The organism is Geothrix limicola, assembly GCF_030268085.1.
Taxonomy (GTDB): Bacteria; Acidobacteriota; Holophagae; order Holophagales; family Holophagaceae; genus Geothrix; species Geothrix limicola.
In genome coordinates this window covers 1,251,258-1,305,100 of record NZ_BSDE01000001.1, presented here as the reverse complement: position 1 = coordinate 1,305,100, position 53,843 = coordinate 1,251,258, and the positions used below count along the sequence as shown (strand labels likewise).

General features: G+C 65.7%; 60 protein-coding genes (2 of these 60 cut by a window edge). 36 read left to right on the top strand and 24 right to left on the bottom strand.

Annotated features, from left to right (window positions below; genetic code table 11):
* Positions 1–45, top strand: partial view of an MFS transporter gene (locus QSJ34_RS05705; protein WP_285571513.1) — the final stretch only. 1,215 nt of this gene lie to the left of the window's left edge; 45 of the gene's 1,260 nt are visible here — the last part of the coding sequence; the start codon falls outside the window, past its left edge; the stop codon is at positions 43–45.
* Positions 46–75: 30 nt separating this feature from the next.
* Here QSJ34_RS05705 and QSJ34_RS05700 read toward each other — a convergent pair whose 3' ends face one another.
* Positions 76–2,250 carry a S9 family peptidase gene (locus QSJ34_RS05700; protein WP_285571510.1) on the bottom strand — a complete coding sequence of 725 codons (2,175 nt, stop codon included), beginning with the start codon at positions 2,248–2,250 and terminating at the stop codon, positions 76–78.
* A 125-nt stretch (positions 2,251–2,375) separates the two neighbouring features.
* Here QSJ34_RS05700 and QSJ34_RS05695 point away from each other — a divergent pair, with 125 nt between their 5' ends.
* Positions 2,376–3,968, top strand: coding sequence for a methyl-accepting chemotaxis protein (locus tag QSJ34_RS05695; protein ID WP_285571507.1), 1,593 nt, complete (start codon positions 2,376–2,378; stop codon positions 3,966–3,968).
* Here QSJ34_RS05695 and QSJ34_RS05690 read toward each other — a convergent pair.
* The 6 genes from QSJ34_RS05690 to QSJ34_RS05665 all read right to left on the bottom strand — a co-directional run bounded on the left by QSJ34_RS05690 (position 3,965) and on the right by QSJ34_RS05665 (position 9,164).
* Complete coding sequence (locus QSJ34_RS05690; RefSeq protein WP_285571504.1) at positions 3,965–4,804, bottom strand: sensor histidine kinase; 840 nt, start codon at positions 4,802–4,804, stop codon at positions 3,965–3,967. The genes QSJ34_RS05695 and QSJ34_RS05690 overlap by 4 nt on opposite strands.
* A complete protein-coding gene (locus QSJ34_RS05685) occupies positions 4,786–5,316 on the bottom strand; it encodes a hypothetical protein (RefSeq protein WP_285571501.1) in 531 nt (176 codons plus the stop codon). Before QSJ34_RS05685 ends, QSJ34_RS05690 begins: the two co-directional genes overlap by 19 nt.
* Positions 5,317–5,458: 142 nt before the next feature.
* The gene (locus QSJ34_RS05680; protein WP_285571499.1) at positions 5,459–5,779 is read right to left on the bottom strand and encodes a hypothetical protein; all 321 of its coding nucleotides are present in this window, start codon (positions 5,777–5,779) and stop codon (positions 5,459–5,461) included.
* Positions 5,780–5,854: 75 nt separating this feature from the next.
* On the bottom strand, positions 5,855–6,613 hold the full coding sequence (locus QSJ34_RS05675; protein WP_285571496.1) for a hypothetical protein: 759 nt from the start codon (positions 6,611–6,613) through the stop codon (positions 5,855–5,857).
* Between the two features lie 378 nt (positions 6,614–6,991).
* Positions 6,992–8,302 (bottom strand): Xaa-Pro dipeptidase, encoded by a 1,311-nt coding sequence (pepQ, locus tag QSJ34_RS05670; RefSeq protein WP_285571493.1) that lies wholly within the window; start codon positions 8,300–8,302, stop codon positions 6,992–6,994.
* Positions 8,303–8,354: 52 nt separating this feature from the next.
* Entirely contained in the window at positions 8,355–9,164 is an 810-nt protein-coding gene (locus QSJ34_RS05665) for a menaquinone biosynthetic enzyme MqnA/MqnD family protein (protein ID WP_285571490.1), read from the bottom strand.
* A gap of 27 nt (positions 9,165–9,191) precedes the next feature.
* On the opposite strand from QSJ34_RS05665, the gene QSJ34_RS05660 reads away from it, so the two are divergent.
* Genes QSJ34_RS05660 through QSJ34_RS05650 form a run of 3 tightly spaced genes read left to right on the top strand, consistent with a single transcriptional unit; the run spans position 9,192 to position 10,738 of the window.
* Positions 9,192–9,656, top strand: coding sequence for a methylated-DNA--[protein]-cysteine S-methyltransferase (locus QSJ34_RS05660; protein WP_285571487.1), 465 nt, complete (start codon positions 9,192–9,194; stop codon positions 9,654–9,656).
* Positions 9,657–9,702: 46 nt separating this feature from the next.
* Positions 9,703–10,227, top strand: coding sequence for a methylated-DNA--[protein]-cysteine S-methyltransferase (locus QSJ34_RS05655; RefSeq protein ID WP_285571485.1), 525 nt, complete (start codon positions 9,703–9,705; stop codon positions 10,225–10,227).
* A 7-nt stretch (positions 10,228–10,234) separates the two neighbouring features.
* On the top strand, positions 10,235–10,738 hold the full coding sequence (locus QSJ34_RS05650; protein WP_285571483.1) for a methylated-DNA--[protein]-cysteine S-methyltransferase: 504 nt from the start codon (positions 10,235–10,237) through the stop codon (positions 10,736–10,738).
* Here the strand turns inward: QSJ34_RS05650 and speD are convergent.
* Together speD and QSJ34_RS05640 are read right to left on the bottom strand one after the other, a co-directional pair.
* Positions 10,728–11,114, bottom strand: a complete 387-nt coding sequence (gene speD, locus QSJ34_RS05645) for an adenosylmethionine decarboxylase (RefSeq protein WP_285571480.1) — start codon at positions 11,112–11,114, stop codon at positions 10,728–10,730. The two genes, QSJ34_RS05650 and speD, sit on opposite strands and share 11 nt — an antisense overlap.
* Entirely contained in the window at positions 11,084–12,310 is a 1,227-nt protein-coding gene (locus QSJ34_RS05640; protein WP_285571478.1) for a class I SAM-dependent RNA methyltransferase, read from the bottom strand. The genes speD and QSJ34_RS05640 overlap by 31 nt, the downstream gene beginning before the upstream one ends.
* 94 nt (positions 12,311–12,404) lie before the next feature.
* On the opposite strand from QSJ34_RS05640, the gene QSJ34_RS05635 reads away from it, so the two are divergent.
* From QSJ34_RS05635 to era, 4 genes are read left to right on the top strand one after another with little or no spacing between them, the layout of a single operon-like run.
* Positions 12,405–14,051, top strand: a complete 1,647-nt coding sequence (locus QSJ34_RS05635) for an HD family phosphohydrolase (RefSeq protein WP_285571476.1) — start codon at positions 12,405–12,407, stop codon at positions 14,049–14,051.
* A 49-nt stretch (positions 14,052–14,100) separates the two neighbouring features.
* Complete coding sequence (gene fabZ, locus QSJ34_RS05630; protein ID WP_285571474.1) at positions 14,101–14,571, top strand: 3-hydroxyacyl-ACP dehydratase FabZ; 471 nt, start codon at positions 14,101–14,103, stop codon at positions 14,569–14,571.
* Positions 14,568–15,353 carry an acyl-ACP--UDP-N-acetylglucosamine O-acyltransferase gene (lpxA, locus tag QSJ34_RS05625; protein ID WP_285571471.1) on the top strand — a complete coding sequence of 262 codons (786 nt, stop codon included), beginning with the start codon at positions 14,568–14,570 and terminating at the stop codon, positions 15,351–15,353. The genes fabZ and lpxA overlap by 4 nt, the downstream gene beginning before the upstream one ends.
* A gap of 27 nt (positions 15,354–15,380) precedes the next feature.
* A complete protein-coding gene (gene era, locus QSJ34_RS05620; RefSeq protein ID WP_285571469.1) occupies positions 15,381–16,295 on the top strand; it encodes a GTPase Era in 915 nt (304 codons plus the stop codon).
* Here the strand turns inward: era and QSJ34_RS05615 are convergent.
* Complete coding sequence (locus QSJ34_RS05615) at positions 16,292–16,960, bottom strand: carbonic anhydrase (RefSeq protein ID WP_285571467.1); 669 nt, start codon at positions 16,958–16,960, stop codon at positions 16,292–16,294. The two genes, era and QSJ34_RS05615, sit on opposite strands and share 4 nt — an antisense overlap.
* A gap of 55 nt (positions 16,961–17,015) precedes the next feature.
* Entirely contained in the window at positions 17,016–17,747 is a 732-nt protein-coding gene (locus QSJ34_RS05610) for an ABC transporter ATP-binding protein (protein WP_285571465.1), read from the bottom strand.
* 135 nt (positions 17,748–17,882) lie between these two features.
* On the opposite strand from QSJ34_RS05610, the gene QSJ34_RS05605 reads away from it, so the two are divergent.
* A complete protein-coding gene (locus QSJ34_RS05605; protein ID WP_285571463.1) occupies positions 17,883–20,525 on the top strand; it encodes an AMP-binding protein in 2,643 nt (880 codons plus the stop codon).
* Here QSJ34_RS05605 and QSJ34_RS05600 read toward each other — a convergent pair.
* Positions 20,522–21,661: a thiolase family protein gene (locus tag QSJ34_RS05600; RefSeq protein ID WP_285571460.1), complete on the bottom strand. Its 1,140-nt coding sequence runs from the start codon at positions 21,659–21,661 to the stop codon at positions 20,522–20,524. The two genes, QSJ34_RS05605 and QSJ34_RS05600, sit on opposite strands and share 4 nt — an antisense overlap.
* Positions 21,658–22,227, bottom strand: coding sequence for a SanA/YdcF family protein (locus QSJ34_RS05595; RefSeq protein ID WP_285571457.1), 570 nt, complete (start codon positions 22,225–22,227; stop codon positions 21,658–21,660). Before QSJ34_RS05595 ends, QSJ34_RS05600 begins: the two co-directional genes overlap by 4 nt.
* A gap of 186 nt (positions 22,228–22,413) precedes the next feature.
* Here QSJ34_RS05595 and QSJ34_RS05590 point away from each other — a divergent pair, with 186 nt between their 5' ends.
* Together QSJ34_RS05590 and QSJ34_RS05585 are read left to right on the top strand one after the other, a co-directional pair.
* Positions 22,414–25,602, top strand: a complete 3,189-nt coding sequence (locus QSJ34_RS05590) for a CehA/McbA family metallohydrolase domain-containing protein (RefSeq protein ID WP_285571454.1) — start codon at positions 22,414–22,416, stop codon at positions 25,600–25,602.
* Positions 25,603–25,619: 17 nt separating this feature from the next.
* Positions 25,620–26,993 carry a replicative DNA helicase gene (locus QSJ34_RS05585; protein ID WP_285571451.1) on the top strand — a complete coding sequence of 458 codons (1,374 nt, stop codon included), beginning with the start codon at positions 25,620–25,622 and terminating at the stop codon, positions 26,991–26,993.
* A 60-nt stretch (positions 26,994–27,053) separates the two neighbouring features.
* Here the strand turns inward: QSJ34_RS05585 and QSJ34_RS05580 are convergent, their stop codons facing one another.
* Both QSJ34_RS05580 and gatA read right to left on the bottom strand, forming a co-directional pair.
* Positions 27,054–28,394 carry a dihydrolipoamide acetyltransferase family protein gene (locus tag QSJ34_RS05580; RefSeq protein WP_285571448.1) on the bottom strand — a complete coding sequence of 447 codons (1,341 nt, stop codon included), beginning with the start codon at positions 28,392–28,394 and terminating at the stop codon, positions 27,054–27,056.
* 10 nt (positions 28,395–28,404) lie between these two features.
* Entirely contained in the window at positions 28,405–29,859 is a 1,455-nt protein-coding gene (gene gatA / locus QSJ34_RS05575; RefSeq protein WP_285571446.1) for an Asp-tRNA(Asn)/Glu-tRNA(Gln) amidotransferase subunit GatA, read from the bottom strand.
* Between the two features lie 210 nt (positions 29,860–30,069).
* On the opposite strand from gatA, the gene QSJ34_RS05570 reads away from it, so the two are divergent.
* The 7 genes from QSJ34_RS05570 to QSJ34_RS05540 all read left to right on the top strand — a co-directional run bounded on the left by QSJ34_RS05570 (position 30,070) and on the right by QSJ34_RS05540 (position 36,419).
* Positions 30,070–30,789: a J domain-containing protein gene (locus QSJ34_RS05570; RefSeq protein WP_285571439.1), complete on the top strand. Its 720-nt coding sequence runs from the start codon at positions 30,070–30,072 to the stop codon at positions 30,787–30,789.
* 23 nt (positions 30,790–30,812) lie between these two features.
* A complete protein-coding gene (locus tag QSJ34_RS05565; RefSeq protein ID WP_285571432.1) occupies positions 30,813–31,553 on the top strand; it encodes a Stp1/IreP family PP2C-type Ser/Thr phosphatase in 741 nt (246 codons plus the stop codon).
* Positions 31,554–31,638: 85 nt separating this feature from the next.
* On the top strand, positions 31,639–32,721 hold the full coding sequence (gene pilM / locus QSJ34_RS05560; protein ID WP_285571430.1) for a type IV pilus assembly protein PilM: 1,083 nt from the start codon (positions 31,639–31,641) through the stop codon (positions 32,719–32,721).
* Complete coding sequence (locus QSJ34_RS05555; RefSeq protein ID WP_285571428.1) at positions 32,718–33,317, top strand: PilN domain-containing protein; 600 nt, start codon at positions 32,718–32,720, stop codon at positions 33,315–33,317. Before pilM ends, QSJ34_RS05555 begins: the two co-directional genes overlap by 4 nt.
* A gap of 8 nt (positions 33,318–33,325) precedes the next feature.
* Positions 33,326–33,934: a type IV pilus inner membrane component PilO gene (locus tag QSJ34_RS05550; protein ID WP_285571425.1), complete on the top strand. Its 609-nt coding sequence runs from the start codon at positions 33,326–33,328 to the stop codon at positions 33,932–33,934.
* Positions 33,935–33,942: 8 nt separating this feature from the next.
* The gene (locus tag QSJ34_RS05545; protein ID WP_285571422.1) at positions 33,943–34,383 is read left to right on the top strand and encodes a hypothetical protein; all 441 of its coding nucleotides are present in this window, start codon (positions 33,943–33,945) and stop codon (positions 34,381–34,383) included.
* Positions 34,380–36,419: a type IV pilus secretin PilQ gene (locus QSJ34_RS05540; protein WP_285571420.1), complete on the top strand. Its 2,040-nt coding sequence runs from the start codon at positions 34,380–34,382 to the stop codon at positions 36,417–36,419. The genes QSJ34_RS05545 and QSJ34_RS05540 overlap by 4 nt, the downstream gene beginning before the upstream one ends.
* A gap of 71 nt (positions 36,420–36,490) precedes the next feature.
* On the opposite strand, the gene QSJ34_RS05535 is transcribed toward QSJ34_RS05540, so the two are convergent.
* Genes QSJ34_RS05535 through QSJ34_RS05525 form a run of 3 tightly spaced genes read right to left on the bottom strand, consistent with a single transcriptional unit; the run spans position 36,491 to position 37,732 of the window.
* Positions 36,491–36,691, bottom strand: a complete 201-nt coding sequence (locus QSJ34_RS05535; RefSeq protein WP_285571417.1) for a hypothetical protein — start codon at positions 36,689–36,691, stop codon at positions 36,491–36,493.
* 25 nt (positions 36,692–36,716) lie between these two features.
* Positions 36,717–36,869: a hypothetical protein gene (locus tag QSJ34_RS05530; protein ID WP_285571414.1), complete on the bottom strand. Its 153-nt coding sequence runs from the start codon at positions 36,867–36,869 to the stop codon at positions 36,717–36,719.
* Entirely contained in the window at positions 36,866–37,732 is an 867-nt protein-coding gene (locus tag QSJ34_RS05525) for a 3-hydroxyacyl-CoA dehydrogenase family protein (RefSeq protein ID WP_285571412.1), read from the bottom strand. The genes QSJ34_RS05530 and QSJ34_RS05525 overlap by 4 nt, the downstream gene beginning before the upstream one ends.
* 155 nt (positions 37,733–37,887) lie before the next feature.
* Here QSJ34_RS05525 and QSJ34_RS05520 point away from each other — a divergent pair, with 155 nt between their 5' ends.
* From QSJ34_RS05520 to QSJ34_RS05475, 10 genes are all read left to right on the top strand, one after another.
* The gene (locus QSJ34_RS05520; RefSeq protein ID WP_285571409.1) at positions 37,888–38,808 is read left to right on the top strand and encodes a PP2C family protein-serine/threonine phosphatase; all 921 of its coding nucleotides are present in this window, start codon (positions 37,888–37,890) and stop codon (positions 38,806–38,808) included.
* A complete protein-coding gene (rdgC, locus tag QSJ34_RS05515) occupies positions 38,805–39,416 on the top strand; it encodes a recombination-associated protein RdgC (protein WP_285571407.1) in 612 nt (203 codons plus the stop codon). The genes QSJ34_RS05520 and rdgC overlap by 4 nt, the downstream gene beginning before the upstream one ends.
* A 1-nt stretch (position 39,417) precedes the next feature.
* Complete coding sequence (locus QSJ34_RS05510; RefSeq protein WP_285571405.1) at positions 39,418–39,966, top strand: hypothetical protein; 549 nt, start codon at positions 39,418–39,420, stop codon at positions 39,964–39,966.
* A gap of 8 nt (positions 39,967–39,974) precedes the next feature.
* Positions 39,975–41,642 (top strand): N-acetylmuramoyl-L-alanine amidase family protein, encoded by a 1,668-nt coding sequence (locus tag QSJ34_RS05505; protein WP_285571403.1) that lies wholly within the window; start codon positions 39,975–39,977, stop codon positions 41,640–41,642.
* 18 nt (positions 41,643–41,660) lie between these two features.
* Positions 41,661–41,921 carry a hypothetical protein gene (locus QSJ34_RS05500; RefSeq protein WP_285571401.1) on the top strand — a complete coding sequence of 87 codons (261 nt, stop codon included), beginning with the start codon at positions 41,661–41,663 and terminating at the stop codon, positions 41,919–41,921.
* Complete coding sequence (locus QSJ34_RS05495) at positions 41,922–42,080, top strand: hypothetical protein (protein WP_285571399.1); 159 nt, start codon at positions 41,922–41,924, stop codon at positions 42,078–42,080.
* A gap of 86 nt (positions 42,081–42,166) precedes the next feature.
* A complete protein-coding gene (gene purE / locus QSJ34_RS05490) occupies positions 42,167–42,664 on the top strand; it encodes a 5-(carboxyamino)imidazole ribonucleotide mutase (protein WP_285571398.1) in 498 nt (165 codons plus the stop codon).
* A 41-nt stretch (positions 42,665–42,705) separates the two neighbouring features.
* The gene (locus tag QSJ34_RS05485) at positions 42,706–43,191 is read left to right on the top strand and encodes a MogA/MoaB family molybdenum cofactor biosynthesis protein (protein ID WP_285571396.1); all 486 of its coding nucleotides are present in this window, start codon (positions 42,706–42,708) and stop codon (positions 43,189–43,191) included.
* Complete coding sequence (locus tag QSJ34_RS05480; RefSeq protein ID WP_285571395.1) at positions 43,188–43,403, top strand: hypothetical protein; 216 nt, start codon at positions 43,188–43,190, stop codon at positions 43,401–43,403. Before QSJ34_RS05485 ends, QSJ34_RS05480 begins: the two co-directional genes overlap by 4 nt.
* An 84-nt stretch (positions 43,404–43,487) precedes the next feature.
* Positions 43,488–44,549, top strand: a complete 1,062-nt coding sequence (locus QSJ34_RS05475; protein ID WP_285571393.1) for a PLP-dependent cysteine synthase family protein — start codon at positions 43,488–43,490, stop codon at positions 44,547–44,549.
* A gap of 1 nt (position 44,550) precedes the next feature.
* On the opposite strand, the gene QSJ34_RS05470 is transcribed toward QSJ34_RS05475, so the two are convergent.
* Complete coding sequence (locus QSJ34_RS05470) at positions 44,551–45,306, bottom strand: hypothetical protein (RefSeq protein ID WP_285571392.1); 756 nt, start codon at positions 45,304–45,306, stop codon at positions 44,551–44,553.
* Between the two features lie 16 nt (positions 45,307–45,322).
* Between QSJ34_RS05470 and QSJ34_RS05465 the strand changes: the two genes are divergently transcribed.
* The 3 genes from QSJ34_RS05465 to QSJ34_RS05455 are packed head-to-tail and all read left to right on the top strand — an operon-like array spanning position 45,323 to position 47,627.
* Entirely contained in the window at positions 45,323–45,862 is a 540-nt protein-coding gene (locus QSJ34_RS05465; protein ID WP_285571390.1) for a YqgE/AlgH family protein, read from the top strand.
* Positions 45,863–45,882: 20 nt separating this feature from the next.
* Positions 45,883–47,286 (top strand): cryptochrome/photolyase family protein, encoded by a 1,404-nt coding sequence (locus QSJ34_RS05460; protein ID WP_285571389.1) that lies wholly within the window; start codon positions 45,883–45,885, stop codon positions 47,284–47,286.
* Positions 47,287–47,345: 59 nt separating this feature from the next.
* The gene (locus QSJ34_RS05455) at positions 47,346–47,627 is read left to right on the top strand and encodes a 2Fe-2S iron-sulfur cluster-binding protein (RefSeq protein ID WP_285571387.1); all 282 of its coding nucleotides are present in this window, start codon (positions 47,346–47,348) and stop codon (positions 47,625–47,627) included.
* Positions 47,628–47,640: 13 nt separating this feature from the next.
* Here QSJ34_RS05455 and recR read toward each other — a convergent pair whose 3' ends face one another.
* From recR to QSJ34_RS05435, 4 genes are all read right to left on the bottom strand, one after another.
* The gene (gene recR / locus QSJ34_RS05450) at positions 47,641–48,240 is read right to left on the bottom strand and encodes a recombination mediator RecR (RefSeq protein WP_285571385.1); all 600 of its coding nucleotides are present in this window, start codon (positions 48,238–48,240) and stop codon (positions 47,641–47,643) included.
* A gap of 145 nt (positions 48,241–48,385) precedes the next feature.
* A complete protein-coding gene (locus QSJ34_RS05445) occupies positions 48,386–48,688 on the bottom strand; it encodes a YbaB/EbfC family nucleoid-associated protein (protein ID WP_285571384.1) in 303 nt (100 codons plus the stop codon).
* Between the two features lie 4 nt (positions 48,689–48,692).
* Complete coding sequence (locus QSJ34_RS05440; RefSeq protein WP_285571383.1) at positions 48,693–49,268, bottom strand: DUF2062 domain-containing protein; 576 nt, start codon at positions 49,266–49,268, stop codon at positions 48,693–48,695.
* Entirely contained in the window at positions 49,265–50,179 is a 915-nt protein-coding gene (locus QSJ34_RS05435; protein ID WP_285571381.1) for a thiamine-phosphate kinase, read from the bottom strand. The genes QSJ34_RS05440 and QSJ34_RS05435 overlap by 4 nt, the downstream gene beginning before the upstream one ends.
* A gap of 131 nt (positions 50,180–50,310) precedes the next feature.
* Between QSJ34_RS05435 and QSJ34_RS05430 the strand changes: the two genes are divergently transcribed.
* Entirely contained in the window at positions 50,311–50,565 is a 255-nt protein-coding gene (locus QSJ34_RS05430) for a ferredoxin (RefSeq protein WP_285571379.1), read from the top strand.
* 94 nt (positions 50,566–50,659) lie between these two features.
* Here the strand turns inward: QSJ34_RS05430 and QSJ34_RS05425 are convergent, their stop codons facing one another.
* Complete coding sequence (locus QSJ34_RS05425) at positions 50,660–51,121, bottom strand: chemotaxis protein CheX (protein ID WP_285571378.1); 462 nt, start codon at positions 51,119–51,121, stop codon at positions 50,660–50,662.
* Positions 51,122–51,236: 115 nt separating this feature from the next.
* Between QSJ34_RS05425 and QSJ34_RS05420 the strand changes: the two genes are divergently transcribed.
* The 3 genes from QSJ34_RS05420 to QSJ34_RS05410 form a co-directional block, all read left to right on the top strand.
* Positions 51,237–51,686, top strand: a complete 450-nt coding sequence (locus QSJ34_RS05420) for a GatB/YqeY domain-containing protein (RefSeq protein WP_285571377.1) — start codon at positions 51,237–51,239, stop codon at positions 51,684–51,686.
* Positions 51,687–51,833: 147 nt separating this feature from the next.
* On the top strand, positions 51,834–53,672 hold the full coding sequence (gene proS, locus QSJ34_RS05415; protein WP_285571374.1) for a proline--tRNA ligase: 1,839 nt from the start codon (positions 51,834–51,836) through the stop codon (positions 53,670–53,672).
* Positions 53,672–53,843 carry the start of a hypothetical protein gene (locus tag QSJ34_RS05410; protein WP_285571371.1) on the top strand. It continues 302 nt past the right edge of the window, so only the first 172 of its 474 coding nucleotides appear in the window; its start codon is at positions 53,672–53,674; the stop codon falls past the right edge of the window. The genes proS and QSJ34_RS05410 overlap by 1 nt, the downstream gene beginning before the upstream one ends.

The following is a 53,843-nucleotide window of genomic DNA, read 5'->3' as shown; positions in this document are numbered from 1 at the left end:
GCCCTGTTGTGGGTTTACGACCGGCTGCTTCCCGCCAAGCCTTGAGGAGCCTCTGCACCTGCGGGGTGCTGAGCCTCACAGGTTCTTGGAAACGAACTCCCAGCGGGCCCTCATGATGTCCCAGTACTGCCAGGGCTTGCCGAAGGCGCTGACGTGGTCGGAGCCCGGGTAGAGGCGCAGGTCGAAATCCTTGCCTTCCTTCATCAGCGCTTCGATGAACTGGACGGTGTTCTGGGGGTGCACGTTGTCATCGGTGAGGCCGTGCATGATGAGGCCCTTGCCTGAGAAATCCTTGGCGGCGGCGGCCAGGTTGGTGCCGTCGTAGCCCGCCGCGTTGTCGGCGAGCAGGCCCATGTAGCGCTCGGTGTAGATGCTGTCGTACAGCCGGTAGTTGGTCACCGGCGCACCGATGATGCCCAGCTTGTAGGCCCTGCTGTGGGTCATGGCGTAGGCGCTCATGTAGCCGCCGTAGCTCCAGCCTTCGATGCAGACGCGGTTGAGGTCGGCGAAGCCCTGCTCGCCGAGCCACTTCAGGCCGTCCAGCTGGTCTTCCAGTTCCTGGGCGCCCAGGTGCTTGTAGATGCCCTCGGCGCTGATCTGGCCCTTGTGCGAGGCGCTGCGGTTGTCGCAGATCCAGACCACATAGCCGTTCTGCGCCAGGAAGTGCCACCAGAGCAGCTCGCGGCCCCAGGCATCGTTCACCTGGGGAGCCTGGGGGCCGCCGTAGATGTGCTGGTAGACAGGGTATTTCTTCGTCGCGTCGAAATCCGGCGGCAGGATGAGCAGGGTTTCCATGGGGAAGCCGTCGCGCGTCTTCACCTGCTGCTGTCTCACGGCCCCGAGCTTCAGGTTCTTGAGCATGGGGCTGGGATTCTCGTCGATCATGCGGGTCTGCTTGCCGGTGGCGTCGAAGAGGGCCTGCTTGGCGGGCTGCTCCAGGCTGCTCCAGGTGTCGAGGTAGGCGCTGAAGGCGGCGTTCCAGCGCACACGGTGGCTGCCGCGGGCGCTCGTGATGCGCGTGAGTCCCTTGCCATCCAGGCCGATGCGGTAGGTGTGGGGGGCGATGGGGCTGTGCTCGGTGGCGTCGAAGTAGACGAGGCCCTTCGCCGCATCCAGGCCGTGCACGTGGCGCACGTCCCAGGTCCCGCTGGTGACGGCCTGCTTCAGATGACCCTCGGCATCGTAGCGGTAGATGTGCTGGTAGCCCGTGCGGCTGGACTGCCAGAGGAAGCTGCCGTCCTTCAGGAAGATGGGAAGCTCCTGCCTTTCGGCGTCCACCCAGGCGCGGCCCTGCTCCTTGAGCAGAACCGTGGATCCGGCACCCTCGAAGCGGCGCAGTTCCAGCCAGGTCTGGGCCCGGTCCGTCAGGTTGGCGATGAGGCGGCCCTTGGGATCCCACATCACGCGGGTGATGAGGGTCTCCTGGCCGGGATGGGCCTCGGGGGTCCAGATGGTGTGGCCCTCAAGGTCGACGACACCCAGGCGGGCGATGGGGTTGGGATCGCCGACCTTGGGATAACGGGCCTGCAGCAGTTTCTGGGGCTGGCTGCGGTCGTCGGCCAGGGTGAACACGGGCACCTTGGTTTCATCGAAGGAGAGATAGGCGAGCCGCTTGGAATCGGGACTCCACCAGAAAGCGCCGAAGCGGCCCCGGCCGTAGACCTCTTCCTGGTAGACCCAATCCAGCCGCCCGTTGAACACCGTCTCGCTGCCGCCCGTGGTCAGTCGCGTCTCCTTCGCCGTGGCCACGTTCACGCAGTAGAGGTCGTTGCCGCGGAGGTAGGCCACCTGGGTGCCATCGGGGCTGAAGGAAGGTTCGTCGGGATGGCCCTCGGCCAGGCGCTTGGCTGTGGCGGCCTTCACATCCACGAGGAAGAGTTGATCCTTCACATCCACGAGGAACGCGCCGCGCCCCTCGTTCCAGGTGAAGGCACCGCGACCGAGCGCGGCCTTGGCGTCGGCTTCCGCCGCACCCGCGGCCACCAGGGCGGCCTGCAGGCGGGCGGCCTCCAGCAGCGGTTTGGCCTCCCAGGTGGCGGGATCCACGCGCAGCAGGGTGACCTGGTCCTTCTCGCGCTTGACCTGCAGCAGGGCCCCGTCCGGCAGCCATTCGAGCCGCGTGGTGGGCATGCCGACGAAGGCCTTCTTGAGTGTCGGATGAGCGAGGGCTTCGAGGCTGAGGCGCTCCTGCCCCTGGCCCCAGAGGCCGGAAGCGAGGACGAGGCAAGCCAGGCTGGTGCGAAGGAACATGCGGGCTCCGAAAGACGACCTTATGTATATCGCAAGACGAGGTTCTTGAGGATGCGGTCCAAAAATCGAGGTGCGGATCGCTTATCCCGAAGAGAAGTCACCGATTGCTATTCAGAAGAGGTCCCATGTCCACATGGCTGGAACGACTCACGCCCCGGTTTCTCGCGGGGAAAATTCTCATGGTGGCCCTGGGCCCGCTGGCCATCGTGTTCCTGGTGTCCTGGCTGGTGCTCGTGCCGGCGGTGGAGAACGGCTTCCTGAAGGCCCGCAAGGATGCCATCCGGAACCTGACGGAAACGGCCCTGGGCATGCTCGCGGCCCAGGAGGCCCAGGCCGCCTCGGGCGCCATCACACGCGAAGAGGCCCAGCAGAGGGCCCTGGCGCAGATCAAGGCGATCCGCTATGAGGGTGGCAACTACTTCTACGTGTTCACGCCCGAACCCAGGATCGTCACCGTGCCCATCCGCCCGGAGATGGAAGGCAAGAAGGTCGACGACTACACGGACAAGCAGGGCACCCACATCTACCTCGAACTGGCCCGCCTGGGCCGGCAGCCGGAGGGCGGCTACCTTCGCCTCTGGTTCGGCAAGCCCGGTGTGGAGGGCGTGTTCCCCAAGCTGAACTACGTGAAGCTGTACGAACCCTGGGGCTGGAACATCGGCACCGGCGTCTACATCGATGATCTCCAGGCCCAGGTGCGGCTCTACACCTGGTCCATTCTCGGCGGCTTGCTGGCCTTGTCGGCGCTGCTCTTCTTCGTGGTGCGGGGCGTGGCGCGGCGGATGACCCGGCCGCTGGCGGACCTGGTGGACGGTCTCCGCCGCAGCGACCTCACCCGCGAGATTCGCATCGACAGCCAGGATGAGATCGGCGAGGCGGCGCGGGCCTTCAATGTCTACAACGCCGGCCTGCGGGGACGGATCGTCGATGTCTCTGGGTACGCGGATCGCGTGGCCTCGGGCAGCACGGAACTGGCCGCCAGTTCGGAGGAGATGGCCCGCGCCGTGGACGATATCGCCAAGGTCAGCGAGGAGCTGAAACAGGCCGGAGAACGTGTGGCCCAGGCCATGGCGGGACTCTCCCGGGAATCGGGCCTGGTGGTCCAGCACAGCCAGGAGGGCGGTCGCGAAGGCGCCGCCGCCGTGGAAGAAACCGTGCGCAGCGCCGAGGCCGGCGAGGCCGCCGTGGCAGGCATGGGGGAAATCCAGGGAGCGACGGCCCAGATTGTCCAGGCGGTGCGCGTGATCCAGGAGATCGCGCGGCAGACCAACCTGCTCAGCCTGAATGCGGCCATCGAGGCGGCCAAGGCCGGCTCCATGGGCAAGGGCTTCGCCGTGGTGGCCGAGGAGGTGCGCAAGCTCGCCGAGCGCAGCCGCACGTCGGCCAAGGAGATCGAAGCGTTCATCGAGCGCGCCCAGGAAGCGGTGGCGGGCGGCGTCACCAGCGTGCAGGACACCATGCAGAGCCTGGGGGCCATCCGCGAACGCATCCAGCAGGTGGCCAGCCGGGTCTCCCAGATCGGCACCTTCGCCCAGGGGCAGGCGGGTACCAGCGGCGAAGTGACGCGCATGATGGAACAGACCAGCCAGGGCCTCGCGCAGAACGCCACGGCCACGCACGAACTGGCGGCCACGGTGAAGGAGATTGCCAAGACCTCCGAGGATCTCGCCCAGGTGGCGGAAGGCCTGCGCGCCCTCGCGGGAACCTTCAAGCTTTAGCGCCCGCCTTCTTCAAGCGCGAGTTCCACCCAGGCCAAGGTGCCGGTGGCGAGCGGGGTCAGGCCCAGGCGCCCGCCCATCAGATCGGTGAGGCCTGCGGCCACCGGCAGCCCGATGCCCAGACCGCCGCGCTGCCGGCGGAAGCCTTGCTCTTCCTGCTCGAAGGGGCGCAGGAGGCGCTCCCAGTCCGGCGGCAGGCCCGGGCCCTGGTCCTCGACCTCGAAACGCAGGTGCCAGTGGCGGCCCTCCGGCCGGGCCGACATCCGGAAATCGATGGTGCCGTGTCCGCTGAAGCCGATGGCGTTGTCCAGCAGCACCGTCAGGATCTGGCAGATGCGCGTCGCGTCGCACATGAGGGGCTGGGGCAGGGGGTCCAGGCTGGGGCGGAAGGTCAGGCCCTTGTCCGTGGCCGGGGGCTCGAAGGTTCGAGCCAGGCGGGCGAGGTGCGGGCCCAGGTCCGTCAGCGCCAGGTTGAGGGCGAGGGTGCGGTGGGTGAGGCTGGAGAGGTCGAGGAGGCCCTGCACGAGCTGGCTCAAGTGCAGCGCCGTGCACTGCGCGCGGTTGAGGATCTCGACCTGGTCCTCCCGGGGATCGAAATCCTGCAGCATCTGCAGGTGGCCCGTGAGGATCTGCAAGGGCGTGCGCAGTTCATGGTGCGCGTTGTCCGTGAAGGATTCCTCCGCCCGGCGCAGCCGCTGCTCGGCTTCCAGGGAGCGGCGCTGTTCTCGGATGATGCGGTTCTTGGCGTGGGCGAGGGCGTAGAGAGCCAGGCCGCCGAAGGCAAGCAGGGCGACAACGCCGAGGAGGTAGCTCAGGACTAGCTGGGATTCGGACATAGGTAGGTCCGGGCTAAGCCCGCGTTCAGCACAAGGAAGGCCAGCGATTTTGCAGTCCAGGGCACGAGGATCCAGTCTCGCGATAGGGTTCGCAGGAACAAGTTGAATAGGGGATAGAAGGTCAGTTCGATGGCCAGGGATAACGAGGCGCTGGCCAGAAACCAATAGAGGGGTTCGTGCCAAGCCTTGCGGGTCACTGGCTGAGTGAAAAGCACGAACAGCTGGCGCACGCAGATGCCAAGAAGCACGAGACTGGCGAAGGTGCCTGAGAGGAGCCAGCGGGCTCCAAGGCCCAGGGAGACGGCATCCCAGCACATGGGCAGCAGGAGGAGGGCCCCTAGAAAGCTGGAGACGGCAGGCGGAATTGGCCGGTCTCCGGCTCCTGCCAGGGCCCAAAGCAACGCGAGAGACTCTGGAATGGTCCAGAGATTCGCGAGCCATGTGTTGTGGATACCACCCATGGCCGTGGCGAGCATGGACCAGCTCTCTACGAGGGTGACGATCAGGAACACTGTGAGCCGCGACATCCAAAGGCGTGACGCGAATCGGCCAGAGCGCCAGTGGATGATGAGAGCCGTTACAGGTACCAGCGGAGCGATGAAATTCGTGCTCAGGCTGAACCAGTAGAGACCTCGGTACGGGTGCAAGGGTTCCTCAAGCCCAAGGCTGGGGGCAGTAGGGAGGGCAGTTTGAGCTGTTCTGCATGCAGAGGTTGGTGGGGGCGTTCATATCTGCACCTTTGCTGTCTACAGCGACCATCACCATCGTGGGTGACCCATCCGACTCCTGCGCCTGGTGAATGCGGATGCCCGCGGCGCCCGGTTGAGCCAGCAGTTTTTCGAAGGCACTGCGGTTGAAGGCAGAGGACAGGTGGGTTCCTGGCGCGGCTGTGGAGCGGAACGCCTGGATGAGCCCAGTAGCCTCGTCACGCGAGATGGTGTGATCAAAGGTCGGGTCGAAGGGAAGTGAAGACATGTAGGCTCCAGAGAAAAACCGGGCCGCGTGGTACGCTGGATATGGCGTGGCCCAGAAGGTGAAAGTGGGCGCGAGCTAGTGCTGGACGGGGATGACTTCGACCTGTGGTGACTGGATATGCCCTACGGCTTGGCATACCACGGCCTGGGAGAATCCGAGGGAGGCATCGAAGCAGAACGGGGGGCAGTTCTGGCCCGCCTGTGCGAACTTGGCGTGCTCGGCCGTCAGATCATCACCCACGGCAGTCACGCCCACAAACACCATGCAATCCTGCCCGTCGTTGTGCCGGGCGAGGTAGATGCGAATGCCGGCACAGTCGGGTTGATCCAGGACATGCTCGAAGGCCGAGCGATGGTACATGGAGGAATGAAGCTCATCGGGCGCGGCCTGGACTTGGAAGGCCCGCACGAGCTGAGTGATCTCCGATTTGGAGATGGAATGAACGCGGTTGGGATCAAATGCAACGGTATGGCTAACCAGGCCCGGCACCACGCAGGTGGCGGAGGGGTGATGGAAAATGGAATCCCAGAAACAAACGGGAGGACAGTTCTGGCCGCCCTGCATGAAGGCGCTTTCCTCGTGCTTGATATCCAGTCCCTGCACGTCCACCCCTACCATGGCGAGCGTCGGAGAGCCGTCTTCGTGAAGGGCACGATAGATGCGAATGCCCTCGCAACCCGGCTGGCTCAGCAACGTTCGGAAGGCTGAGGCGTTGAACGCCGTTGCGAGATGGGAACCTGCGGGCATGGCGGCCTGGTATCGGTGGACGAGATCCACGGCCTCGTTCCGATCGATGCGGTGATCCCGCCGGATGTCGAAGGTCGGTTCAGACATGCAGTGCTCCTGAGGAACAAGCCGCGAGAGCGGCGGGTGGATGCGGGATTCCCCAATCACACCCGAAGCCATTCCAAATCACAAGATGGAACAGGGCGTGGATTGAGGAAACGCAAAAGAAGTGGCCCCAATCCCACGTTGGTTCCCTGTCTCAATCGGGCTTGGGCGCGCCCAGGTTCACTCAGAACATGATTTCGGCAAGAGAAAAGCTGGATTCAGGGACTTCACCCAAATGAATAACCTAGTCCCCCGATGTTGTCGGGGCCGATCAACCCTTGCCACTCAAGTCCACGGCCCGATAGATAGTCACACTCCCACCTCGCGGTGGAGGGCCCTTTGCAGTGTCCCAACGGCTGGCAGGCGCTCGAGGATCCCTGTCTACTGCGGCAGATGCGGCCGCGTGAGGTTGCGGTGGCCGGTCTCGGTCACGAGCAGGTTGTCCTCGATGCGGATGCCGCCGCAGGGGGTCAGTTCGTCAATGAGTGTCCAATTGAAGAAGGACTTGTGCTCGTTGTCGCGGAAGGGGCGGAGCAGCATGGGGATGAAGTAGAGGCCGGGCTCCACCGTGAACACCTGGCCGGTGTCGATCTCGCGGGTGGTGCGCAGGGCGGGGTGTTCCGGGGGCGGGGGCGCGGGCGTGCCCTCGGGCGTGCCCTGGCGGCCCGCCACGTCATGCACCTGGATGCCCAGGTGATGGCCGAGTCCGTGGGGGAAGAATGGGCGCGTCAGCCCCTTCTCGACGGCTTCCTGCGGCGCGGCCTTGAGGATGCCGCTCTCCTTCAGCAGATCGGCGATGAGCAGGTGGCCCTGGTTGTGGAGATCCCCGTAGGGCATCTTGGGTTTCACGGTCTCGCAGAGCTTCAGCTCGATGGTCTCCATGCCCTTGATGAGGGCCGCGAAGCGGCTGTCGCACTGGGGAGCGGCCATGGTGCGGGTGATGTCCGAGGCGTAGCCGTGAACCTGGGCGCCCGCGTCGATGAGCAGCACGGCCCCGTTCCGGAGGGTGCGCTTGCCCTCGTAGTGGAGGATGGCGCCCTTCTCGTTGAGGGCGACGATGCTGCCGTAGGGCAGTTCATGGTCCACGACGCCGGCGGCCTGGATGTAGGCGTGGTGGATTTCCAGCTCGCTGGCCCCGGCCATGAAGGCCGCCCGGGCGGCGACATGGCCCCGCGCGGCGATGACGGTGGCGGCTTCGATGCATTCGACCTCGTAGGCGGATTTGGTGGTGCGGTTCCAATCCAGGTAGGCGGTGAGCAGGGCGGGGTTCGCCTCCAGTCCGGCTGCTTCGGCGCGATCGGTTTCGTTGCCGATGTAGGCGGCCTTCTTGACGGCGCCGAGGCGCTTCCAGACCTCCTCCACGTTGCCCACTTCCTCGATCTCGAATTCCGAAGCCCAGAAGGGGTTTCCGAGGGGGGACTGCTCGTACCAGAAATCCTCGGGAGCGTAGCGGATGAGGCGGGGGCGCTTCCCGGGGCGCACCACCAGGATGTGGTGGGGGCCCGCCATGGGGCACCAGTGGGCGAAGTGGGGCGTGGGGTGGAAGGGGGCGTCCTGGTCGTCGGCGAAGTGGGTGTAGACCTTGCCGCTGGAGATCACCAAGGCCTCGAAGCCGGTGCGGACCAATGCGTCGGCCGTGGTGCGCTGGCGTTCGGCGATGTGGGCGTGGAAGAGGGCGGAAAGATCGGTCATGGCAGCGTCCTGGTGAAGGATCAGGGTGTCAGAGGTTGATCCTCTATGAAAGTCATAGAAAACGCAGCGGTTTTTCCTGGGGTGCGAAGCCGTGCCGCACGGCCTTTTCGAAGAAGAGCGCCAGGCTTTCCCGCTCGGCCTCGCCCAGGGTGTAGCTGATGTTTTCGGTCAGGTACTCCTGCAGTTCGATCTTGGTCCAGCCAATGGTGCGCCGGGCTTCTTCCACGATGGCGGGAAGCTGGTCCATGCCAATGGCCAGGCTCTTGTGGAAGAAGGGGGCGACGCCGCCGGGCACGGGCAGGTCGGGCGCGTCCTGGCGCACGAGCCATAGGGCGAAGACGAAGGGCAGGCCGGTCCAGCTGTGCCACTCCTCAGCCAGGTCCATGACGAAGAGGCCCTGCTTGGGCGCGCGCATGGCGGCGTCTCCGATCATCAGGGCCGCGTCATGGGCCTCCAGCATGGCGGGCAGGTCCGGGCCCATGTCCGTGACCGCGGGGGTCACACCGTAGCGTTCGCGCAGCAGCAGCTGGGCCAGCACCACGCTGGTGCGGCTGGAGGTGTCCAGCGCCAGGCTGCGGATCTGCTCGGGCGGCACCTTGGACAGGATGACGACGCTGCGCACCCGCTTGGGGGAGGCGATGCAGAGCCCCGGCACGATGCGGAGGTCGGGGATCCGCAGGTATTCGATGGAACTGACGATGCCCGCGTCCACCTCGCCGTCCCGCAGGCGGTCCGCGCAGGCCGAAGGGTAGTGGAACTTCAGGTGGAAGTGCTCCCAGCCCAGGCCGTGCTTAAAGCCGTGATTCAACGGCGCGGCATTCAGGTAGTCGATGATGGATAGGCGGAACGGGACAGAATCCATGCCCCCAGTCTATGCGATGATTCCCCCATGCTCCTCTGGCACTACGAGTTGAACACCCCGATGGGTCTCATGCGCGCCGCCTTCGACGGCCGGGGGAGGCTGCTGGAACTCGTCCTGGAGGGTTTCGATCCCCGCCAGACCAGCCCCCTGCCGCCGCGGGAGCAGCGGGAGGCCAAGCGCTTCCTGGACCGCCAGGTGGAGGCCTACCTGGCCGGCACCCTGCGCACCTTCACCGTGCCGCTGGATCCCCAGGGCAAGCCCACAGAGCTGCGGATCTGGGACACGGTGCGCACCATCCCCTATGGCCAGACCCGCCGCCCCGCCGATCTGGCCGCCTGGCTGGGGCTGGATGAGGACGTGATCGTCATGGCCTGCGTGGCGAATCCCATCGTGCTGCTGATTCCCGCGCACCGGGTGATCCTGCCCGGGGAGGGGCCTCTGCCGAAGGCCCTTCGGGACCTGGAGTCGGGTTTGGGGTGGCGGAAGCCTTAAAGGGTTTTGATGTCAGTCCTTGGTCCAAAAAAACCACGGATCTGACATGCTGGGTGGCATGCCTGGTGCCTTCCATCTGATCGTCACGCCCCCGGGGGACCTGGGCGCGGCCTTCAATGACGAAGGAAAGCTGGTCCAGCTCGTGCGCTTCCACGGCGCCCCAGGACCGCTGGCCAGCGGCCCCGAGCCCAAGAGCCTGCCCTACCTGAAGCGCCAGCTGGAGGCCTACTTCTCGGGCAACCTCCGGGACTTCAACATCCCCATGCAGGCCGATGGCACGGATTTCCAGAAGCGCGTCTGGAAGGAACTGCTGAAGATCCCCTACGGTCAGGCCATCTCGTACCTGGAGCTGGCGCGGCGCCTGGGCGACGAGAAGTGCATCCGCGCCGCGGCCCGGGCCAGCGGCGCCAATCCCATCGGCATCCTCATCCCCTGCCACCGCGTGATCGGATCGGACGGCTCCCTCGTGGGCTATGCGGGTGGGCTGGACATGAAGGAATACCTGCTCCGCCTCGAAGGGGTGCTGCCCAAGGCCCCGCCCCAGCCCCGGTTGCCCCTGGTTTGGGAATGATCTGGGAATGAGCGGCTTCCACGAGATCAGCACGTCGCTCGGTCGCTTCCAGGTGGCCTTCGATGCCGAGGGTGCCCTCATCTACCTGGGTTTCGCGGGCCGGGAGTACCGGGAATCGCTGCGGGTGAAGGTGGCCCGGCAGGCCACGGCACTGGATCCGGATGCGGGTGTCCTGGCGCGCCTGAAGGAACAGCTGGAGGCATACGCCGCCGGGACGCGCAGGACCTTCGACATCCCCCTCCGCCTCCACGGCACCCCCTTCGAACAGCGGGTGTGGGCGGCCCTTCAGCGGATCCCCTTCGGTGAAACCCGCAGCTACGGGCAGCTCGCGGCGGAGCTGGGCGGTTCCGCCCTGAGCCGGGCCGTGGGCCGAGCCAACGGCGCCAATCCCATTTCGATCCTGGTGCCCTGCCACCGCCTCGTCGGCGCCAATGGTTCGCTTACGGGCTATGCGGGCGGGCTCGCGCTGAAGGAGCGTTTGTTGCGACTGGAAGGGGCGATCAAGGACTGACGGTCCGCAGGGGCCCGCGGTCCAGCTCCAGCCGGATCTCATCCTTCGCGCCGAGGGCCGTCCTCAGCACGGCCAGGCCGCGATCCATGTCCACCTTGCCGCAGGAGAAGAAATCCACGGCGGCGAAGCCGTGCTCGGGCCAGGTGTGGATGGCCAGGTGGCTTTCCGCGATGATCACGGCTCCGCTGACGCCGTGGGGGCTGAAGTGGTGGAAGGTGTGGGTGACGATGGTGGCGCCCGATGCTTCGGCGGCCCGGAGCATGGCGGAGGTGACCAGGTCCAGATCCGCCAGGGCCGCGGCGTCGCAGCCGGTGAACTCCGCCAGCAGATGACGCCCCAGGGCCGTCATGCGCGCCTCGTCATCAGGGCCACGCATTCCACATGGCTCGTGAGGGGGAAGAGGTCGAGCACCGCCAGCTGGTCGAGTTGCCATGCGGCGCCCAGGCGCTTCACGTCGCGGCAGAAGGCGGCGCCGTCGCAGCCCACGAGCACGAGGGTATTGGCCTTGGCGGTCGCGAGGCGGTCGCAGAGAGTGGCTTCCAGGCCCGCGCGGGGCGGGTCCAGCAGGATGACGTCGGCGGGCTCGCCCAGGCCTTCGGGCACCCAGGCCGCCACATCGGCCACTACGCATTCCGCAGGAAGCCCCGCGGCCTCGAGGTTGCGCCGGGCCCAGGCCACGGCCGTTTCGCCGGATTCCACGAGGACGCGGTGCTGGAAGCGCCCGCCGAGCATGGCGGAGAACAGGCCCACGCCGCCGTAGAGGTCGTAGAGCGTGTGCCCCTTCACATCCCATGTGGCTAGGAGTCCGCCGAAGGCCTCGGCGGCCCAGGCGGGGCTCACCTGGAAGAAGGCGCCGGGCTCGTGGCGAAGGGTGGCTTCGCCGAGGCGGTGCCGGATGGGTTCTTCATTGCGGTGCCAGCCGTCGGGCTCGAGGATCCATGTGCGTCCCCGCTCATCCGTGGCCCAGACCGTGTCGGCGGGCGTGCTGGTGCAGAGTTCCCAGCGGCCCGGGCGCGCCGGCACCGCGCGGCCTTCCAGCGCCGCCTGCAGGCGCGGGATGGCGGCAGAGAGGGGATCGGCGGCGGCGGGACAGGCCGTGACGGGCACGAGGGCGTGGCTGTGGCGGCGGAAGTAGCCCAGGGCCGCGCCGTCCCAATGCAGTTGGATGCGGTGGCGGCGGGCCGAGTCGGGAGCCGGATGCCAGGTCCAGGGCTGGTCTTCACCGAGCTGGCGGCGCAGCAGGTCCGTGACCATATGGTGCTTGAGCTCGGCCGCATGGCGGCCCGCCTCCCAGAGTTCGCAGCCGCCGCAGACTTCGGCGACGGGGCAGGCGGCCTGCGTCCGGCGCGGATCGCGCGTGACCCAGCGGGTGACGCGGCCTTCGCCATGGCGGGGCTTCCAGATCACCTGGGCCTCGACGACTTCGCCGGGGAACAGGGCGAGGGGCGCTTCCAGCAGCAGCAGGCGGCCGTCCTCGGAGCGGCCCACGCCCTTGCCGCCCCAGGCGAGGCGCTCGATGGGGCCCTTCCAGCCTTCAGTCCGGTTCGGGGAATTCCGATAAGCTGGCTTCACCTTTGGATTCCTGGAGCTTGATTCTGTCTTGCGATTCACCGTCGCCATCCCCCCACAGCACCGTAGCACCCTCCAGGATCGCGTTGCCGGCGAGATGCGGCGAGCCCTGGATTTCGTCGACGAGGGCCCGGCGGACGTCGTGGTCGGGTCGCCCGGGGAGGGCTTGTTCGCCACCTGCGGCATCTGGCCCGGCGCGGACGCGGCCCTGGCCCTGATGAAGGCGGGATGGGAGCGTTCGAAGGACCGGCAGTCCATGGAGCGGCTTCACGAGGTGGGCCGGGCTCTGGCGTCGGAGCAGAACCTGGATCGCCTGCTGGACCTGATACTCACCAAGGCCCGGGAGCTGCTCAAGGCCGAGGCGGGCTCGATCTACCTGCTGAACGGCGAGGACGACCGCCGGGAGCTGCTCTTCGCCCACACGCAGAACGCCAAGGTGAAGCTGCCCTTCCACCGCATCGTCATGCCGGTCTCCCACCAGACCCTGGCGGGCTTCGTGGCGCTGACGGGCCAGAGCCTCAACATCCAGGACGTCTACCGGATCCCCGAGGAGGCGCCCTACCGCTTCAACGACAGCTACGATCGGCAGGCGGGCTACCGCACGGCCTCGGTGCTGGTGGTGCCCATGCAGGATACGGAGGGCCAGGTGCTGGGCATCCTGCAACTGCTCAACCGCCTGGATGGAGACACCGGCGGGGCCGGGGTCTTCTCGGCGGCGGACCAGGGCCTGGCTCAGAGCCTCGCGGGGCAGGCCGCGGTGGCCGTGAAGAACGCGCAGCTCCGCCTGGAAATCGAACAGCTCTTCGAGGGCTTCGTGGCGGCTTCTGTAACGGCCATTGAGGCCCGGGATCCCGTCACCAGTGGCCATTCGGGCCGGGTGGCCGATTTGACGGTGGGGCTGGCGGAGGCGGTGAACGCCACGCCCAACGGCACCTACGGCGACCTGCTCTTCACGGAGCGCCAGCTGCGTGAGATCCGCTACGCGAGCCTGCTGCACGATTTCGGCAAGGTGGGCGTGCGCGAACAGGTGCTGGTGAAGGCCAAGAAGCTGGATCCCAGCCAGCTGGAGATCATCTTGCAGCGGCTCCGCCAACGGGAGCTGGAGGAAGCCCTGGAATTGCTGTCCCGCGCCTGGCGGGGAGGCGAAGCCTTCGAAGGATCCCGCTGGGAGCAGGTGATCCGGGATCGCCAGCAGGAAACGGAACGGCTCATCCACCTGGTCCGCCAGAGCAACGAACCCACGGTACTGCCCCAGGCCGTGGCCGATGGGCTGGGCCTTCTGGAAAACCTCACCTTCTCGCACTGGAGCGGCGAGCGACGCGAGGTGGTGGAGCCCGACTCCCTGGCCTGTTTGAGGATCCGCAAGGGCAGCCTGTCGGAGGGCGAGCGCCTGGAGATCGAAAGTCACGTGACGCACACCTTCCGGTTCCTCGAGCGCATCCCCTGGACCCGGGACCTGGCGGGCATCCCCGACATCGCCTATGCCCACCACGAACGACTCAGCGGCCAGGGCTATCCGCGCCGCCTGGGGGCCCTCGAAATTCCCGTCCAGAGCAAGGCCATGGCCATCTCCGACGTGTTCGACGCCCTGACGGCCCGGGATCGGCCCTACAAGGGGGCCGTGCCCCTGGAGCGGAGCCTGGCCATCCTGGAGGAGGAGGCCCGGGACGGGGCCCTGGACCGGCCCCTGCTGGACCTCTTCATCGAAGCCAAGGTCTTCGAACGGACGGCGCTCCGCTCCTGAGACTGGAGGCCCGGACCTGAAGACGTTAGGCTAGAGGATTGGAGTGTCCATGTCTGAACGGGAACCACGCACGATCGATCTGCAGGGGATCATGGACCTGCTGCCCCACCGCTATCCCATTTTGCTGGTGGATCGGATCCTCGACTATGAGCCGAAGGAATGGGTGCGGGGGCTGAAGAACATCAGCTTCAACGAGGCGATCTTCCAGGGCCATTTCCCCAGCCGACCCGTGTTTCCGGGCGTCTACATCGTGGAGGCCATGGCCCAGACCGGCGGCTGCCTGCTCATGCAGGAGTATGAGGACCGCGCCCGCAAGGTGATCTATTTCATGGGCATCGATGCCGTGAAGTTCCGCAAGCCCGTGATGCCGGGCGATCAGCTGATCATGGAAGTGAAGGTCATCCAGTTCAAAGGCCGCATCTGCAAGATGCGGGGCGAGGCCTTCGTGGGCGGTCAGAAGGTCGCCGAGGCGGAATTCATGTCCATGCTGATGGACCTGGCGGAGGGAGAAGGAAAATGAGCGCGCAGATCCATCCGAGCAGCGTCATCAGTCCCGAAGCCCGCCTGGGCGAAGGCGTGGTGGTGGGCCCCTTCTGTGTCATCGAAGGCAATGCCGTCATCGGCGCTCGCACCCTGCTGCGGAGCCACGTGGTCATCGGCCCCCACACCGAGCTGGGCGAGGACAACGACATCTATCCCCACGCCACCCTGGGCATGGGCCCCCAGGACCTCAAGTTCAAGGGCGCGCCCACCCGCCTTCAGGTGGGGAACCGCAACGTGTTTCGCGAGGGCTGCACCCTCCATCGCGGCACCGAGGGCGGCGGTGGCCTGACGACCGTCGGCGACGACAACTTCCTCATGACCGGCTCGCACGTCGCCCACGACTGCCACGTGGGCAACAAGAACATCTTCGCCAATTCGGCGACCCTGGCGGGCCACGTCGAGGTGGGAAGCGGCTGCAACATCGGCGCCTTCTCGGCCGTCCACCAGTTCTGCCGCGTGGGCGATCACGCCTTCATGGGCGGCTTCACCGTGGCCACCCAGGACGTGCTGCCCTTCATGAAGACCGTGGGCGCCCGGGACACGAAGAGCTACGGCGTGAACAACATCGGGCTCCAGCGAAAGGGCTTCTCCGAGGAAGTGATCGAAGGGCTGAAGAAGGCCCATCGGCTGCTCTTCCACGCGGGCCTGCTGCGGGACGCGGCCATGACCCAGGTTGAGGCCGAACTGGGGCACATCGCCGAGGTGGCCTACCTCCTGAAGTTCATCCGCGAAGCGAAGCGGGGCGTGCACCGTGGTTAGGGCCTGGCCTGGAATGGGCGACCTCTCATGAGCGACACCCGCCGCCACGCCACCCTCGCCATCATCGGCCTTCCCAACGCCGGCAAGTCAACCCTGCTGAACGCCCTGCTGGGGCAGAAGCTCGCGGCCACCAGCCAGATCCCCCAGACCACGCGCACCCGCGTGCTGGGCGTGGTGGATCGCGGCGATGTGCAGCTGGCCTTCCTCGATACGCCGGGCATCCACCTGCCCAAGCACGCCCTCAACGAGCGCATGATGGCCCACGTGGAGCAGGCCCTCGAAGAGGCTGATCTGCTGCTGTGGGTGGTGGACGCCGACGACTACCTGGGCACCGGCGAACACGCCCTGGCCAAGCGCCTGCGCAAGCTGGGCCGGCCCACCTACCTGCTGCTGAACAAGATCGACCTGCTCTCGAAGGGCCGCCTGCTGGAAAAGATCGCCACCTACAAGGATCTGCTCCCCTTCAAGGAGATCGTCCCCATCGGCGCCAAGATGGGCCTGAACCTGGATCCGCTCTGGACGATTCTGGAGCGCGACGCCACCCAGCCCGGCTGGCTCCACGACGAGGAGGTCTTCACGGACCAGACCGAGCGGTCCCTCGCCTCGGAATTCATCCGCGAGAAGGTGCTCCGCAAGACGCGGGAGGAAGTGCCCCACGGCATCGCCGTGCTCATCGAGCAGTGGCTGGAGCCCGGTCACGCCGACTATCCCGAGGACCTGGGCCCCGAAGGCGTCTTCATCGCAGCGCAGATCCTGGTGGACCGTGATGGCCACCGCAAGATCCTGCTCGGCAGCGGCGGCGAGATGATCAAGGACATCCGCCAGAGCGCCCAGCGCGAACTGAAGAAGCTGCTCCAGCGTCCCGTGCGGCTCGAACTGTTCGTGAAGGTGGACGAAGGCTGGCGGGACCGGCCTGAGCGGCTGGACCGGTTGTCGATCTAGATGGAGAGGTCCGTGGCGCGGTGCTCCGCGTTCAGCGGGGCCAACCCGTCCTTGCCCGTGACGGAGGTGTACTGGCCTCGGCCCGGATCGAAGGCGAACACCTCACCGGTCTCGATCTTGTAGACCCAGGCGTGCAGGTGCAGCATGCCGTTCGACATGGCCTTGGCCACGGCCGGGTGGCTGCGCAGGTTTTCGAGCTGGACGAGGACGTTCTCTTCGACGGTGGCGTGCAGCAGCTCGTGATCCTTCAGGTGGCCGTAGCTTTCCCACATGATCCGTTCGGTCGTGCGGGCATGGGCCAGCCAGGCCTTGGTGGCAGGCAGTTCCCCGAGCTGCTCGGGTTCCAGCAGGGCCTTCATGGCGCCGCAGTTGGAATGGCCGCAGACGATGATGTCCTTCACCTGCAGGCTGGCCACGGCGAATTCGATGCCGGCGGCCATCCCGCCCATGCTTTCGTAGGGCGGCACCAGGTTGCCGACATTGCGCAGAATGAAGAGCTCGCCGGGCTGGGTCTGCGTGATCAGGTTCGGGCTGATGCGCGAATCCGAGCAGGTGATGAACAGGGTTTCGGGCGCCTGGTCCTTGCCGAGTCGCTCGAAGAGTCCCTGATGGGAGCTGAAGATCTGGGTCTGGAAGTGATGAATGCCTTGGACGAGCTTCTGCATGCTTCGAGTCTACCGGAGGTCAGGGCCAGATCCGAAATCTCGATCATCGACCCGATCAGAGACTCAAGTGGGCCATGTGCTCTTCGGAGGTGATGGGCGTGTTCGGCTCGTCATGGATGATCTTGCCGTCGCGCAGCTTCACGATGCGGTGGGCGTGGCGGGCGATGTCTTCTTCGTGGGTGACGAGGATGATGGTGTTGCCCTTCTGGTACAGCTCCTCGAAGAGGGCCATGATCTCGATGCTGGTCTTGGAATCCAGGGCGCCCGTGGGTTCGTCCGCGAGCAGGATGGAGGGCTCGTTCACCAGAGCACGGGCGATGGCGACGCGCTGCCGCTGGCCGCCGGAAAGCTGGTTGGGCATGTGGTCGCTGCGGGTGCCCAGGCCCACGTTCTCCAGGGCCTTCATGGCCATCTGATGGCGGTCGGCAGGGCTCTTCCCGGCATAGATCAGGGGCAGCTCCACGTTCTGCAGCGAGGTGGTGCGCGCCAGCAGGTTGAAGGTCTGAAAGACGAAGCCGATTTCCTCGTTGCGGATCTGGGCGAGGTTGTCATCGGTCATGGCCGAAGCCAGCTTGCCGTTCAGCTCGTAGGTGCCCGTGGTGGGGGTGTCCAGGCAGCCGATGACGTTCATCATCGTGGACTTGCCCGAACCCGAAGGGCCCATGATGGCCACGTATTCGCCGCGGGCGATCTCCATGGACACGCCGTCCAGGGCCCGCACTTCCATGTCGCCCATCTGGTAGATCTTGGTGATGTCGGTGAGCCGGATCAGCGGAGCGTCAGTCATGGAATCCTCTGAGGGAACCCGGCAGGGTCCCTAACCATCTTCGCAGATGTGACCGGGCCGGTTTAGGGCCGACCAAGGATTCCCGGTACAATCCAGGATTCTCCCGTCATCCCGATTGGCAGGTTCAGATATCCGATGATTGCACTCTTGATCCAAGCCCTGGGTCGGCCGCTGTTGCGGCTGCGGTACCGAATCCACCGGGAAGGGAAGGAGCCATCCCCCTCCAAGGGCGGGGGCGGCATCCTCTTTCTGGCCACCCATCCTTCGCTGGTCGATCCCTTCCTGTTGATGTCCGAACTGCGGCCCCGCTTCGCGCCGCTCCTCGTAGCGGGGCGGGATCATGCGGCCCCGGCCCCCCTCCGGTGGCTGGGGAGGTTGATGGGCGCAAGATCCCTCCCGGATCCGGCGGGTTATCCCCCGAATGGCGGCGATCGCTGCCGCGAGGCGCTGCACGCGGAATTGATGTCCCTTTCAAGATCCCTGGTCCTGGGGCGGAACCTGATCCTGTTCCCCGGCGGGCGCCTGGCGCGTCAGAAGACGGAAGACCTTTCCGACAACAGCGTGGTGGAGACCCTCCTCCGGCAGGCGCCGGGCACCCGGGTGGTGCTCGTGCGCTTGCACGGACTCTGGGGGAGCCGCTTCAGCGCGGCCTCAGGACGGCGTCCTGCCCTGGGTCTTGAGCTGCTCAAGAGTTTCGTCTACCTCGCCGCCAACCTGGGCTTCTTCATGCCCCGCCGGGAGGTTCGGCTCAGCCTGGAGGAAGTCCCTGATCTGCCTCTCGACGAGGGGCGTCAGGCCCTGAACCAAGCCCTGGAAACCCGGCTGAACGAGGGGGCCACCCCACGCACCTTCGTGCCCTACCTGGTATGGAAGGATCACGCGCCGCGCACGCTGCCTGAGCCCCCGCGGCCCCGGGTGGAGGGCAACCCGCGCACGGTGCCTCCCCAGGTGCGCGAGGCAGTGCGCCGCCACCTGCAGGCGGTGACGGGACGCACGGACATCCAGGAAACCCAGGCCCTCGTGAAGGATCTGAACCTGGATGCCATGGACCTGCGGGAGCTGGAACTCTGGATCCAGCGGGCCTACGGCTATTCCTGCAGCGATCCGGCGGCCCTGCAGACCGTAGCCGACCTGCAGTTGGCGGCCACCGGAGCCGCCGTGTCCCTGCGCCAGGGCGAACTGAAGGCCGTGCCCCACGCCTGGTTCCATTCCCGCACGGACCTGCCCATCCACATGCCCGAAGGCGACACGATCCTCGAGGTGTTCCTGAAGCAGGCCAAGCGCGATCCGAGGCGCGTGGCCTTGGCGGATCAAACTGGCGGCGTGAAGACCTACCGCGATGTCCTCACCGCCATCCTGGTGCTGAAGCCCCTCTTCGAGAACCTGGAGGGGACGCATGTGGGCTTGATGCTGCCTGCCTCAGGCGGCGCGAGCATCCTCTACCTGGCCCTGCTCTTCGCGGGCAAGACGCCGGTGCTGGTGAACTGGACGGCCGGATCCCGCAGCATGGGATATGGCCTGGATCTTCTCGACGTCAAGCACGTCATCACCGTCTCCACGCTGATCAATCGTCTCGATGCGCAGGGGGTGGACCTGTCGGCCGTGAAGCCGCGCCTGCTGCTGCTGGACGAGGTGGGCAAGACCATTGGCCTCGCCACGAAGCTGAAGGCCGCCTTCCGGGCCCGCTTCAACTGGACCACGCTGCTGGAGGCGAAGCCGCAGGAGACCGCCGCGGTGCTCTTCACCAGCGGCAGCGAAAGTCATCCCAAGGCCGTGCCCCTGACCCACGGGAACATCCTGGCGAACATCCGCGATGCCGCACAGGCCCTGCATTTCCGGGAGGATGAGCGGGTCATGGGCTGCCTGCCGCCCTTCCACGCCTTCGGCCTGACCACCACCACCATCCTGCCGCTGCTGCTGGGACTGCGCGTCGTCTACCATCCCAACCCCACCGAGGGCCGGATGCTGGCCCGCATCATCGAGGCGTACCACGCGACGCTGCTGGTGGGCACGCCCACATTCCTCGGCGGCATCCTCCGCCAGGCCGAGGATCGCCATCTGGAATCCCTGCGCATCGTTGTCTCCGGGGCGGAGAAGTGCCCCGAACCGATCTACGCCACGCTGGCCAAGCGCTGGCCGAAGACGACCGTGCTCGAGGGCTACGGCATCACCGAATGTTCGCCGGTGGTGTCAGTGAATCGGGAGGAGGACCCGCGCATGGGCAGCATCGGCAAGCCGCTGCTGTCGGTGGAGTGGGCCATCGTGGATATGGAGAAGGGACGCCGTGTCGAGCCCGGTCAGCCGGGCATGCTGCTCGTCCGCGGTCCCAGCGTGTTCTCCGGCTACCTGAACGCCGACGTGGATTCGCCCTTCGAGACCTTCGAAGGCCGCCAGTGGTACCGCACGGGTGACCTGGTCTATCAGGACCGCGGCGTGCTGGTGTTCTCGGGCCGCCTCAAACGCTTCGTGAAACTGGGAGGCGAAATGGTCTCGCTCCCGGCCATCGAGGAGGCGCTTTCGCGCCGCTTCCAGGCCGAGGATGAAACGGAACCCCTGCTGGCGGTCGAATCCTCGGTGGAGGAACTGAACCCTGATCTGATCCTGTTTTCGGTGGCAGGCATCGCGCGGGACGAGGCCAACGCGGTCATCCGGGCGGCGGGCCTGTCGTCCCTGCACAACATCCGGGTGGTGCGCAAAATCGATCAGATCCCGACCCTCGGGACCGGCAAGACCGACTACCGGGCCCTGAAGGCGCTGCTGGCCGAAGCCAACACCTAGACTTCCGTCTCGATCAGCAGCGCCAGGCCCAGGCCGCCTCCGATACCGATGGTGGCCACGCCGAGACCGCCGCCGCGCCGGCGCAGCTGGTGGACGAGGGTGCAGACGATGCGCGCGCCCGAGGCGCCGATGGGATGACCCAGGGCCACACCGCCGCCCGCCACGTTCAGTCGTTCGGGGGGGATCTCCAGGTGGCGCTGGCAGACCAGCAGCTGGGCCGAGAAGGCTTCGTTGAGTTCCCAGAGGTCGACGTCCGCCAAGCTCAGGCCCTGGGCGGCGAGCAGGCGCCGGACCGCGGCCACGGGAGCTTCGCCCATGTCCATGGGGTCCACGCCGGCCTCGCTCCAGCCGAGGATGCGGGCCAGGGGCTTTGCATCACCCGCCTGGTCGCGCCGCGCGACGAGAAGGCTGGCCGCCCCGTCGGACAGGGCGGAAGCGTTGCCCGCCGTGAGCTGGCCCTGGGGATCGAAGACCGGCGCGAGCCTGGCCAGGGATTCCTCCGTCAGGTCCGGACGGATGGACTCATCGTGGTCGAGCTTCGGATGAGGGACGAGTTCGGCGCGGAAGTCCGCCTGCGCCGCCCGCCGATGGCCTTCCGCCGCCCAGGCATCGGCTTCGAGCCGCGTGATGCCGCGCTTCGCCACCAGCCGCTCGATGGTCTCCCCCATCAGGAGGCCCGTGACGGGACAGCGCAGGCCATCCTGATGCATGACGTCGGGCACCTGGCGATGACCCATGCGGAAGCCCCAGCGCAGGCCCGGCACCAAATGGGGCGTATCGGACATGGCCTCGCTGCCCCCGATGAGGACGGGCGCCTCGGCCTCCCTTAGCCGCTGGGCTGCGAGGATGAGGGCCTGCAGGCTGGATCCGCAAGCCATGTTGACGGTGAAGGCGGGGGTGTCGTGCGGGAGGCCGGCCTTCAGGGCCAGGGTGCGGGCCGGGTTCATGCCCTGAGTGTGGCTGCGGGCCATGCCCCACAACAGGCTGCCGGGGCGGGGCAGGGCGGGGTCACCGAGCAGATCCTCCACCACGGAAAGGCCCAGGCCGACGGCGCCCTGGCCCGCCAGGCTGCCGCCATAGCGCCCCTGGGGCAGTCGCCGGGCTGCGAGGATCACCGGATCTTGAGCTTGCTTCATCGTGCGGGGTTCCAATCGTCCGGTGTGGGTTCACGGGGGCCGAGCCGGGCATCCGGCGGGAACCAGGCGTCCCAGAGGGCCAGGTGCCGCGCGACGTATTCGCGGGCCCAGAACCGCGCCTTCGAGGTCCAGGGCCGATCATCGGTCCGGGCGGGGACACCCCAGGCCATCAGGCCCATGCGATCCGCCAAGTACAGGGCCCTGGGCAGGTGAAAATCCGAGGTCACGATCACGATCTGGCGCTGGCCGAACACGGCCTGGGCGCGCCGGAGGCTGTCCCAGGTGCGGTTGCCGGCATAGTCGCTGACGATGTGGATAGGCGGCACGCCCTGCCGGATCAGCCAGCGGCGCATGGCCTGGGGTTCGTTGTACGTGGGATGCCGGTTGTCGCCGGAGACGAGGAACCACCGGACCTTGCCGCTTCGGTAGAGCTCCAGGGCCGTCCTCAGCCTTCCCCCGAGAATGGACGTGGGTTCTCCGTCGCTGTAGACACCTGCACCCAGCACCAGCACCGCCCCACCGACGGGAGGGAGGCGGTCGGCCTCGAAGATCTGGAGGTGATGCATGGCGGGGAACCTTCCCAGGGTCCAGAGCAAATCTCCCAGGAGGGCCAGCGTCGGGACCAGGATCAGGGGCCACCGGTGTTGCCAGCAGCGATGAAGGAAGGCGGAGATCGGCATCGTGAGTTAGCATAGACCTTTCGTCCGCCCAGACCCATGGACCTCCGCTTCCTGCGAGATCACTTGATGAACATGAGCCCTGATTCCATCGCCACCTTCCGGAGCACCCTCCCCGGCCATCTCCGGATGCTGGCCCCTCTCGCGCTGGCCCTGGCGGCCGGCGGCATGGGGTGCTTCCGGGCCACGGGCGTCTCCCGGCCTGCCGTGGCCGTGGAAGAGATTCCGGCGACCGGGGGTGACCGCATCCTCGGTTTGAAGGCGACGGCCGGTCCCGGCGATTACTTCCTGGGCAACGACTCCGTGCAGCTTGCGGTGGACGGCGCGGTGTTTGGCGATCGGGACGGCCAGTTCGGCGCGGCCTCGGGTGGTGCCATCCTCGACATCGGATCCATCGCCCTCGACCAGAGCTTCCACCGCGTCTCCATGCCCTCGGACATGCTGGAACGCCTGGGTCCTGTGGCCAATCAGGATCCGGATCTGCCCCTGGTGTTCGACCGCTTCACTCCTGGCACCCAGGTCAATGGGGTCTTCCTGGAGATGCAGGGATATCTCCTGGATCCCAAGGGCAAACTGGGCGTGGCCACCGACGCCCAGGGGCGCGTGACGGGCGTTTCGGTGGTCCACAAGATCACGCTCGGCAAGGGCGAATCCTTCTACACGCTGGAAACAACCCTCACCCCCGCGAGCGGATCCACCCTTCCCGTGACCAGCGTGGGCGACTACCTTTCCCAGCACGGGGGCGGCTTCCGTTTCGCGGTGCCCGCGGTCTCGGACCTCAACGGCTCGGCGCTTCCCGCCAATGCCTGGGGTGTCGAGATTCCAGGTACCGATTTCGCGCAGCCCCTGCTCAACAGCGTGCAGGCCCCCATGGTGGGGCTCATGGGCGCGGAATCCGCGGGCAGCACGCTGGATTCCCATACCTCCCTCGGCATCCTCCCCGTGGATGTGGATGCGGTGCTGGTGGCCTCGGATCCGCAGCACAGCCTGACGGAAAATCGCCCCGTTGTGCCTGGCCGCCTGGTGGTGGGAAGCCTTCCGCCGGCCAGCCTATCCAGCGGCCAATCCATCACCTATCGCCGCCGGTTGTACGTCACCGGCGGGCCGAGCTCTTCTGCGTCCCTTCCAGCCCAGGCTACGACCGCGTTCAACCAAATGAATCAAGCTCGGGCGCTCCTGCGTGGGCAGGATCTGGGGTACCTGTCCTTTGACTCATTTGGCACGGCGGCGCCCGGCGGCCCGCTTCAAACGGAATTCCGTTTCGAGCGGTACACCTATCAGGGGCCGATCAAGTGGGATCTTACGGATCCCGCCAATCCGGCCTACCAGCCTGAAAACTGGCAGCTGGAGCGGGTGGAGTGGCGGGAACCGGTTGCTTTGAGTTCAATCGGGGGGTCGGTCGGACTGCTTCTTCCTGCGATTCCGGACTCGTCTCATCCTGGATTTACCCTCCCCTACAGGATCAGTGTGCGAAATGCCCTCCAGCAGGGCGCGCCGCTCTACCAGGGGATGAACGCATTCGATACGACGCGTCCCTACCTGGTTACCCCCATCACGCTTTCCAAGACGCAGGCCTGGCACTTGACGGAATCGCTGGCTCCCGAGCGCGACGAAGTGATTGATACCGCGGGCAACGTCATTCATTGGAAGCAGCGCTCACAGTTCTTTACGACTCGTGAGGCCGGAACCATGGAATCCGGCGGCTTGAACCCTCTGCGCATGACCTTCCAGGGGATCAACGCCCCGGACCCGAACGTGCAGCGGGCGCGTCGGCTGTCCAGTCTCTTCAATGAAGTTGTCAAGGCGAAGCTGCCAGTAGGCCAAAACTACGGCGCCTACCACTACACAGCAGGCAATCAGATCTTCGGTACCGCTTTCGGGGCCGCTGCCTCAGCGACAATGTCCTTCCAGCCTGGCAACTACGTGGTCTATGGCACCCGTGGTCCTTTGTCGCACCTGGATACCCTGCCGGTGGCGGTGTTCGACGGGCAGACGGCGGTGAGTCATGAATTCGTGGTGACCAAGCCCGTGTTGCCCGCCGGTTGGACGAGCTTCGACCTTCCCTCTCCCACTCAGGCCACCACGGGCGGCTTGAATCCGGGCGAAATGCTCAGTTCCGCGACGGCCGAGGGCGTCCAGGTGGTGGCGCGCACGGAAGAAGATGTGCTGACGGATCCCACGGCCCTCCGCACGGAGTTCCGTGCCGAAATCGATATTCCGCAAGTGACGGATGCACAACGGGCCCCCCTGGGGAACGATCCCTTCGTGGTGGGCGCCCGCAGCGCCACCCTCAGCGATGGATTCGTGACCGCCTTGTTCACACCCGCTCCGACATCGGACCGCAACGGCGGCGCCCGGCCTTCCAAGGGCTGGAACCTGGCGGAGTTCATCACCCAGGCCGAGGGTGGCTACACGATCATCCATCAGCCCAGGAGCGCCAAGGGCCTGTTCACCGTGCGGGGATTTGACCGGACCGTGCCGCTGGGCACGGGGGTGAACAGCTGGTGGACCGCAACAGGTCCTGCCTCCCTCGGCAAGCATGTGGGCGATTTCGACGCCCTCGAATTGTTGCGAGCCGAAGGTTGCAATCCGGCCGATCCCACGGCCTGGTACGCGGAGTTTTCTACGGTCCGGGACGACTGGTTCGCCCTCCTGAACCAGCAGACTCCCACGGCCTTCACCAAGGGACTGGGGCTTTCCGCGGCGCGCTACAGCCTGGATACCCCCGTGGGTCTGGCCCGGACCTACCTGAAGGTGGGCACCACGCCTCTGACGCAGGACACCCTCACCCCCGTGCTGACGGCCCTCCGCAGCGGCGCCGCGGTGGCTTCGACGGGCCCCATGCTGGACGTTTCCGTGGGTGGTGTCGGCCCTGGCGGCCTGGTGGCCGGTCCGGTTTCCAGTGTGGATGTCAGCATCTCGCTGGTCGCGCCGGATTGGGTTCCCGTGGATGAAGTCAGGGTGGTCGTGAACGGCGCCGCCCCCATCCAGGTGCCGATGGCGAGCTTTGCGGCTTCGGCGAGCGATCCCCGTCTGCGGACGGCCACCGTGACGGTGCCCATGCCCGCAGGCAAGGACGCCTGGTTCGTGGTCGAAGCCGGCGTGTCCCGCACGCAGACGGGCCCGTACAAGGGCGAGTCGGCCCCCGGCAAGAATGATGGAAGTCCCTGGAACAAGATCATGAAGGGCATCTATCCCATCGCCATCACCAACCCGATCTTTGTGGATGTGAATGGCGGGGGCTACACTCCTCCTGGACTCTGATTTAGACGGGAGTGGTGATGGCTGACTGGCTTCCGGAGCGGCTTCCGGAGGATATCGATGCGGAGCGATCCTTCCTGGCGACCTGCTGTGCGCCGGGGGCAGGCTTCGTCGCCAGCGAAGCCGTGTTCATGCTGTCCGAGGACGATTTCGTGCACCCGGCCCACCGGGCCGTGTTCCGGGCTCTGAAGACCCTCATCGAAGCCCAGGTCGAGGTCAGTTCCTTGACCTTGAAGGACGCGCTGGATCAGGACGACAGCCTCAACAAGGTGGGCGGCTATCCGGGCCTCGTGGAGCTGCTGGCTGGCGAGGACGTAGAGCGTCCCCAGGTCCTGGCTGACGTGATCCGTCGCAAGGCCAAGCTGCGCCGCCTCGTGCACCTGGGCGCCCAGCTCGTGCGCCAGGCTGCCGAAGAGGAAGAGGCACCCGAGCTCCTGGTGGATCAGACCGCCCAGAGCCTCTTCCATCTGGCCCAGGGGGACGCCAAAGCCAAGGGGCTGCTGTCCATCGAGGCCGTCGCGGATGAGGCCATGGAGCGCCTCGCCGATCGAATGGAAGGCCGGCTTTCCCCGGGCATCCGCGTCGGGTTCAGTCGCTTCGACGAACTGACCCAGGGCTTCCAGCCCGGCAACCTCATCGTGCTTGCCGCCCGCCCCGGCATCGGTAAGACCGCGCTGGCCCTCAACTGGATCCTCCGCGCGGCTCAGGATCGCGACGGAAGGCCCGGTCACTGCGGTGCCTTCTTCAGCCTCGAAATGAGCCACGAGGAAGTCTTCATGCGCCTGCTCTCGGCGAAAAGCCAGACGAACATGAAGGACTTCCAATCGGGCAAAGCCAGCGGACGGATGGACCACGTGCTGAAGACCCGGGACGAGCTGGCCCAGATGCCGCTGTTCATCTCAGACCTGGCCTCGATCACCGTGCCTCAGATCCGCAACATGGTGGTGAAGCAGGGCAGCCAGAGCAACCGGAAGATCGAGTTCGTCATCATCGACTACCTGCAGCTCCTCAGCAGCCCGGAGGGAAGCCGCGGTGCCAAGCAGAACGAGGCGGTCCGCATCGGCGAAATCAGCCGTGGCCTCAAGATCATGGCCAAGGATTTCGGCATTCCCGTGGTGGTGCTCTCCCAGTTGAACCGTGAGGTGGAACACCGCACGGGTGGCCGCCCCCAGCTCAGTGACCTGCGCGATTCCGGTGCCATCGAGCAGGACGCGGACATGGTGGCCTTCATTCACCGCAAGATGGTGGCTACCACTGACGGCGATGCGGATCTCTCCTCGGCTGAACTGATCGTCGCCAAGCACCGCAACGGCCCCACGGCCATCATCCCGCTCCACTTCCAGGGCGAGTACGCGATGTACCGCGAACTGGTGCGGGAGACCAGCCCCTACTAGGAATGACTCAATGACAAAAAGGGGCTCCAATCGGAGCCCCTTTTCGATTCGAGATGGCGACTACTCCAGCCCGAAGGTCGACGTCTCCAGCTCCTTCTTGACGAAGGCCATGAAGAGATCGCCGGTGGCACCGTCGATGATGCGGTGATCGAAGCCGAGGCTGCTGAACATCATCTGGCGGATGGCGATGAAGTCGGTGCCGTCAGGGCCGGTGATGACGACGGGGCGCTTCACGATGGCGCCCACGCCCTGGATGGCCACCTGGGGCTGGTTGATGATGGGCAGGCCGAAGGTGTCGCCGTAGACACCGGGGTTGGTGATGGTGAAGGTGCCGCCGCTGATTTCGTCGGGCTTGAGCTGCTTGGAACGAGCGCGCTCGGCCAGGTCGTTCATGCTGCGGGCCAGGCCGCCGAGGTTCATCATGTCGGCGTTTTTCACGACGGGGACGATGAGGCCCCAGTCCAGACTCACGGCGATGCCGAGGTTGATGTCCTGCTTGTAGACGATGTTGTCGCCGTCCACCGAGGCGTTGGCCACGGGATAGGCGCGCAGGGCCTTGCAGGCCGCCATCATGATGAAGGGCATGAAGCTCAGCTTGGTGCCGAACTGGGCCTCGAAGGCCTTCTTGTGCTTGTTGCGCAGCTGGGCCACGTGGGTCATGTCGATCTCAAAGACCGTGTAGACGTGGGCCGAGGTGCGGCGGCTGGCCACCATGCCGTCCGCGATGATCTTGCGCATGCGGCTCATGGGTTCGACCTTCACCCGCTCGCCGGCCGCGAAGGCGGGCATGGCGGGGGCAGGCGCCACGGACAGGGCGGGCGTGAGGCCCATGGTGGGTGCAGAAGGATCGTGAACGGCGGGCAGGGCAGGGGCGATGCTCGCGGCCGCGGGGGCGCTGGGTGCCGGGCCCTTGGCGAGGTAGGCCTCCAGATCTTCCTTGGTCACGCGGCCGGCCTGGCCCGAACCTTGGACCTTGGCGAGGTCGATGCCGTGCTGCTTGGCCATTTCGCGCACCAGGGGGCTGCTCTTGGATTTCAGGCGGCCTTCCAGGCTGTTGTCATCCTCGAGGACGACGGGCACCACCGCCACGGGAGCGGTCGCAGCCGCAGCCGGGGCCGGGGTCGCGGCGGCCGCGGGAGCCGGGGCGCCCGCGGGCTTTTCCGATGCGCTGCCGATGCGAGCCACCACGGTGCCCACGGGAACCGTGACGTTCACGTCCACGAGAATTTCCAGCAGGGTTCCGGCGGCGGGCGCGGGGATCTCCGCGTCCACCTTGTCGGTGCTGATCTCGTAGAGGGTGTCGTCTTTGGCGATCACATCACCCACCTGCTTGTGCCACTTGAGCACGGTGGCTTCAGCGATGCTTTCGCCCATCTGGGGCATGACGACGTCAAAGGCCATGATTTCGCTCCTATGCGGAAAGAGGTGGAGTTTCGAGGTGGTGAGAGGTGAGCGACTGGAAGGCGTGGGCCGTCTCCAGCAGCATGACATCCGAAAAGGCCGGTCCGATGAGTTGGATGCCGACGGGAAGGCCTCCGCACAGACCGGCCGGCATGGAAAGGCAGGGCAGGCCCGCCAGAGGTGCCGTGACCGTGAAGACGTCCGCCAGGTACATGGCCAGCGGGTCGTTCGTCTTGGCGCCGAAGGGGAAGGCGGGGCCCGGACTCACGGGCGTGGCAAGGATGTCTACGGATTCGAAGGCCCGTTCAAAATCCCTGGCGATGAGGGTTCGCGCCTTCATGGCCTTCTGGTAGAAGGCGTCGTAGTAGCCCTTGGAGAGGCAGAAGGTCCCGAGCAGGATCCGGCGTTTGACCTCGGGCCCCAGTCCCTGGTCACGCGTCTCGGCGATCATGTCGGGCAGGCTGGGTGCCCCGGCGCGATGGCCGTAACGGACTCCGTCGAAACGGCTGAGGTTGCTGGAAACCTCGCTGGTGCAAAGCAGGTAGTAGGTATCGATGGCGTAGCGAGTATGGGGGAGACTGACATTCCGGATCTCGGCGCCCTGATCCGCAAAGACCTGAAGGGCCGCTTCGAGAAGGCTTCTTGAACCGGATTCAAGTCCATCTGCGAAGTACTCGGTGGGCAGGCCGATGCGCAACCCTTTGAGGTTCCGGGGGCGCAGGGGAACCAGACCATCCTGACGAGGCAGGTCGGTGGAGGTGCTATCCATGGGGTCCCGGCCGGCCATGACCTGCAAGGCCAGGGCGATGTCCGCCGCGGTGGTGGCGATGGGTCCCACCTGGTCGAGACTGGAGGCCATGGCGGTCAAGCCGTACCGGCTGAGAGCGCCATAGGTGGGGCGCAGGGCGGTCACGCCGCAGAAGCCCGCCGGAAGGCGGACCGACCCGCCCGTGTCGCTGCCAAGCGAGAACGGGGCGTAGCCCGCGGATACCGCGACCACGGAGCCGCTGCTGCTGCCGCCGGGCACGAGGGACGTGTCCCATGGGTTCCGCGTGGGCTTGAAGGCGCTGTATTCGCCGCTGGAGCCCATGGCGAACTCATCCATGTTGGCCTTGGCCAGGGGCACCGCCCCTGCTGCGATCAGGCGCTCCACCACGGTGGCGTTGTAGGGGGCGCGATAGCCCTCCTGGATCCTGGATCCGCAGGAGACCGGGAGACCGGTCCAGTTCAGGTTGTCCTTGATGACGATGGGCAGGCCGAGCACGGGGGAGCGTTCTCCGGCTCGCAGCCGCGCGTCGGCCTTCCTGGCGAGGCGAAGGCTCTGGTCCTCGTCGGTGGCCAGGATCGCGCAAAGCTGGCCATCCAGACGCTTGATGCGGTCGAAAGCACTTCGGACGAGGGCTTCGGAGGACAGGTCGCCTGCATCCAGGCCCTCCCGCCACCCCACCGCCGTGCCAACCGCCATGCCTGCGCCTCCAGAGCCCTCTACTGTGACATTCCGCCGCGATTTCTTCCAGTCTCGGTCTCGGTCTCCCGGAGTGCCTTCAGAACGGAATCAGCGTTGTTCGGAAGCACAGGGCCTGCACTCAGGATGGAAATAGGCTACCATCCTCTGCTCAAGCCCTGTCCTTCCATCCCGTTCGATGTGCCGGTCGAGGGCGCTTCCTGGAATGTCATGAACCCATTCAATGTGCTGGAAATTCCGCCGGATGCCTCGCCCGAGGACATCAAGGCCGCGTACCACCGGTTGGCCAAGCGCTGGCATCCGGACCGGTTCACGGGGGCGGAAAAGGTCGAGGCCGAATCCAAATTCCGTGAGCTGGCCGAGGCGTTCAGCGTGCTGAAGGATCCGGCCAAGCGGTTGTCCCTGCAGCAGCAGATGCCGAAGCCCCAACCCGGTATGGCCGACCGAGACATCGAATCCCCGCAGGAACGCACGCCAGAGGACTGGGCGGCGATGGCCAAGGCCGCCTTCGAGGAAGGCAACACCGACCAGGCCCGCGCGCTCATCCACTACGCGATCCGACTGGATGAAGAAAAGGCCTCCTACCACGCGCTGCTGGCCGCCATCCTGGAGAAGGAAGGCGGGGATCTCCGCGCAGTGGTGAAGGCGCTGGAGTCGGCCGTGCGGCTGGCTCCGCGCGACGTGGAAAGCCACATCAAGCTGGCGACGCATTTCACGACGCTCGGCATGGCGGCCCGGGCCCAGCGGCATCTTCAGACGGCCCGGGAGATCGCTCCCAACCATCCCAAGCTTCGCGTCAACTCACCCAAGCACGCCTCTGGACCGAAGAGCCGGGCAGCACTTGGACCGAAGGGAAAGCCTTCCGCTGCGCCGGCAGGGCTCCTGGATCAACTGAAGGACCTGTGGGGCCGATTGACGGGAAAGGGTTGATCATGGGGATCCGAGCCGCGGGCATGACCGATGTGGGTTGCGTCCGGAAACAAAATGAGGACAGCTACCTCGCGGATGCCGAGCTGGGCTTGTTCGTGGTCGCGGACGGCCTCGGTGGCCATGCGGCCGGCGAAGTGGCTAGCCAGATCGTGGTCGACACCATCGCCCGTTTCGTGGGCGAGACCCTGGAAAAGGATCGCACCTGGCCCGTGGAGTACGATCCTTCCATCTCCTATGACGGAAATCGGTTGAAGGTGGCGGTGCTGCTTTCGGATCAGGCCATCGCGGAAGATATCCGGCGTAATCCGGAACGCGAAACCATGGGCTCTACCGTCGTGGCCGGCCTCTTCCACGGTCGGAACCTCACGCTGGCGCATGTGGGCGACAGCCGGGCCTACATTCTCAGCCCCGATGGCATCCGCCAGGTGACCCGAGATCACAGCTGGGTGGCGGAGCAGGTGGCGAATGGGATTTTGACGCCTTCCGAGGCGCGGGTTCACCCCTTCCGGAATGTCATCACCCAGGCCCTTGGCAATGGCGGGGACCTGGATGTTGAGATTCAGGCGCTAGAACTTTCTAAATCGGAGCGACTCTTGCTTTGCTCCGATGGCCTGTCAGGAATGATCGGCGACAAACAGATCTGGGATATCGTTACGCAATCAGACGATATCCAACATGCAGTCGAATCATTGATTTCCAAAGCCAGAGAGCATGGTGGGGAGGATAATATCACCGCCGTTCTGGTTGATTGGGAATCGGAATAAATCTAACGCAAGCGCAGTTAACCTTGACCTAATCCATTCCGGCGGTAACCTTTCTCTTACCTAAATTCTCCAAGCGAGGCATCCGGTGGGTCTTTTCGGAAGCAAAACCAAAAGTCTTGTCGGCTTGGATATCGGCTCAAGCTCTGTAAAAGTCTGCGAACTTCAGCAGATGGGAAAAGGTAGCAACATCCGCTACCGCCTTCAGAAGTTGGGGCAGGTATCCCTCCCGGCCGACGCCATCGTCGACGGGGACATCATGGATAGCAACGCTGTGGCGTCGGCTATCCGCCAGGTCCTGGCAGAACAGAAAATCAAAGCCAAAGAAGTGGCCATCTCGTTGTCAGGTCAGCAGGTGATGGTCAAAAAAGTGACATTTCCCCTGATGAGCCAGGCCGAATTAGCGGAGTCGGTGCGCTGGGAGGCCGAAAGCTTCTTCCCGGCAGGACAGGGCTTGGACTCCTATGCGCTGGACTACTACCTCATTGAGGAGCGTGCTGGCGAAGGAAACATGGATGTGGTCCTCGTGGCCTGCCGCAAGGACAAGCTGGAGGCCTACGTCAGCTGCGTGGCCCAGGCCGGCTGCAGCCCCAAGATCGTGGATGTGGACGTGTTTGCAGTCCAGAACGCCTACGAGGTCAACACCATGGGTGGCGGGCGCGATGAGGTGGTCGCGCTGGTGAACATGGGCGCGACCTTCACGAACCTGACCATGATGGTGGGCGGCAAGTCCGTGTTCTGGCGCGACATGGCCTGGGGAAGCGGCCGATATTCTGAAAAGCTCATGGAAGATTGGGGTCTGAGCCGCGAATCGGCGGAAGCCTTGAAGCGCAATCAGGCCGCCGAAGGCCGTGAACCTGAAGAAATCCAGCCTTCCATCAACGCTGTTTCAGATGCCTTCGCCGATGAGTTGGCCAGGACTCTGGATTTCTTCAAGAGCAGCTTCAAGGTGGACCGCCTGGACCGGGTGCTGGTTTGCGGTGGGGGCTCGATGATCCATGGCCTGATGGATGTGCTGAGTGACCGCCTCCGTGTGTCCGTGGATCGTTTCAATCCCTTCCAGCTCATCGAAGTCGATGGCCGCACCGAAGATCCCGTGACGGTCCGCGAGATCGGCGGCGGCGCCGCCGTCGTCGTCGGGCTGGCCTTGCGCCAAGTGGGGGACCGATGATCAAGATCAACCTGCTCGGTGACGCACTTGCCCAGGCCGGTGCCAAGAAGGGCGGCGAGAAGGCTTCGGCCGAGCCGGTCCAGGTCTACACCGGAGAGGGCGGCAGCCGCTCCAGCCTTCCCATCGCCGGCGTCGTCGTGGGCCTCGTGTTCGCCGCGCTTGGAGGGGTCTACTACCTTTGGCTGAACAATGAATTCACCAAGGCTGAACATCGGAAGGCCGACCTGGAACGGGACAAGAAGCAGTACGAACCCTACATCGCCCTTGAGAAGAAATTCCGCGAAAAGAAGGATGCCCTCCAGAAGAAGGAAGAGGTCATGACGACCTTGAAGCGCCAGCAGTCCCTGCCGGTGCACTTCATGGAGGAACTGGCCAACAGCCTGCCAGACGACGTGTGGTTCAAGAAAGTCACCCAGAAAGGCATGACCATCACCATTGAGGGTGAAGGACGGAACTTCGAATCCATCAATGCTTTCTACGGGAACCTTCAGTCCCGCACCCGTTGGTTCAAGAAGATCAACTATCCGGGTGCCAAGCGAGGCACGTCCGGCGCTTTTGAATTCACCATCTCCTTCGAACTCCAGAACGCTGTCTGAGGCCGGCCATGAATCCCCAACTTCAGAAACAGATCGGTGTGGGCGCATTGGCCGGCATTATCCTCGCCGGGCTGGTTTACTTCCTTCTGGGAGGCAAGCGGGCCGACCTGGAATCCGTCAATGCTGAAGTGAAGACGCTTCAGGCGGACGTGGACAAGGGCAAGCTCCTGAAGGCGAGTTACGAAAAGCTCCGGGAAGAGGTGGCCAAGCAGGACAAGCGGATCGAAGAGCTGATCAAGATCATGCCTTCGGATACGGACTACGGCGAAATCCCCTACCGGATCAAGAAGATCGCCGACGATGCGGGCATCGACCAGGTTTCTTTCTCGCTCAAACCCGAACGGAAGGACACCTACTACACGGAAAAACCCGTGGAATTTGAATTCCGGGTGGGATTCCATTCCTTCGGCCAGTTCGCTTCGCTCATTTCCGGATATGACAAGATCATCAACATCTCGAACATCGAATTTACTCAAAAAATAGACCCCCGCAGCACCTATCCGGCCGCGGCCAAGTGCATCATCAGCGCTTTCGTCTACAATCCCGAGCCTCCTCCGGCTGAACCCGCGAAGAAGCCGGCCGCCGCCGCCCCCAAGGCGGGCGCCAAAGAGGATTGAGGTCCTTCATGATCCGACGAACCCTTCCATTCACTCTGCTTCTCGGGACGGCCCTGCTGGCACAGGCGCCGGAAAAACCGGCGCAGCCTGCACCAACGGCCGCACCGGCTGAAGATGTGGCCATCATCAAGGCCACGCCCTACAAACCCACCATCCAGCGGGACCCCTTCTCCGCTCCAAGGGACGAACGGGCTTCGGATGCCCTGGACCTGCTGGATGACATCGCCGTTAAGGGCATGATCCGAAAAGATGGCAAGAATTTCGCCATCGTCTCCGATAGCCGAGGAAATGTTCGCTGGCTGCCCGTTGGTCACCGGTTCAAGGATGGTGAAATCACCGCCATCACTGATAAGACCGTGGTTTTCCACCAGTGGGAGTTGAATACCACCAACCGTTCCACATTCCGAACCATCACGAAGACGTTTAAGCGTGAGGAGGGTAAACGATGAATGCTCGCCTGAGTTCCTTGCTGGTCGCAGGGGGCGTGGTCCTGGCGGGGATCCACACGGGATCCCTCCTGGCGTCGCCTGCCATTGAAGCGGCCTCGCACAAAGCCACCCTTCTATCGACCTCCCTTGAATCCAATGGAACCGGGGCCAAGGTGTTCCTCCGCGTTCCGGGGATGGAGGCCCAGCCTGGCGTACAGGTCCTCTCCAATCCCCATCGTGTGGTGTTGGACCTGCCCGGAGTGGACCGAGGTACAGCGGTTACGCGCAAGGATCTGGCGCAACTGGCTCACCCATTGATCCAGAAGGCCCGGCTGGCCCAGTTCGTGACGGGACCGAAGCCCGTGACGCGCCTGGTGCTGGAAGTCGTGCCTGGAACCCAGGTTCTGGTTGGATCCACGCTTGATGGTGTCCAGCTCCTGCTTTCTCCGGGAGAGGGCCGCGTCTCGGCTCGCATCGATGCGACCATGCGCCCCCAGGCCGTCCAACCCCTGGCGGTCGAAATGGCCTCCGCGGCGCCCGTTGTCGCTGTGTCTGTTCCGCCCCCAGCAGCCGCTCCCAAGACCATCGCCAACCTGAGCCCGCTTCCCGCCATGGGCGGGGCTTTCCAGTCCCTTCCCCAGATTGCCCTCCCCACAGCCCTGACGGCTGTCGCCCCTGAAGCGGCGCAGGCCCCCGAAGCCGAGAAGCCTCACGCGCAACCCGCGCCCTACGGGGCTACCCGCACCCTGGGTGAGGGGCGCACCAAGTACACGGGTTCCAAGATCACCATCGCCCTGTCGAATACGGATATCCGTGAGTTCCTGCAGATCCTCGCCGATACCGGCAAGTTGAATCTGGTCATGGATCCCGATGTCACAGGCACCTTCGGATTCCGGTTCACGGACACACCCTGGGACCAGGTCCTGGACGTGGTGCTGAAGAATGCCGGCCTGGGCAAGGAGATCCAAAACGGCGTACTGCGCGTTGCCAAGATCGACAAGCTGCAGAAGGAAGAAGAGGAGCGCAAGAAGCTCGACGAGATCAAAGCCCTCGCCGGTGAGCTTCAGACCATCACGAAGCCGCTCTCCTACGCGAAGGTCGCCGATGTCCAGAAGATCCTCAAGGACATGCTCACCAAGCGTGGCAGCGCCATCCTGGATGAGCGCACCAACACGTTGATCATCACCGATCTGCCCCGCAACATCTCCATCATCGACGACCTGATCCAGACCCTGGACGTCCAGATCCAGCAGGTGCAGATCGAGGCGCGCGTGGTCGAGGCCAACAAGAACTGGCAGCGCGAATTCGGTGTCAAGTGGCCCCAGTCCAACAAAGGGGATGTCGCGATCACCGGAGGCGGTGGTACGGGTTCGGGGTCCACACCCTGGGTCGGCAGCACCTCCCCCTTCTGGAACGGCACCACGGGCTTAGAGCGTCCCGTATCGGGCCAGCTTGGCGCGATCGCTTGGTCGCCCGGCAAGGATGGTTCCACCTCCATTGCGGCCCCCGCGGGCGAGTTGTGGCTGTCCTTCCTCAGCAACCGCTTCAGCATCAACGCCGTCCTTCAGGCCATGGAACAGAACGGCACCCTCAAGATCGTGTCGTCCCCCAAGGTGGTCACCCAGAACAACAAGAAGGCGACCATCCTGAGCGGCGAGAAGATCCCCTACCCGACTCAACAGGGCGGTGCCTCGGGAGGCGCCATCACGGTCGCCTTCATCGATGCGAACCTGCAGCTGGATGTCACGCCCCAGATCACGAGCGAAGGCACGATCATCATGGACCTGAAAGTGGAGAAGGCCGAGGCCGACTTCACCCGCCAGGTCAACGGAACACCGACCATCACCCGCAAGTCCATCGAGACCCAGGTACTGGTGCGGGACGGCGGCACGGCTGTGCTGGGTGGCGTCTATGTCACCAATTCCACCACGGGCAGCACCAGCGTTCCCTTCCTGTCGAAGATCCCGGTGATCGGGTTCCTCTTCCGCAATAACACGCGCGCCGAACAGAACAAGGAATTGCTGATCTTCATCACGCCGAGGGTGCTGCGCCAGTAGTCGGTGCCTCCCAACCATGAGAAACGGCCCCGAACGGGGCCGTTTCTCATTAGACCGATAAAAGAAGAAACCTATTTCGCGATGGGCAGCGTGCGGACGAGGCGCTTGCAGCTGTTGCAGAGGATGGTGAAGTTGTCCGGCTGTTCGAAGTGGTATTTGAACCCGGGATCTTCATCAATTTTTTCGAGACGACCGAACTGGTACTCGGCAATGCGCACGCTCTGGGGGGCGGTCAGATCGGCGCCGCAATGGGTGCAGGAAATGGCGGCCATGCTTGCTCCTCGGTAAGGCTTGGATTCAGGAATGAAAGAATTTCCAGAGCCCCCAGCTTAGCAGAGCCAGTGCGGCCAGACCGACGAAGACCCGCAATAACACCTTGCCGATCTGATATGCGACATAGATCACGAAGAGTGTTGCCAGGGCGCCGAGGATGAGGATCGTGGTGGTCATGCCCGGTTTCCTTCCGAATCCCAGTGGTAGAAACCCCGACGGGCCTTACGGCCTGAAGCGCCCTCGGCAACGAGGGTCTTCAAGTTCGAGGGGGGTGTGAACCGGGTTTCCCCAGAGGCAGCCAATCCTTCGGCGATCCGCAACCGGAGGTCCAATCCCACCCGGTCGGAGAGTTCCAGGGGGCCGATGGGGTGTCCGTATCCGAGGGTCATGAGCGCGTCCAGGTCCTCGGCTGAAGCCACGCCGGACTCCAAGAGGCGCATGGCCTCCAGGCCCTGGGCCAGGGCCATTCGGGCCGCCGCGAAGCCCGGCTGGTCCCGCACCTGCACGACCCGTTTGCGCAATGCCAAGCCGAGAGTTCTGGTGCGGTCGACCTGCGCTTGCGGCGTACCCGGCGCCACGGCCATTTCGACCACCGCCATTTTAGGAACGGGCACGAACAGATGGAATCCCACCAGGCGCCCTTCCAGGCCGGATCTGGCGGCGAGGTCGGAGATGGGGAGCGCGGAGGTTCCGGACAGCACCAGGAGGTCCGCGTGTTCAGGCAGGCTCAGCGGAGCCAGGGCGGAAGCCTTGAGGGCCATATCTTCCGGGAGAGCCTCCAGCAGGGACGAGATGCCTTCTAGAGCCATGGGACCGAAGGCGGCGGCGCTAAGGCTATGCATGGCTTGGTCTCGCGCCTCGGCACTGAGGCGCCCCTTGGCGCAGGCCCGGTCCCAACGACGGTGAATCTCCTGAAGGCCGGCCTCCGCGTGGTCCAGGTCCCGTCCCAGCAGCCGCGTTTCCAAGCCGCATTCCGCGGCCCACTGAGCCGCGGACAGGCCCAGGGTCCCCGGGCCGAGGATGGCCAGAGGTCCGCTCAAGACCGCGCCCCGGCTCCCAGACTGGGCCGATGGGAAAGTTCCGTTTTTAAGGGCTCTTCGATCATGGTTTCGAGCCTCCACCCGCTATGATGAACGGAAAGGGCCTCCCGTACGTCACCGCAACCCAGCCCAACCCCGCCGGGCCATCTGTCCTCATGCTTATCGATTACGCCGCCATCACGCATCCGGGCAAGGTCCGGAAGAACAATGAAGATGCCTACCTGCTGAGCGCGCTGGATGGCGAGGAGCCCATCATCAACGGCCCCGCTAGGTCCCTGAAGGTTGGAGACGCCGGGCTGCTGGTGGCGGTGGCCGATGGCATGGGCGGCGCCGCCGCAGGCGAGGTGGCCAGCCGGGAAGGGCTCGCGGCTTTGGCGCTATTTCTCTTCGGCCACTGGGGCCGCCTGACCGGCGCCAAGGCGTTGGAATCCGAGCTGCACAAGGCGCTGGAGATCGCCGTCGAGCAGGCCAGCGACGCGGTGCTGCGCTATTCCGACGACGACCGCACGGCCAGGGGCATGGGTTCCACCCTGACGTCGGCCATCATCTGGAAGGGCTGCGCGTACATCGCACAGATCGGGGATTCCAGGGCCTACCTGCTGAGGCAGGGCCTGCTGCACCAGATCACCGAAGATCAGACCCTCGTCAACGATCTCGTGGCTCAGGGCAGCCTCACGCGAGAGCAGGCCCGCACCCATCCCCAGCGCAACATGATCACCCAGGCCCTCGGATCGCCCCAGCCCCTGCGCGTGGTCCTGCTGCGCCTCTCCTTGCGACGGGGGGACCGCCTGCTCTGCTGTTCCGACGGCCTTCACGGCGAGGTGTCCGATGCGCGCATCCAAGAGGTGCTGAACCAGGGGCTGAGCCCCCGGCGCAGCCTCGAACTGCTGGTTGATGAAGCCCTGGCCCACGGGGGCCGCGACAACATCACCGGCGTGATCCTTTCCCTGAACGATCCTGGTCTGCCCCTGCCGACGCCTGGGGAGGCCCTCGACCTGATTCATCCCGATGCGCTCACCCGCCGCAGGGGAATCCGGGGATGGTTCCAAGGGCTTTTTGGAGGCAGTGCCTCATGAGCATGCTGCAAGGGACCGTGTCCCTCAAACGATTCCTGGTGCTGGGCCCCGTGCCCGATGAGAAGGACCTTCAAACCGGTCTGGAGCAGGATCAGTTCCGTCCCTTCCAGGATGGGCTGGAGGAGGAGCGCATGGGCTGGTGCGACTGGCGGAATCCGCTCATCACGCCGCCCGATGAGAACTGGGTCAGCCAGGAACGCTTCGCCGTCTTCGGCTTGCGCATCGATACGCGCCGCGTGCCGCCCTCGCTGCTGAAGGCCCACGTGGATCTGCGCCTGCAGACCCTCCAGAAGGAGAAGGATCTGGCCTTCATCGGCAAGGAGGCCCGCATCTCCCTTGCCGACGAAGTGAAGGTCGAACTGCTGCGCAAGGTGTTGCCCACGCCCAAGGTGGTGGAGGTGGCCTGGGATCTCAAGAACGGCATCCTCTGGACCACGGCCTCGTCGAGCAAGACACAGGGCGCCCTGACGACCCTTTTCATCAAATCCTTCGGTTGTGAGATCCACCCGCTGGCGCCCCTGGTGCTGTCGGGAAGACTCTGCCCCGACATGTCCGTGGAAGCGTTGATGGCATTGGATCCGCTGGATCTCGAACTAGAGGAGGCCTGAGGTGAAGCCTCTTGAACTCATGGAGCAGGGCCGATTCCTCGGTGAGGAATTTCTGTTGTGGCTCTGGATGCGCAGCATGACCGAAGGTGGTGCCAGCGGCGAAGACGGCGACGGCTCCGGCTGCTTCGTCGACGATGCCATCCAGTTGGCTTCCGAGCGCGGCGAAGTGAAGGAGATCTCGCTGCGCAAGGGCAACCCCTCGGAAAGCCGCGAGGCCTTCGAGGCCCTCAGCCGCGGCATGCGGCCCGCGAAGATGAAGCTGCGCATTCTTTCGGGCGATCTGGAATGGGTGTTCACGCTCAATGCCGCCACGCTGGACATGGGCACGCTCAAGCTGCCCCCCAGCACCGGCAAGGCACCCCATGAACGGCTCCACGACCGCATCTTCCTGCTGGAAGAAGGCGCCGGTCACCTGGAACGGCGCCTGAAGCTCTTCCTCCGCACCCGCGCCGAGGATCCCGAAGGCATGCAGGAAGCCATGCGCGCCTGGGTTCGCGCAGGACGCACCGGCGAGGTGCTCGCCACGGGCGAGGTGCCTTGGGAGGCCTGAGCCTTTCCATGAAGACGGGACTGGGCTTCCTGTTCGTCCCCGCGGCGTTCACCGTCGCGGCCGCGCAGGAGCCCGCGCCCGTGCTGGTGCATGCCCGCACGCCGGAGGGCCGGGCCCTCATCCTTCGGCTCCAGTTCAAGAAGGGCCTCAGCGTCGAAGGGAAGGCCCTTCCAAAGGCGTTCCTGCTCAAGGGCACCGATGCTAGCGGCTGGGTCGCCTTCGAAAACCTCAGCCCCGAAGGCAAGCGCTGGGCCCTGGCGGCGCTCTTCCCCGAGGATCAATGGCGGCAGGATGACGTGCGCCATACGGTGCGCCATCCCGAGGTGGAATCGGTCTGGACCCTCGCTTCGCTCTTCACGGGGCACGGGCAGAACTACGACCGGCTCATGGCGGAGAATCCCGACCTGCCTGAAAAGCTGAGAGAGGGTGATACCTGGCGCATCCCACGCGGCCTTCTGTCCGCCGATCTGGGCGGTTCGGGCCGCGGGCCGGACCGCTCCAAGCCTGAAGATGATCTGGATGACGAAGCGCGGGTGGCGGCCTATCGCAGCCTGCTGTCCTTCGACGAGGATGCCCAGGGCAAGTTCGCGGCCTACCGCATGCGCAAGGGCGAGGCCCTGTACTCCAGCGTCGTCATCCGCTACACAGACCGCGTCGATCCGAAGGGCGTGAACGAATTGGCCGACCGCATCGCGAAACGCAGCGGCATCACCGATGTGCGGGGCATCCAACCCGGCCAGCTCATCAAGATCCCCGTTGCGTTCCTGGCCGACCCCTTCCAATCCGAGGGCAGTTCGGCCCTGGCCGAGGAGCGCGAGATCCGCGCGGAAGTGCGCCGCACCGTGCGTGTGGAGGCGGGTCCAAAGCTCAAGGGCGTCCGCATCGTGCTCGACGCGGGCCATGGCGGCGTGGATCCCGGCGCCCGGGCCAATGGCCTCTGGGAATCGGATTTTGTCTACGACATCGCCATGCGCGTGCGGCGGCTCCTCGAGCAGGAGACCGAGGCGCAGGTGAGCAGCACCATCCGGTATCCCGGCCTCGGCTTCAAGAGCCGCGAGGCGATCCGCGTGCCCAACGGCATCGCCGAGATCCTCACCTCGCCGCCCTTCGCCGTGGATGGCGAAAGCCCCACGGCCGTCAGCGTCCACCTGCGCTGGGTGCTGGCCAACGATCTCTTCAGCGCCTTCCGCAAGACCAAGGGGGACGCGCAGAAGACCCTGTTCCTCAGCTTCCACGCCGACAGCCTGCATCCTTCGGCCCGGGGCTCGATGGTCTATGTTCCCGGCGCGGCCCTGGTGCCCAGCACCTTCGCGCTGGGAGCCGCCAAGACGGGCCACGTGGCCGAGGGCAGGCGGTCGGCCCGGGTAGCGTTCACGGGCCGGGAGAAGCTCCAGGGCGAAGCCCGCAGCCGCCAGTTCTCCGAAACCCTGCTGAAGGCGCTGCAGAAGGAACACATCCCCGTCCACGCCAACCGCCCCATCCGCAACGTGATCTACCGCGGCGGCGGCAAGTGGGTGCCGGCCGTGATCCGCTACAGCACGAGCGCCACCAAGGCCCTCATCGAGGTGGCCAACCTCACGAACGAGGAGGATGCCGCCAGCCTGCGCGACCCCGAGTTCCGTGAGCGCTACGCGGCGGCCGTGGTGAACGCCATCCGGGCGTATTATCGGAAGTAGAACTTCGCCGGAGGCCCGATGCGGTACCTGGTGGCCGTGCTGCTGCTGCTTTCGGGCTTCGCCTGCCGGAGGCCGACCACCCAGACGCCACCTCAGGCGCGGCTCATCGTGCGCTTCCTGGATCGCGATGCGGTCCTGGATCTGGCGGCTGCTCCCGCCGAAGGGAACTGGCACCTGATGAACGCGGGGCTCTGGGAGCCGCTGGACGTCCGCTGGAAACCAGGCGCGGGACCTCTGCGCATCGGGGCGGCGGTCGTCGGGCGCACGGCGCCGGACTGAGTGCTGCTGGAGGATCCCGCCCGGGAGGTCCACCGGATCGTCGTGCGGGGCCCGGGACCTGAGGCGCTCGCCCGCCGCAACGAGCGCATGGACCCAGAAGAACGCGATGCCCTGGCCGTCCTGGGGGTGCTGTGGGCCCTGAGTTGGGCCCGGCACTGATGCGTCGATCCAGTGCCGCAGGGGGCCCACTCGGCTAGAATGGCCCTTCCTTATCCGGCCCCACGGGCCCATTCGAAGAGGCATTCATGACGTCACATCCCCTGGTAGGCATCCTGATGGGTTCCAAGTCCGACTGGGAGACCATGCAACACACAGCCCTGACCCTGAAGAGCCTGGGCATTCCCTACGAGGCCCACGTCGCCAGCGCCCACCGCACACCTGAAAAGGTGGTGGAGTTCTGCAAGGGCGCCGAAGGGCGGGGCATGAAGGTGATCATCGCCGCTGCGGGCGGAGCGGCCCATCTGGCGGGCGTGTGCGCGAGCAAGACGCATCTTCCCGTGCTGGGCGTGCCGATGAAGGGCTGGGCCACCGAAGGCATGGATTCGCTGCTGTCGACCGTCCAGATGCCCTCGGGCATTCCCGTCGGCACCCTGGCCATCGGCAAGGCCGGCGCCATCAATGCCGCCCTGCTGGCCACGTCGATCCTGTCCCTGGGTGACACCGGCATCCGCGAGCGCTACCTGGCCTTCCGCGAGGCCCAGGTGGAAAAGGCCCTCAAGGACGACGATCTGGTCATGCCCTAAAGCGTCCCGCCCCGCGTTACCCTCCCCCGGGAGCCCTCCTGATGGAACGAGTACACCTCATCACCCTGTCGGATCGCGCCTCCCGCGGTGAGTACCAGGATCAGTCCACGCCGCTGCTCACCTCCTGGCTGAAGAGCCAGGGGGTGAAGACGGTGACCTCGGATCTGATGCCGGATGAACCCAGCCTGCTGGAGGCGGACCTCCGCAACGCGGTCGAAGCGGGCATGCCCCTCGTGCTCACCTGCGGGGGCACGGGGTTCGGAACCCGGGACACCACGCCCGAGGCCACACGGCGCGTCATCGAGCGGGAGGCTCCGGGCATCTGTGAGCTGATCCGCGCCAAGGGCGGACATCCTCTGGCCTTCGCCAGCCGGTCAGTCTGCGGGATCGCCGGCCACACGGTGATCCTCAACCTCTCCGGCCGTCCCGCCGCGGCCCTGGAGCAGATCCAGCTCGCATGGCCGCTGCTGGCGCATGCCGTCGCCGTCCTCCGCAAGGAAGGCGAGGCCGGAGGGCCCTGCACATGAAGGTCTGGGCCCGGATCAATCACGTGGGCTGGGTGCATCTCTGGCTCCGCCGCGAGGATTTCGAGGCGGCAGAGCCTTCGGCCCATTTTCTCAATGGCCGCAGCGACCCGAGATGGCTGGAGACGGAGCTGACGCCCGGGCAAAGGGCGCAGCTGCAGGCCGGGGAGCTGGTGGAGATCGAGGACCCAGGCTACTTTCCTGACGAAACGTAAACGGATCGGCCGGTCATCGGACGTAATGGTCCGATGGATCCCAGCCATGAGAAGGTTGAATACCGCGGCTGACGAGGCACTTCCATGACCGATATCCTCTCGAACCTTCGCACCCTGAACCGCCTGGTCGGGTACACCCCGCTCTTGGCCATCGACATCCGCTACAGGGGTCAGGCCCGCCGCATCTACGCCAAGAACGAGTGCTCCAATTTCACGGGCAGCATCAAGGACCGCATGGCCCTGCACATCCTGCGGAAGGCGCACCTGAGTGGCGTGCTCAGCCCCGGCGCGCCCATCGCCGAAGCCACCAGCGGCAACACGGGCATCTCCTTCGCCGCCCTGGGCCGGGCCCTGGGCCATCCCGTCACGATCTTCATGCCGGACTGGATGAGCCAGGAGCGCAAGGATCTGATCCGCTCCTTCGGCGCCCAGGTGCGCCTGGTGAGCGCCGCCGAGGGCGGCTTCCTCGGCTCCATCCGGCTGAGCGAGGCCTGGGCCGCGGAAACGCCCGGCGCTTTCCTGCCCCGGCAGTTCGCCAACGAGGCCAATGTGGAAGCCCACGCCACGACGACCGGGCCCGAGATCTGGGCGCAGCTGGCCTCCGAGGGCCTGAAGCCCCAAGCCTTCGTGGCCGGCGTCGGCACCGGCGGCACGGTGATGGGTGCGGCACAGTTCCTCAAGGGCATGGACCGCACCATCCAGGTGCATCCCGTCGAACCCTCCAATTCGCCCACCCTGCACACGGGCCACAAGGTCGGGAAGCACCGCATCCAGGGCATCTCCGACGAATTCATTCCCGCCATCGTAAAGCTCGACCAGCTGGACGAGATCCTTTCCGTGGACGACGGCGACGCCATCCTCATGGCCCAGAAGCTGGCCAGCCGGGGCCTGGGCGTGGGCATCAGCAGCGGCGCCAACTTCCTGGCGGCCCTGCAAGCCCAGGATCGGCTGGGTTCGGATGCGGTGGTGGTGACCGTCTTCAGCGACAGCAATAAGAAGTACCTGTCCACCGACCTCATGAAGGAAGAGCCCGTAAAGGAGGGCTTCCTTAGCCCCGACGTCGAGTTCCTCGGCATCGGGCAGGCCATTCGTGTCTGCGAAGTCTGCGTTCAGGGTAAGCTCGCGGGCTCGCACTGCGGCTGCTGAATCAGGCCTCTGAATCAACCTTCTGGCCGGGTTGGACGAGGGCTTCGAGGCGCTGGTACAGTGCCAGCAGGGTGCAGCTGAACCAGAGGTTCAACAGGCCGGTGGTCAGGTTGGAGATCCAGAAAGCCGGATGCTTCAGGCGCAGCATGGCGGGCGGGATCTGGTCCGGGTCCAGCGTGGGCAGGAAATGGCCCACGGCCCACGTGACGCCAAACAGGTAGACCAGACCCACGAGCATCATGGCGAGCACGGCCTGGACGATCCTGGGCCAGTGGCGCGCCATGGCGGCCTGGCTCCACTTCAGCGCCGGCAGCAGGCCATCTCCGCGCAGGAGCATGCGCAGGGGCGCCCATCCGAACACCGTCATGATCAGGACTCCGGGCACGACGAAAACGAGGATCCCGAGGCCGATGGCGATGCTCAGGCCCAGGCGTGCGAGGAAGGTCCGCAGCCAGCGGCCGTCGAAAGTCTCGTGCCACTGCTGGGCCGGATTGCTGGGCGCGTTGAGCCCCTCGGCGTCCAACTGGGCCTGGAGGCGCGGGATGAAATACATCTCCAGCGGCAACAGGCCCGCGAAGCCCAGGATGGGCTGGAGCAGCGGGTTGGGGCCTGCGCCCGCGGCCAATTCCAGGGCGGGCCCGAGTTGGGCCAGGCCCATGGCCAACAGGGCGAGGGCGAGGGCCAGGACCGGGTGGCGACGGAGCAGGGTGAAGCCTTCGCGGAGGGCGCCGAGGTGGGAGGGCAGGGGCGTACGCATCCTCCCAGCCTAGCTGGTGCGCTGGGCTATCATCATCGACATCATGGTGTACGAGACCCCCTGCCTCCTGGTGGCCAGCCCTGCGCTCCTGGACCCCAACTTCCTCCACAGCGTGGTGCTGGTGGTGGAACACGACGAGGAGGGCGCCCTGGGACTGATCCTCAACCGGCCGCTGCCCCTGGCTCTGGCCCAGGTGAGCGAGGAGGGCGGCATGGTCTATCACGGCTCCGAGGAGGCCATCGCCTGGCGGGGCGGGCCCGTGGATCCCCAGCGGGGCATCCTCCTCGTCCAGGGCGGCCTGCCCGAAGAAGAGGACACGGTGGTGGATCTCACCCACTTCGTCAGCCATCGCAAGGATCTGCTGGAGGCGCTGCTGGGCGATCCCGTGGCCCGCTACCGCCTCTTCCTCGGCTACGCGGGCTGGAGTCCCGGTCAGCTGGACCAGGAGCTGGAGTTGGGTGCCTGGACCCGCCGGCCCGTCGTCTCCGAATGGCTGCTGCATCCCGATCCCACGGGCCTCTGGCAGGTGGCCCTGGGCAGCGAAACCGGGGACTGATCTGAAGGCGGGTTCGCCGCATGCGCAGCATCGTGTGGTTCCGAGGCAAGGACCTGCGGGCGGCCGATCACGGGCCGCTGACCGAGGCCGCGGCTGCGGGCGACGTGATTCCGCTGTTCGTGCTGGATCCCCACTTCTTCGCGCCGGAACGGGCCCGGGACCTGCCGCATCGCATGCAGTTCCTGCTGGAATCGCTGAGGGAACTGGAAGCCAACCTGATGGGCCTGGGCTCGCGCCTGCTGGTGGTTCCCGGGCGCAGCGTGGAGGTGGTGCCCGCCCTGGCGGCCCGGTGGAAGGCGGATCGCGTCCTGGCCCACCGCTGGGTGGAGCCCTTCGGGCGCGAGCGGGACCGGCGCGTGGCCGAAGCCCTGGCGTGTGAGGGCCGGGCCCTCAAGCTGTTCGAAGGCGAAACCCTGCTGGTGCCCGGGAGCTTGCGGAACGGGCAGGGCGGCATGTTCCGGGTGTTCACGCCCTTCGGGCGGGCCTGCCAGGCGAGGCTGGACCTGGGACCGGCGCTGCCCGCGCCGCGCTCGCTCCCACCCTTGCCGGGGGACATCGAGGCCGAGGAGGTGCCCGTCCCGACGATGGAAGGGCTGGGCATGGTGGGGAACCCCCGACTCCAGGCCGGTGGTGAACGGGCCGGGCAGGCCCGCCTGGCGGCCTTCGCCGGAGGGCCGATCGCATCCTACGCGGTGGACCGCGATCGCATGGATCGGCCGGGCACCTCGCGCCTCAGCGCCGACCTGAAGTTCGGGACGCTCTCCGTGCGGACGGTGTGGCGGATCGCCGCCGAGGCGGGTGCCAGCGCGCAGAGCTTCCTCAACGAGCTGCTCTGGCGCGAATTCAGTCATCACCTGCTGTGGGAGTGGCCCGGGCTGTTGGAGCGCCCCTTCCGCCCCGAATTCGTAAGCTTCCCCTGGCGCGACGATGAATCGGCCTGGCAGGCCTGGGCCGAGGGCCGGACGGGTTATCCCGTGGTGGACGCCGCGGCGCGGCAGCTTAGGGCCGAAGGCTTCGTGCACAACCGGGCCCGCATGGTGACGGCGAGCTTCCTGACCAAGCACCTGCTGCTGGATTACCGGCGGGGGGAATCCCACTACCTGCACTGGCTGACGGATGGCGATTGGGCCCAGAACAACGCCGGGTGGCAGTGGAGCGCGGGTTGCGGATGCGACGCGCAGCCCTGGTTCCGGATCTTCAACCCGGTTTCGCAGGGCCAGAAATTCGATCCGGACGGGGCCTACGTGAAACGCTGGGTGCCCGAATTGGCTGAATGCCCGGCCGCCTTCATCCACGAACCCTGGAAGTGGTCCTCGGCCCAGCGGGGCGGTTCCGGTTATCCGGAGCCCATCGTGCCCCACGCCTGGGCCCGGGAGCGCTTCCTGTCCACGGCGAAAGGCCATCTGGGCCGGGTCAGGTCCTGATAGAGTGGAGTTGGAGTGCGTTTCTATTTCTTCTGCTTTTAATGACTTATGGGTAACTCATGCATACGGTTCGATTCGATGGCAAGACCCCGGGCGTGGCGGAATGCGACCGGGAGACGGCGCTGCTTGCGGCCAGCACCAAGGCCTCGGTGCCCCTGAACCACCGCTGCGGCGGCCATGCCCGCTGCGGCACCTGCCTGGTGACGGTGGTCGAAGGCGCCGAGCACCTCAGCGAGATGGGCGGCGCGGAAACCCGCGTCCTCCAGGCCCTGAAGGCGAACCCCGATCAGCGCCTGGCCTGCCAGACCTGGGCCCGGGGCGATGTGACGGTGAAGTACTAGCTAACCGTAATAGCTAACCGACGGGCCGCCGGCCCTCCATGGCCCGGTCCAGGGTGAGCTCGTCGGCGTATTCGAGGTCGCTGCCGATCGGCAATCCAAGGCCGATGCGCGTGGTGCGGATGCCGATGGGTTCGAGCATGCGGGCCAGCCAGCTGGCCGTGGCCTCGCCATCTACCGTAGGGTTGGTGGCCAGGATGACCTCCTGGATGGCGTGATCCTCCAGGCGCTTGAGCAGCTCACGGATGCGCAGCTGATCGGGGCCCACGCCGCGCAGGGGTGAGATGAGCCCGCCAAGCACGTGGTAGCGGCCCCGGAAGTGACCGCTGCGTTCGAAGCTGAGCACGTTGGAGGCCTCGGCCACGATGACGAGGCTGCCGGGATCCCGCCGCGGATCCAGGCAGATGGGGCAGGTGGGCTGGTCGGTGAAAGCGCCGCAGACCTGGCAGAAGCCCACCTTCTCGGCGGCCTGCTGCAGCTGGTGAGCCAGGTGAGCCATGGCCTCCGGCCCTTCCTTCAGCAGGTGCAGGGCCATGCGCTGGGCGGACTTGGCGCCCACACCCGGCAGCTTCTGGAGGCTTTCGACCACGGCCTCGAGGGGCGGCGGCAGTTTCATCGGCGGGTCCCCGTTCGGGCGAAAAGATTCACCACGGGGGCACGGAGAGCACTGAGGCCACACGGAGATGAAAGGGCCTTCTGCCTATTCTCCGAGTTTCTTCTCCGTGTCCTCAGTGTCTTCGTGGTGAATCCCATGTGAAATCTCAGAGTCCGAGGCCGGGCAGGTTGAGGCCGGCGCCCATGCCGCCCATCTGCTTCTTCATGGCTTCGTCGGTCTTGGTGGCCGCATCGCGGAAGGCCGCCAGCAGCAGGTCTTCGAGCATGGAGGGATCCTCGGGATCCATGGCGTCCTTGGCGATGGAGAGGCCCATCAGTTCCTTGGAGCCGTTGAGGGTCACCTTCACGAGCTCGCCACCGGCTGTGCCTTCGACGCGCAGGTTGGCCTGGGCTTCCGCCAGCTTGGCCTGCATCTGCTGAGCCTGTTTCATGAGGAAACGCATGTCCATGGAATCAACCTCCGGGTGGGATGTCTTGGGGAAGGGTGTGGTGGTGCAGGTGGGGCCAATGGATGCGCCGCAGCCGCTTGGCCAGCCAGAGCATGAAGAAGTAGCCGACGGGCAGCGCGAGGACGGTGCAGATGACCCCGCCGATGAGGTAGGACTTCAGGATGGGCCGCAGCATGGTCGTCATGGCCTCGAAGCCGCTCCAGGTCAGGAAGCTCCGCCAGCCGATCTCGTGCCATTGCACGCGGGCCAGGTTCCCGTGGGTGAAGTGGCCCCGCACCAGGTTCCCCACCCAGGTGGTCGCCGTGGCGATGGGCACCGTGGTCCACGGGTTGTTCACGAGCATGGCCATGATCATCAGGGGCCGGTGCAGGCGCCGGAAGATCACGCAGAACAGGAAGACCATGGCCGTGTGGAGACCCAGCAGCGGGTTCCAGGCGATAGAAAGGCCCAGGGCGAAGCTCCAGGCCACCTGCTCGGGGCTGAGCTCCGGGTGGAGGATGTGGGCCTTGAGGCCATTCCAAAGGCCCTTGGCCGGGGCAGGATGGGCGCTCGGTTGCGGCTGATCGTTGGGCTGGGTCATGGGGCGAAGTGGTCGAATCCGAGGTCCGGCAGGGCGCGCGGTGCTTTTCCATCATAGACGAGCAGAGGCGCAGGGCCCGACTCCACGGCGCGGCCCACGGGGATCAGCGCCTGACCGAGCCGGGCTTCGAGTTCCGATTGGGATAGGGAGCTTCCGAAGCATCGCGCGTAATCCTCCCCGCCTCGGAGGGCATCTTCGTCGAGGCTCGTATCCACGATGATGCTGAGGCCCGAGGCCTCGGCGAGGTTGTGGAGGTCACGGCTGAGGCCGTCAGACAGATCCAGGCAGGCGTGGACTTCTGGCAGGGCCGCGAGACGGGGCCCCAGTCCCAGGTTGGGGCTTGGGGAAAGGTGGGCCCGCAGATCGGGATCTGGATGCGAGGGATCCCAGCGCTGTCCGGCCTGCAGCTTGCGCAGGCCCCGCAGGCTGGCGCCGGGCCGCTGATCCACGAAGAGGTGATCCCCGGGCTGCAGGCCATTCCGTTTCAACCAGCGCGTGGCGAACCCGAAGGCGGTGAGGCCCAGGCCCAGGCCGGCGGGTCGGCCCACGGTGTCTCCACCCAGCACCTGCACCCCGGACGCGCGCGAGGCCTCGGCCAGTCCCTGCATGAAGGCTTCGAGCCAGGCCCCGTCGATTTCCGGTCCCAGGGCCAGGGTGAGGGTGTAGCCGAAGGGCCGGGCCCCGGAGGCGTCCAGATCCGAGAGGTTTACGGCCAAGAGCTTCTTCGCCAGCAGATCCGGCGGATGCCAGTCGAGGCGGAAATGCTGACCGGATTCCATGAGGTCCGTGGTCACCAGCAGGGTCTGACCCGGCGGCGTGGGCGGAAGGGCACCGCAATCATCCATAAGGCCGCCGCCCCCGGGGAGCAGATCCCGGATCCGGGCCAGGATTCCCGTCTCCTTCAAGCGCATGGCGACCTCCGTCACAAGTCCAGTCTCCCACGGCCCCGGAGGCCAGGCGATGCTTGGTCCCGGGCGGTGGGGGATGCTAGGTTGGTTAGTCCGCCCATGCCGGGCCCCAATTGAATCTCGAGGAGACGACCATGGCCATCACCAAAGTCTGGATCGAAGAAGGCTGCATCGTGTGCAACGCCTGCGAAGCCGAGTGCCCTGACGTCTTCCACGTCACCGATTCCAGCTGCAACATCAACGGCTCCGTGCGCGAAGACGGCGTGGATTCTGAGAACCGCGATGAGATGAGCGCCCTGTCCGGCAGCTTCGGCACGGATCTGGAAGCCAGCATCGAGGCCGCCGCCGCCGGCTGCCCCGTGGAAGTCATCAAGTACGAGAAGGCCTGAGTTATCGCTGAAACGGCAGGGCCGTTTCAGGTCGGAAAGGGCGCCGAAGGGCGCCCTTTCTGCGTTTTACCGCACTCGAAGTCCGGAATGGCTCCTAATCCTTGAGGCCCACGTTCACTTCGAATTCGCCGTGTTCGGTGCTGAAGGGGATGGCGATGCAGGGGACGTCGCCGCTGCGGCTGATCTTGTGGCCCTTGCCGACGACCACGGTGGGCACGGAAATGGAGAGGCTGAAGCCATCCTGGATGAGCAGGCGCCGGGCGTCGCCCACGACGATGTTGCCGATCTCGCCCACCGCGTCCTCGACGCTCTTGTCCAGGGTGGTGATCTCCTCCATGAGCATGTTGCTGGCGATGCGGCAGGCCAGGCTCACGGGGAAGCTGAGGATGATGGAGCCCGAGGTGTCCCCCGTGATGCCGATGATCGCGGAGATGTCATAGGTCGTGATGAGGTCTTCTTTCACCGACAGGCCCGCTTTTTCGGCCGTGATGCTGGCCATCATCTCCAGGCTGCGAAGGGTGGATTCGATGAAGGGATTGATGAAGGCGACGTTCATGGGGCCCCGGTCGGTTTGACTTTCCCTTGTTTCGGTCAAGGTTTCGGGGGGCATGACTTCTGGCATTGAGGGGGATGGGCACTGGGGTCACCATGGAGGATTCCCGGAGTTGCCCATGCTCACCCGCCTTCAGGCCGATCTGAAAACCGCCATGTTGGCCAAGGATGCCGCCCGCACCCAGGTGCTGCGCATGGCGCTGGCCGCCTACAAGAACGAGGCCGTGGCCAAGGGACTGGGCCCCCAGGGGGTCCTGCCGGAGGCCGAGGCCCTGGCCGTCTTCAAGCGCCTGGTGAAGTCCCGGGAGGACAGCGTCGCCCAGTTCGAAAAGGTCGGCCAGGCGGACCGGGCCGCCCAGGAGCGGGCAGAAATCGAAATGCTGAAGCCCTACCTCCCGGCCATGATCGAGGGCCCGGCCCTGGAAGCGGCCGTGAAGGCCGCCATCGCCCAGAGCGGGGCCACCTCCAAAAAGGACATGGGCCTGGTCATGAAGGCCCTCCAGGCTGCCCATGGCGGCGCCATCGACGGCAAGGCCGCCAGCGCCCTGGTGCAGAGCCTGCTGAACTAAAACCGCAAGTGAAACCGCGAATGACGCGAATGGGCGCGAATATCCCATTTGCGCGCCCGGAGGGCGATTCGCGTCATCCGCGATTCGCTTTTCACGCCAGAAGATCTAGGTCCTGGCCTAGGTTAGACTTGAAGGTTCGAGGCCCCGATGAAGCAATCCAAGCTCCTGATCCAGACCCTGCGCGAGACTCCGCGCGATGCCGACGTGGTGAGCCAGCAGCTCATGATGCGCGCCGGCATGATTCAGAAGGTGGCCGCGGGCATCTACAGCTACCTGCCGCTGGCCTACCGGAGCATCCGCAAGTTCGAGGAGATCGTCCGCGAGGAGCTGGCGAAGGACGGCTGCCAGGAGCTGCTCATGCCCGCGGTGCTGCCCGCGGAGCTGTGGCAGGAGAGCGGCCGCTGGAAGTTCTACGGCGATGAGCTGCTGCGCTTCTGCGACCGCAAGGCCAAGGCCGAGGTGGCCGAGCGCCGCGCCAAGGGCGAGAAGCCCGATGAGCGCGAGTTCTACAACTTCTGCCTGGGCCCCACCCACGAGGAAGTGATCACGGACATCGTCCGCAGGAATGTCCGCAGCTACAAGCAGCTGCCCATGAACCTTTTCCAGATCCAGACCAAGTTCCGCGACGAGCGCCGTCCCCGCTTCGGCCTCATGCGGGGCCGCGAGTTCACCATGAAGGACGCCTACTCCTTCCACGTGGATGACGCCTGCGCCGACCGCGAGTACTGGGCCATGTTCAATGCTTACAAGCGGATCTTCTCCCGCCTCGGCGTGAAGTTCCGGCCCGTGGAAGCCGACAGCGGCGCCATCGGCGGCAGCTTCACCCACGAATTCCACGTGCTGGCGGGCAGCGGCGAGGACGCCATCCTCAGCTGCGACGCCTGTGACTACACCTCGAACATCGAGAAGACCGAGGCTCCGGCCTTGCCCGCGGGTGATCACGGCGCGGCCTTCGAACTGAAGCGGGATCATTTCTGCACGCCGGGCATCGTCGGTCAGGTCGAGCAGGTGGCGGCCATGAAGGACGCCGAGCATGACGGCATGCCCATCGCCCAGACCAGCAAGTTCTTCCTCTACCGGGCCACCTTCGCGGACGGCACCACGAAGCTGGTGGGCGCCGTGCTGCGGGGCGATCACGAGATCAACCCCGTGAAGGTGAAGAACCATGTCGGCGCCGCCGAGATGGAACTGATGCCTCTCGACGAGGCCGAAGCCTTCACCGGCGCCAAGACCGGCTTCATGGGTCCCGTGGGCCTCAAGGACGTGGCGATCCTCGTGGACCGCAGCCTGGAAGGCGCGGTGAACCTCACCTGCGGCGCGAACCGTAGCGACTACCATCACTTCGGTCTGAGCCCAGCCCGCGATCTGCCGGGCTGCACCTTCACGGACCTGCGGATGGCCGCCGAGCACGACACCTGCACCCGCTGCGGCAAGGGCCACTACCAGGCCTTCCGCGGGATCGAAGTGGGCCAGGTCTTCAAGTTGGGCCTCAAGTATTCCACCTCCATGTCCTGCACCTTCCTCGACGAGCAGGGCAAGGAGAACCCCATGGTGATGGGCTGCTACGGCATCGGCATCACCCGCACGGTGGCGGCAGCCGTCGAGCAGAACTACGACACCGACGGCATCATCTGGCCCTGGCCCATCGCGCCCTACCAGGTGCACATCGTGTGCCTGGATCCGGCCAGCCCCGAGGTTTCAGGCGTCGCCTCCCAGGTGGAGAAGGATCTCGAAGGCGCGGGTTTCGAGGTGCTGCACGACGATCGTGAAGGCCTCAGCCCCGGCGCCAAGTTCAAGGATGCCGACCTGCTGGGCTTCCCCCTGCGCCTGACCGTGGGCGCCAAGGGCCTCAAGGATGGCATCGTCGAACTGCGCGACCGCCGCACGAAGGAAGTCGTCAAGCTCAAGCCCGAGGCCGCCGTGGCCGAAGTCTCCGCAGCCCGGGATCGCATCATGCAGGCGCTGGAAACCGCGGGAGGTCGCTGATGGCCGAAGGCCGGGTCCACCTCACCACCTTCATCGAAGGGGTGCTGGTCCATGGCCAGCAGACGCCCTTCGTCCTGCTCGTGCCCTCGCCCCACAGCCCCCACCGCGGCCTGCTCATGCCCGCCCAGATCCCCTGGTCGCCGGGCTTCCTGCCGACCTCCCTGCTCAACG

Bases quoted from the DNA above. Each gene is read 5' to 3' on its own strand.
- QSJ34_RS05700 (WP_285571510.1), bottom strand. From the start codon at position 2,250: ATGTTCCTTCGCACCAGCCTGGCTTGCCTCGTCCTCGCTTCCGGCCTC.
- QSJ34_RS05695 (WP_285571507.1), top strand. From the start codon at position 2,376: ATGTCCACATGGCTGGAACGACTCACGCCCCGGTTTCTCGCGGGGAAA.
- QSJ34_RS05690 (WP_285571504.1), bottom strand. From the start codon at position 4,804: ATGTCCGAATCCCAGCTAGTCCTGAGCTACCTCCTCGGCGTTGTCGCC.
- QSJ34_RS05680 (WP_285571499.1), bottom strand. From the start codon at position 5,779: ATGTCTTCACTTCCCTTCGACCCGACCTTTGATCACACCATCTCGCGT.
- QSJ34_RS05675 (WP_285571496.1), bottom strand. From the start codon at position 6,613: ATGTCTGAACCGACCTTCGACATCCGGCGGGATCACCGCATCGATCGG.
- pepQ (WP_285571493.1), bottom strand. From the start codon at position 8,302: ATGACCGATCTTTCCGCCCTCTTCCACGCCCACATCGCCGAACGCCAG.
- QSJ34_RS05665 (WP_285571490.1), bottom strand. From the start codon at position 9,164: ATGGATTCTGTCCCGTTCCGCCTATCCATCATCGACTACCTGAATGCC.
- QSJ34_RS05660 (WP_285571487.1), top strand. From the start codon at position 9,192: ATGCTCCTCTGGCACTACGAGTTGAACACCCCGATGGGTCTCATGCGC.
- QSJ34_RS05655 (WP_285571485.1), top strand. From the start codon at position 9,703: ATGCTGGGTGGCATGCCTGGTGCCTTCCATCTGATCGTCACGCCCCCG.
- QSJ34_RS05650 (WP_285571483.1), top strand. From the start codon at position 10,235: ATGAGCGGCTTCCACGAGATCAGCACGTCGCTCGGTCGCTTCCAGGTG.
- speD (WP_285571480.1), bottom strand. From the start codon at position 11,114: ATGCGTGGCCCTGATGACGAGGCGCGCATGACGGCCCTGGGGCGTCAT.
- QSJ34_RS05635 (WP_285571476.1), top strand. From the start codon at position 12,405: ATGCGGCGAGCCCTGGATTTCGTCGACGAGGGCCCGGCGGACGTCGTG.
- fabZ (WP_285571474.1), top strand. From the start codon at position 14,101: ATGTCTGAACGGGAACCACGCACGATCGATCTGCAGGGGATCATGGAC.
- lpxA (WP_285571471.1), top strand. From the start codon at position 14,568: ATGAGCGCGCAGATCCATCCGAGCAGCGTCATCAGTCCCGAAGCCCGC.
- era (WP_285571469.1), top strand. From the start codon at position 15,381: ATGAGCGACACCCGCCGCCACGCCACCCTCGCCATCATCGGCCTTCCC.
- QSJ34_RS05615 (WP_285571467.1), bottom strand. From the start codon at position 16,960: ATGCAGAAGCTCGTCCAAGGCATTCATCACTTCCAGACCCAGATCTTC.
- QSJ34_RS05610 (WP_285571465.1), bottom strand. From the start codon at position 17,747: ATGACTGACGCTCCGCTGATCCGGCTCACCGACATCACCAAGATCTAC.
- QSJ34_RS05605 (WP_285571463.1), top strand. From the start codon at position 17,883: ATGATTGCACTCTTGATCCAAGCCCTGGGTCGGCCGCTGTTGCGGCTG.
- QSJ34_RS05600 (WP_285571460.1), bottom strand. From the start codon at position 21,661: ATGAAGCAAGCTCAAGATCCGGTGATCCTCGCAGCCCGGCGACTGCCC.
- QSJ34_RS05595 (WP_285571457.1), bottom strand. From the start codon at position 22,227: ATGCATCACCTCCAGATCTTCGAGGCCGACCGCCTCCCTCCCGTCGGT.
- QSJ34_RS05590 (WP_285571454.1), top strand. From the start codon at position 22,414: ATGAGCCCTGATTCCATCGCCACCTTCCGGAGCACCCTCCCCGGCCAT.
- QSJ34_RS05585 (WP_285571451.1), top strand. From the start codon at position 25,620: ATGGCTGACTGGCTTCCGGAGCGGCTTCCGGAGGATATCGATGCGGAG.
- QSJ34_RS05580 (WP_285571448.1), bottom strand. From the start codon at position 28,394: ATGGCCTTTGACGTCGTCATGCCCCAGATGGGCGAAAGCATCGCTGAA.
- gatA (WP_285571446.1), bottom strand. From the start codon at position 29,859: ATGGCGGTTGGCACGGCGGTGGGGTGGCGGGAGGGCCTGGATGCAGGC.
- QSJ34_RS05570 (WP_285571439.1), top strand. From the start codon at position 30,070: ATGAACCCATTCAATGTGCTGGAAATTCCGCCGGATGCCTCGCCCGAG.
- QSJ34_RS05565 (WP_285571432.1), top strand. From the start codon at position 30,813: ATGACCGATGTGGGTTGCGTCCGGAAACAAAATGAGGACAGCTACCTC.
- QSJ34_RS05555 (WP_285571428.1), top strand. From the start codon at position 32,718: ATGATCAAGATCAACCTGCTCGGTGACGCACTTGCCCAGGCCGGTGCC.
- QSJ34_RS05550 (WP_285571425.1), top strand. From the start codon at position 33,326: ATGAATCCCCAACTTCAGAAACAGATCGGTGTGGGCGCATTGGCCGGC.
- QSJ34_RS05545 (WP_285571422.1), top strand. From the start codon at position 33,943: ATGATCCGACGAACCCTTCCATTCACTCTGCTTCTCGGGACGGCCCTG.
- QSJ34_RS05540 (WP_285571420.1), top strand. From the start codon at position 34,380: ATGAATGCTCGCCTGAGTTCCTTGCTGGTCGCAGGGGGCGTGGTCCTG.
- QSJ34_RS05535 (WP_285571417.1), bottom strand. From the start codon at position 36,691: ATGGCCGCCATTTCCTGCACCCATTGCGGCGCCGATCTGACCGCCCCC.
- QSJ34_RS05530 (WP_285571414.1), bottom strand. From the start codon at position 36,869: ATGACCACCACGATCCTCATCCTCGGCGCCCTGGCAACACTCTTCGTG.
- QSJ34_RS05520 (WP_285571409.1), top strand. From the start codon at position 37,888: ATGCTTATCGATTACGCCGCCATCACGCATCCGGGCAAGGTCCGGAAG.
- rdgC (WP_285571407.1), top strand. From the start codon at position 38,805: ATGAGCATGCTGCAAGGGACCGTGTCCCTCAAACGATTCCTGGTGCTG.
- QSJ34_RS05505 (WP_285571403.1), top strand. From the start codon at position 39,975: ATGAAGACGGGACTGGGCTTCCTGTTCGTCCCCGCGGCGTTCACCGTC.
- QSJ34_RS05500 (WP_285571401.1), top strand. From the start codon at position 41,661: ATGCGGTACCTGGTGGCCGTGCTGCTGCTGCTTTCGGGCTTCGCCTGC.
- purE (WP_285571398.1), top strand. From the start codon at position 42,167: ATGACGTCACATCCCCTGGTAGGCATCCTGATGGGTTCCAAGTCCGAC.
- QSJ34_RS05485 (WP_285571396.1), top strand. From the start codon at position 42,706: ATGGAACGAGTACACCTCATCACCCTGTCGGATCGCGCCTCCCGCGGT.
- QSJ34_RS05480 (WP_285571395.1), top strand. From the start codon at position 43,188: ATGAAGGTCTGGGCCCGGATCAATCACGTGGGCTGGGTGCATCTCTGG.
- QSJ34_RS05475 (WP_285571393.1), top strand. From the start codon at position 43,488: ATGACCGATATCCTCTCGAACCTTCGCACCCTGAACCGCCTGGTCGGG.
- QSJ34_RS05470 (WP_285571392.1), bottom strand. From the start codon at position 45,306: ATGCGTACGCCCCTGCCCTCCCACCTCGGCGCCCTCCGCGAAGGCTTC.
- QSJ34_RS05460 (WP_285571389.1), top strand. From the start codon at position 45,883: ATGCGCAGCATCGTGTGGTTCCGAGGCAAGGACCTGCGGGCGGCCGAT.
- QSJ34_RS05455 (WP_285571387.1), top strand. From the start codon at position 47,346: ATGCATACGGTTCGATTCGATGGCAAGACCCCGGGCGTGGCGGAATGC.
- recR (WP_285571385.1), bottom strand. From the start codon at position 48,240: ATGAAACTGCCGCCGCCCCTCGAGGCCGTGGTCGAAAGCCTCCAGAAG.
- QSJ34_RS05445 (WP_285571384.1), bottom strand. From the start codon at position 48,688: ATGGACATGCGTTTCCTCATGAAACAGGCTCAGCAGATGCAGGCCAAG.
- QSJ34_RS05440 (WP_285571383.1), bottom strand. From the start codon at position 49,268: ATGACCCAGCCCAACGATCAGCCGCAACCGAGCGCCCATCCTGCCCCG.
- QSJ34_RS05435 (WP_285571381.1), bottom strand. From the start codon at position 50,179: ATGCGCTTGAAGGAGACGGGAATCCTGGCCCGGATCCGGGATCTGCTC.
- QSJ34_RS05430 (WP_285571379.1), top strand. From the start codon at position 50,311: ATGGCCATCACCAAAGTCTGGATCGAAGAAGGCTGCATCGTGTGCAAC.
- QSJ34_RS05425 (WP_285571378.1), bottom strand. From the start codon at position 51,121: ATGAACGTCGCCTTCATCAATCCCTTCATCGAATCCACCCTTCGCAGC.
- QSJ34_RS05420 (WP_285571377.1), top strand. From the start codon at position 51,237: ATGCTCACCCGCCTTCAGGCCGATCTGAAAACCGCCATGTTGGCCAAG.
- proS (WP_285571374.1), top strand. From the start codon at position 51,834: ATGAAGCAATCCAAGCTCCTGATCCAGACCCTGCGCGAGACTCCGCGC.